Raw genomic sequence first — 55709 nt, 5'->3', positions numbered from 1 at the left:
CAGCGCTTCGAAGGTGCCCTCGTTCGTGCCGCTCATGACAGGGTGGCGATCGCGTCGCGACCACCCTCCAGGAACTCCGGCCAGGCGCCGCCCTCGTCCTTGCTGCGCGGCTCGACGACGCCGTGCAGGTACTTGTTCAGGATGGCCAGGTCCTCCGGCTCGCGCCGGGCCAGCGAGCCGACGAGCGAGGACGCGAGTGTGCGGGCGGTCAGGGCGCGCTCGCCGAAGAAGTTGCTGTGCAGGATGGAGTCCTCCAGGACGCCGATCTGCTCGGCGGTGGACAGGGCGGACTCCAGCTTCTCGTCGTCGCTGCCGGCCGCGGCCGCCGAGGCACGCAGGTCGGCGAAGCTCTGCAGCAGCACGTCGAGCAGCGTCGGCGGCACGTCCAGCTCGATTTGATGGCGGCGCAGGAGTTCCTCGGTGCGGAAGCGGACGATCTCCGCCTCGCTCTTCTTGTTCGTCACCACCGGGATCCGTACGAAGTTGAAGCGGCGCTTGAGCGCGGAGGACAGGTCGTTGACGCCCCGGTCGCGGCTGTTGGCAGTGGCGATGACGGAGAAGCCCGGCTTGGCGAAGACGATGTTGTCACTGTCGCCGTCGAGTTCGGGGACGGAGATGTACTTCTCCGAGAGGATGGAGATCAGGGCGTCCTGGACGTCGCTGGTGGAGCGGGTGAGTTCCTCGAAGCGGCCGATCGCGCCGGTCTCCATGGCGGTCATGATCGGTGAGGGGATCATCGACTCCCGCGACTGGCCCTTGGCGATGACCATGGACACGTTCCAGGAGTACTTGATGTGGTCCTCGGTGGTGCCGGCGGTGCCCTGCACGACGAGCGTGGAGTTGCGGGAGATCGCGGCGGAGAGCAGTTCGGCGAGCCAGCTCTTGCCGGTGCCCGGGTCGCCGATGAGCAGCAGTCCGCGGTCGGAGGCGAGGGTGACGATGGAGCGCTCGACGAAGCTGCGATCGCCGAACCACTTCTGCGAGATCTCGCGGTCCAGGCCGTCGGAGGGCTCCGAGCCCAGGATGAACAGGCGGACCATCTTGGGCGACAGCCGCCAGGAGAAGGGCTTGGAATTGTCGTCGATCGACTCCAGCCAGTCGAGTTCCTCGGCGTACTTGGTCTCGGCGGGGGCGCGCAGCAGGTCGGACATGAGGGGCCTTTCGTGGGTCTTTGGGGCGCGTGGGGCGCTCAGGCGAGGAACGTCTTGAGTTCGTCGACGAGCCTGCGTATGTGTCCGGAGATCACGGGTGTGCCGAGAGCTTTGAAGCGCTCCCGGAACCAGGGGTTGACCTCCTGGCGGCCGGAGCTGGTCACCGAGCCGACGGGGATGAACTTCACCCCGGAGCGGTGCACCGCCTCGATGCCCTCGAACAGCGGCTGCGAGCGGTCGAATTCGTAGAAGTCCGAGATCCACACCATCACGGTGTTCCGCGGCTCGGCGATCTTCGGGCGGGCCATTGCCATGGCAACCGGGCCGTCGTTCCCGCCGCCGAGATTGGTGCGCAGCAGAGCCTCGAACGGGTCGTTCACCCAGGGGGTGAGGTCGATCGCGCGGGTGTCGTAGGCGATGAGATGGACGTCCACCTTGGGCAACCCGGCGAAGATGGACGCCAGGATGGTGCAGTTGACCATCGAGTCGACCATCGAGCCCGACTGGTCCACCACCACGATCAGCCGCTGGGGCGTGGTCCTGCGGGCGGTGTGCCGGTAGAAGAGGCGGTCGACGTACAGCCGCTCCTCCTCCGGACTCCAGTTGGTGAGGTTCTTCCAGATGGTCCGGTCGAGGTCGAGGTTGCGGAACACCCGCTTGGGCGGCACCGAGCGGTCCACGGCGCCGACCGTGGCCTTCTCCACCTGCGTGCGCAGCACGTCGGCCACGTCGTCGACGTAACGGCGGATGAGCGCCTTGGCGTTGGCCAGTGCCACGCCCGACAGGTTGTTCTTGTCCCGCAGCAGCTGCTCGATCAGCGACATGCTGGGCGTCAGCTGCGCGGCGAGCCGAGGATCGGCGAGCACCTCGCGCAGGTGCATCCGCCGCACGAGATCGGCCTCGATGGCGCCCAGTTCGGGGCCGATCGCCGGGATCATCCGGCTGAGGTCCGGGGTCGCCCCGCCGCCACCCGTGCCCGTCGGGCCGACGCCCCGGCCCGCGCCTCCTCCGGGACGCCCACCGCGCAGCTCGCCGGGCTTGCAGCCGAGCGCGCGCTCCAGCCAGCCTGCGTCGGACTGCCAGCGCGACAGCTGTCCGGCGCTGACCGTACCGGACCTGGCGGCGAAGACATTGAGCAGCACCTTGGACACCAGTGCCGCGCGCCGCACCTCGGCCGCGCGATCGCGCGCTTCGCCGTCGGCCCCGGACTGCGGCTCGGGCACCATGAGGCCCTGGAACTCGGCGGCGAGCTCCGGGTGACGCTGCACGATCGAGTCGACGGACGCCTGGGGGTCCAGGAGTGCCGGTGGCAGACCGATGTCCTCGACGACGGCGATACTCGCCGACTCAAGCGTCGTCTGTTCCTCGTGGTCGAAGAGGCGGGACAGCAGTCGCCAGTACAGCACCTGGCGCCGGTTGTCGTGGAGGTCCGCCCGGTGGCTCTGTCCCGTGGTCGCGTCGGTCATTTCCGCAGCAGCCTTCCGGCTCGCTCGCGCAGCACCGCTGCGGCGTCGGTGGCGGCCTTCTCCGCCCTGAGGCCCGCCTTGTCCGTCGTGCCTCCGGCCCAGGCGCCCGCCTGGATCGCGACGGCCTTCTTGCGCACGGTGGTCTCGACGGCGAGCGGCTGCAGGACGAACATCCCGGCGTCCCAGCGGAGCAGTCCGATGCACGCGCTCGACGACGCGACGGCGTCGGCCGTGAGCGGGCCGGCCGCGGGGATGCGGTCCGTGTCGACGGCGAGGGTGCATCCGGCCGCGGTGAGTTCCATGGCGTCGTCGTTCCGGACGGTGTAGCCCTCCAGGAACACCGGTACCGCGACGGCGGCGGGATGCCGGTCCAGCGGCGCGGTCACCGAGGCGTGCGCGGTGGGAAGAGCGACGCGGGCGGTCGCGAAGACCTCGGCGGGCTCACCGGGACGTGCGTGTTCGTCGTGCCAGACCAGGTCGCCCTCGTCGGTGATCGGCATATCGGTGATGTCCATCGAACGGCCTTCGCCGACGGCCGACAGCAGTGCCATATGGGGCCGCATCAGCTGCCACACGCCGGCCCCCACGACAGTGTCCGGCTTCGGTACCGAGACACCTGCGCGCACCAGTCGGGGCGCCGTGCCGTCAGCGGGCTCGAACACGGCGTGGACCTGAGCCCGTGCGGCGGTGGCGTGTTCGTGCAGGTCGACACCGAGGGGCAGGAGGCGGCCGGTGGCCGTGCCGGTCACGGGCACGTCGGCGGCACCGGGCAGCGTCAGGAGGATCGCACGGGACCACAGGTCGGCCCAGCGACGTTCGGGAACCCGCTCCAGGGTCGCTCCCGGGCAGCAGGCGGCGAGTTCGGCGGCGAACCCGTCGAGGAGGGTGGCCAGGCGGCGCAGGGACGGGTCCGGAAGCATCGCGGAGACGACGGGTGCCACTCCGGACACCAGCTCGTGGTCGATGCCCCGCCAGCCGGCGCGCGCCAGATCCGACAGCCAGGAGCGGGCGGCGGCGAGCACGTTCGCCGACGGCCGCTGCGCGAGGGCCGGGGCCGCCCCTTCACCGCGGCTCCGGCCGGTCCACTCCTCGACGCGGTCCATGAGGGCGTCATGGATCGAGCCGAGCAGCGCGGTGCGGGCAGCGGCGAGAGCGATGTAGTGGTCCTCGCCGGCGGCTCCGGCGGCCGCCTTCTCCGCGGCCTCGGCGACGCCGGACGCCAGCGGTGTGCCCGCAAGGGCATCGGCGAACTCGGCCAGATCGGCGGCCTGTTCGGGCCGGGGGCGCAGCAGACCGCCGACGAGGGTCCGCTCGAAGGCGTCCACGGCGGCCATCGCCTCGTCGAGGCCGGCGATGGGCTCGGCGAGCAGCCCGGTGCTCTGCACTTCGGCCGAACCGAGCGGGTGCCGGAGTGCGTCCGCCACGCCCGCCCTGGTCGGCGGGAACCACTGCATCTCGGGCAACGGCGCCGTGGTGGGGGCGAGTTCGAGGTAGGACAGATGGCGCAGGAATCGGCTGAAGACGGGGGCCGCTGCCTGGTTGCCGGCCGACGAGGGATGCGTGCCCGTCATGGCGGCGGCAAGGCTCTCCGCGCTCGCCTCGCCCTCCCCGGTCTCGACCCGCAGATAGCGGGCGACGCCCTCGATGCCGTACTGCAGCACCGCCTCGTTGATCAGAGCCCGGATGTGGTTGCAGAACGAGCCGCGCGCGCCGCCGCAGGGACGGTTGTTGTTGGTGCTGCAGGCGAACGCGTAGGTGCCGGCCGCGACCGACGACACATAGACCCGCTCGATGTCGGATCCGCTGGACACCACGCCCTGCAGACGTCCGTCGGCCAGTTCGACGAACGGGACTTTCGCGAGCTTGCGCGGCATCGCGGGTGGTATCACCCGCGCCGTGCTCGACTTCTCCCAGCCCGACAACGCACCATCTCCTTTGCGGCAAGGGGGGATTCCCCACCGGCTCGGCGGGACACGACTGAACCTAGTGGGGACCACTGACAAGGCAGCCGGAGCACGGCTCGGCGGCGCCGGGAGTGGTCCATCGCGCGCACGGCGGGAGGTACGCGTGGCGACCGCCTCACCGTCCGCGGTGCCGCCTGCCCCCCTTCACACGTCGGAGCACATCACGGCCGCGCGGGTATTTCGGCCGTCATGTGCCGGGCCCGGCGTACGACCGGCGAGCGACTCCGGGCCGTGCCTCGGAGCCGGGATGCTCCGGGATGTGCCTCAGAGCCGCAGGAAGTCGGCGACGGCCTCGGTGAACGCCTCCGGGGCGAAGCGGTGGACCAGGTGGCCGACCGGAATGGTGACCATACGTCCGCCCGGGATGAGCCGGGCGAGTTCGGCGACCGCGTCCTGGGGCATGTGGCTGCTCGGACCGCCGGCCACGACCAGGGTGTCGGCGGTGATCCGACCGAGCCGATCCGACCACGCGGGGTCGGGCCTGTCGAGCTGCCTCCTGACCGCCGGGACCACCTCCCAGTCGAAGGAGAGCTCGCCTTCCGGCCTGGCAGGGGTGCTCGGCTCGCGGTCACGGGGCGCCGGAACGTCCTCGAGGACAAGACCGGCCACTCGCTGCGGACGGTCCGCGGCGAACAAATAAGCGACGACACCGCCCAGCGAATGGCCGATCAGGTCCACCCGGTCGAGTCCCAGGCTGTCAAGGAAGCGCAGTACATCGCTCTGCATGAGTTCGAGCGCGTAGTCTCCGGGACGGTCGCTCAGTCCGTGACCGCGGAGGTCGAGGGCGTACACCCGTCGGCTCCGGGCGAGCACGGGCGCCACCGCGTCCCAGTCGGCGGCGCCCTCGCCCAGTGCATGCAGCAGGACGAGCGGCGGAGCATCCGGCGGGCCCCACACCCGGTAGGCCAGCCGGATCCCGGTCAGGTCGACCCGGCGGTGATCCATCATGTCCGCAGGCTATGCGACGGGTTCACCCGCCGGACCGGGGGTTCGCCGTCGGCCTAACGTCGTCCGGACCTGCTAACGGTTCAGCGCCCTCATCCCCGCCTCGTCGTAGCGCTCCCCGGCCGGCTCGGGCAACTCGGCTTCGATGCGCTCGAGTTCGTCCTTCGTAAGCTCGACGTCCGCCGCGCCCGCGTTCTGTTCCAGGTAGGTGCGGCGCTTGGTGCCCGGGATGGGGACGAGGTCGTCGCCCTGCGCCAGTACCCAGGCGATCGCGAGCTGCGCGGGTGTCACGCCCTTCTCCGCGGCGATCTCCTTCACCTTCTGCGCGAGCCTCAGGTTCGCCTGCAGGTTCTCGCCCGTGAACCGCGGACCGCTGCGGCGGAAGTCCCCTTCGTCCAGCTCGTCGGGAGAGGTGAACCGGCCCGCGAGGAAGCCGCGCCCCAGCGGCGAGTACGGCACGAACCCGATGCCGAGCTCACGGCACGTGGGAAGTACGGCGGCCTCCGGGTCGCGTGACCACATCGAGTACTCGGTCTGCACCGCGGCAATGGGGTGGACGGCGTTCGCTCGACGGATCGTCTCCGCGCTCGCCTCGCTCAGCCCGATATGGCGGACCTTGCCCTCCGCGACGAGTTCGGCCATCGCACCGACGGTCTCCTCGATCGGCACGTTCGGATCGACGCGGTGCTGGTAGTAGAGGTCGATGTGGTCGGTCCCGAGCCTCTTGAGCGAGCCGTGGATCGAGCTGCGTACATGCTCGGCGGAACCGTCCTGCCGCCCCACCGTGCTCATGTCGCCCGGAACGGCGTCGTCCATGCGATAGTTGAACTTCGTGGCGATGACGTACTCGTCACGGTGTCCCTTGATCGCACGTCCGATCAGCAACTCGTTCGTGAGCGGACCGTAGATCTGGGCGGTGTCGATGAAGTCGACACCCAGCTCGAGGGCGCGCCGGATGGTCTTGACGCCCTCTTCCTGATCGGCGGAGCCGTAGAAGGCGGACATCCCCATGCAGCCGAGCCCGATGGCGGAAACCTCCAGGTCCCGAAGCCTGCGCTGCTCCATGTCGTCCCAGCCTTTCTTGCGATGTCGTCCTGCCGCTGGACGGGCCGCGAGCCCGCCCCTGCACCGGAACTCGCCGGGAACCGCCTGATGGCCCAGGGACGAGGGCGGGCCGCTTCCCATGTGCGGCTGCACGACCTCGTGACCGCCTCGCCGGCCCGTCGGGCGGCGGATCCCGTGGATCGGCATCCCGGAGTTCCACGGCGTGAACGCTAGGACTTCGCGTGCACTCCAAGTCAAGCAGTGAGGGGCGCCCTCCGCCTCCCCGCGCTCGACCCGGACGCGGCCCTTCGCCACCCGCGCGGCACGCGGCCCGCTGCCGCCACCCGGACGGATCAGCGGGGCAGGGCGTGATCGCACGCACCGGCCGACGAGGATCGCGCCGGTCGGAGCCCCTCTCGGCTCCGCACGGGGGCCGGCGGCCGCCAGGCGATCTTCGGCCCGTTCGCACACGCTGGTGGCGGGGCCGCCCACACTTGCCATCCGCGCCGCGGGCGCCTCCCCACTCACGCCGTTCCAGAACGCCACACAAGGAAGTACGGCAATGACATTGACGACGCACGCGCTGATCCCGGCGCTGCAGGATGCCCGGGATGCCCACGCAGCGGTCATCGACAGGTTCAGGGCGGACATGGCCGTGACCCCGGTCGGACCGCACCGCCGGGCCATGGAACACCACCTCGCCGACGCCCACGAATACATGACGCGCATCGACGACCACGTACGTGCCATCCGGCCCCGCCACCTGCTGTCCGACACGACCGCGATCGTCCGCACGCTCGTGACGGGCGCCTTCCGTGCGGCCCGCATCCCCATGGAGGCCGGCGCGATGATCGTCGACGGCCTGCTGTACGGCGGTCAACCGGCTGCCGAGCGCCGCCTGTTGAAGAACATCGAGGGCGAGTACGCCGCGACTGCCCAGGCGTTGGCGGCCTGCCGGGTCGGTGAGAGCATCGCCGCTCTCGCCGACGACGAACGGGCCATGGACCTGCTGGGCGCGCTACGCCACCAGGACGAGCAACTGCTGCAGACGCTGGAGAACAGCCTCGAACAGGTCGCCCAGGCCATGGTCGACGCGACTGCCGGGAGCAGCCGGCACCTCCAGGGCCACACGATGGACCATGCGGTCGCGGGCCGACATGCTCAGCTGTGGCCGGACAGCCCGCGCACCGACAGCAGGGCCGAACCTGCAAACTCCCCCCGGTCGGTGGCACCGGCAGCCTGGACGAGGTCGGTGCCACCGGGGCGGGACCGTATGGGGACCACCGGCTGACCCGGGCGCCGGGGCGACGCCCGCCCCCGCCGGCGGGGGCGGGCCCCTGTGTCAGACGACGGTGCCCCGTTCGCAGATCCGGCGGGCGACCTCGCGGAGTTTGATGTTGTGTTCCTGCGAGTAGCGGCGCAGGACGTCGAAGGCCTGGTCCTCCGCGAGGTCATGGCTGCCCATCAGGATGCCCATGGCTTCACCGATGGTGTGGCGGGTGGTGAGGGCGTTCTGCAGTTGGGCGTGGGTGCGGGCGCTGGAGAAGGCGACCGCGGCGTGGGAGGCCAGGAGCCAGCCGGCGGTCTCACTGGCCTCGGTGAAGGCGCCGGGGCGGAAGGAGTAGAGGTTCAGCGCGCCGAGGTCCTCGTACTCCGTGAACAGCAGGAACCCCATCATGCTGCCCAGGCCGAGCTTGCGGGCCTCGGGACCGTAGGAAGGCCAGCCCGGCTGCGCGGTGGTGAAGTCCGCGATCCGGAAGACGCGCTCCCCCTCGGAACTGCGGGCGGCGTCGAAACACGGGCCCTCACCGAGGCGCTCCTGGAGCAGGTCGCTCTCGACCACGACCCGGCCGGTGGGTGCCAGAGACTCCGCGCGGCTGCCCTGGAAGATGAGGATGCCGGCCTCGTCACAGCCCTCCACCAGCTCCGTCGCCGACCCGGTGATCCCGGCCAGCGTGGCATCGACCGATTCCTGCGCCAGCAGATCGCGCGCCATCGAGGCCATCTGCTGACCGAACACGCGCCAGTCCATACCGTCCTCCCTCTACAGGGCTTCTCTCCAGCCTGTCACGCGGGAACCGGACGAATCCACGCCGCGACACGGCCGTCCGGCGGCATATCGGCGGGCAGGCCGGCCCCGGCTCACGCAGTCGGCCGGACGGCGCGCCGCACGGGGAACGCCACGGGCACCACGCCGGACCGGTCGCCCTCGGTGACGGCCAGGCAGGCGGTTCGGCGGCGTGGCCGCGGTGTTGCTCCGTACAAGTGGTGCATCCTGCGGCACGGTCGTAGCGTCATCACAGAACCGAGCAGGTACGGGCGCAGGAGTCCGAAGACAGGCGGCCGGGAGCACACATGCGGAGATACACAGTCACCACGGCGGTCACACTCTGTGCCGTCGCATCGCTCGCGGCGGCCATGGGGCCTGCTTCCGCCTTCCCGGCGGCGGCACCGCCGGCCGCACACGCCGTGCAGCAGCAGCCCGCCCTCCCGGTGCTCGTCGACTGCCTGTGGAAGCCGCAGGTACACCCCGGCGACTTCATGCTGGCCTGCGGAGACGGCAACAGCCGCCTGGCCTCGCTGCGCTGGTCCCATTGGGGTGCGGACTCCGCGCAGGCCACGGGCACGAACCTGGTGAACGACTGCGATCCCTACTGCGCGGCGGGCACGTTCCACTCGTACTCGGTCACCGTGCGCCTCGAGGACCCGAAGCCCTGGGCGAAGAACCCGAAGATGCAGCAGTTCACCCGGATGAGCCTCGTCTACACGGACGGCAGACCGGACGGGTTCCGGCAGACGATGACCTACCCCCTCTGGAGCTGAGGGAGCCGATTCACCCGCCTGGGTCAACCGAGGTCGCAACGCATCCCACCGCGTCCGTATGTTCGACAGAGGCGTGGTGCGGTCGCACTCGGTGAGTCGCCCGGTGGACCACTCCCGTGGGAGGCAGTCGTGCGTCGTGTCGCCGTGGCCGCTGTCGTGGGAGCCCTGGGTTAGGTCCCCCGTCGTTCTCACGCTCCTCGGACCACGCGGACCGAAGCGCGAAGAAGGAGGCGCGAGATGTCCGACACGGGGAAAAATCCCACGGCCGAGCGGCTTCAGCACCTTGTCGACGCCGGTTTTCCCGACGCGCGGCCCGTCGAGGGCGCGGTGGAGGGCGCCGTCTACCTGGTCGGCCAGGGCAGGGTGGCCAGGGTGTGGGAGCACCGCCATGGATCGGAACTGCTGCGCATGCAGCGCTTCTACGCCGACTCCGCCGGGCATCTGCCCTTCGAGGCACCACGGATCCTTGCCGTCCAGGACATCGCAGGCGTGCCGGTCACCGTCGAGCGGGAGCCCACCGGCGAGCCCCTCGCGGTCAAGGTCCGTACCGACGACCCCGAGGTGCTGCCCGAAGCGGTCGAGTGCCTGGTGCGGGTGCTGCGCGGGCTCGCCGACGCCCATGACGTCGACGAGTTGAAGCGGCTGCCCGTGCTGGACGAGGAGCGCCCGCTGTGGGAGGGGCACACCGCCTTCGGCACCGCCCTCGCCGATCTCATCGACCGGCGGGTCGGCCGCTGCTCCGGCCCGCTCTCCGCACGGGTCACCGACTTCCCGGGCAAGCGCGCCCGTCTCATGGAGAGGCTGCGGTCCCTGCCCGCGACGACCCCCGAGGCGGTCGTGCACGGCGATGTCTTCCCCGAGACCGTCCTGGTGGACGACGACCTCAGGCCCGTCGCGCTCGTCGACTACGGCTTCCTGTCCACGGGCGGGGACCCACGGTTCGACGCCGCCGTCGCCGCGGCGATCTTTCCGACGTCCGTGGAACACGCGGCGGAGATCACCCGGCGGCTCACCGAGCGGTTCGCCGACGAATTCGGCTACGAGACCGACGACCTGCTGCTCTACCGCGCGGCCTATGCGATGGCCACGTGCGACGCCTTCGCGCCGGGCGGTGGCGACGACCACTTCGCATGGTGCACGTCCGTGCTCGACGACCCCGCGGTATGTGAGGTCCTGGCACGGTGACGGCTGGGCGCGGGTACCCGGCCCAGGTCTTCCGCACGCTCGTCACACCGTCCGTTCCCCGGCTCGACCGATCCTCGACGGAGTCCCCGTGAAATTCGGCATCGCGACCTTCATCACCGACCAGGGCATCCGCCCTGCCCCGCTCGGCAGGGCCCTGGAGGAACGAGCATTCGACTCGTTGTTCATCGCCGAGCACTCGCACATCCCGGTGGACCGCCGGTCGCCGTATCCCGGTGGCGGTGAGCTGCCGGAACGGTACTACCGCACACTCGACCCCTTCGTCGCCCTGAGCGCCGTCGGCGCCGTCACCGAGCGGCTGCTGCTGGGCACCGGCATCGCCCTGATCCCACAGCGTGACCCGATCACCACCGCGAAGGAGGTGGCCTCGCTCGATCTGGTCTCGGACGGCCGTGCCGCCTTCGGTGTCGGCATCGGATGGAACCGTGAGGAGATGAGCAACCACGGCGCCGATCCCTCGACCCGCGGTCGCCTCACCGACGAGCGGCTGCGCGCCATCGTGGAACTGTGGACCAAGGAGAAAGCGGAGTTCCACGGTGAGTTCGTGGACTTCGATCCGGTCTTCTCCTGGCCGAAGCCCGTGCAGCGCCCGCATCCGCCGATCTACGTCGGTGGCGGTGAGGGCGCCTTCCCACGGGTGGCGCAGTTGGGTGACGCATGGCTGGCCAACAGCGCTTCGCCTGACGAGCTCGGCCCCAGGATCGAACGACTGCGTTCCGTCGCGGGGCGGGACGTGCCGGTGATGGTGTACGGGGTTCCCGCGGACCCGGGACAGATCGAGGGCTACATCGCCCTCGGGGTCGAGCAGCTGCTCTTCTATCTGCCGACGACGCCGGAGCCGGACACGCTGGGGAATCTCGACCGATTCGCCGAGGTGGCCGCCCGCTACCGCTGAGCCGGCCACGGCGCCCGTCGCGGCGTCGATGTTTACCCGCGGCTCGTCGGATCACCCGACGTCATGACACCGGAGTCGAATCCGACTGGAGTGAGCAACGGTGGCTGGAGAACAGAAGGCCAAGGCGAAAATGGAAGAGGCCAAGGGCAAGACCAAGGAGACGGTCGGCCGCGCGGTGGGCAACGAGAGGATGACCGCCGAAGGCCGGGCCGAGAAGGCGAAGGGCAGCGCACGTCAGGCCAAGGAGAAGACCAAGGACGTCTTCAAGCGCTGACGAGCGGCACCCCTGAGCGGGGTCACCTCCTCCCGGGAGGTGACCCCGCTGTGCGTGATTCACGGGACCCGGGCGGTCCACTCCGGGGAGGAGAACTTCGCCGCGGCGAGTTCCTCGGCCCGCTTCAGTTCCTCGGGGGTGACCCCGCCGCTCGAGAGGCCGTAGCGCGCATCGAAGGACCGGATCATGCGTTCGATGACGGTCTCGCGGGACAGACCCGTCTGCCGTCGCAGCGGGTCGACGCGCTTCCTGGCACTGCGGGTGCCCTTGTCGGACAGCTTCTCCCGGCCGATGCGGAGCACCTCAAGCATCTTGTCGGCGTCGATGTCGTACGACATGGTCACGTGGTGGAGAACCGCACCAGGCCCGCCGTCCGGGCCGACCACGCGCTTCTGGGCGGCTCCTGCAATCTTCCCCGCCTCGCTGGTGATGTCGTTCAGAGGCTGGTACCACGCCTTGATGCCCATGTCGTCCAGGGCGCCCAGCACCCAGTCGTCGAGATAGGCGTAGGAATCGGCGAACGACAGCCCGGACACGAGGGAGGCGGGCACCGAGAGGGAGTACGTGATGGTGTTGCCCGGCTCCACGAACATGGCCCCGCCGCCCGAGATGCGCCGTACCACGGTGATCCCGTGGCGCTCGGCGGCTTCCGCGTCGACCTCGTTCCTCAACGACTGGAAACTGCCGATCACGACGGCCGGTCCGCCCCACTCCCAGACGCGGAGAGTCGGTGGCCGGCGCCCCGCGGCGACCTCCTCCGTCAGGACCTCGTCGAGCGCCATGTGCAGGGCGGGCGACTGGGGCCGCTCGTGGACGAGCTGCCAGTCGTAGTCGGTCCAGTCCGTCGCCTGTGCCAGGGCCCGGCGGACCGCCACGGCGACGCCCTCCGCGGTCAGGCCGTACATGACAGTCCCCTCGGGAAGGCCCTGTTCGATCCGTAGGGCGAGCGCGGCCGCCTCCGTGTCGACGGGGACCCCTTCGAGTGCCTGGTTGACGGCGAGCAGCGCCTCGTCGGGTTCGAGGAAGAAGTCGCCGGCGACCCGGACGTTGCGCAGGACGCCCTCGTGGTCGTCGAGATCGACCACGACCAGCTTGCCACCGGGCACTTTGTACTCGCCGTGCATGATGATCCGCCTTGATCATTCGTCTGATGCCGACACGGTAACGCCGTCGCCGTCCCTGCTGTTCCACGTCGACGGCCCCGGCCGGTGGTGACACCGGCCGGGGCCGAACAGCGAGGTGGCCGTGCCATGTGCACGGCGGAAGCCGGTCACGTGTGGCGGCGGTCACCGCCACACGGAGGCGTCAGCCCTGGCGAGCCTTGAAGCGGGGGTTCTTCTTGTTGACCACGAAGGTCACACCCCGGCGGCGCACCACCTGGGCCCCCGGCTTGGACTTCAGCGAGCGCAGAGAGTTGCGCACCTTCATGACTGTCCTCTCTTCCTGGATCTCCTGGCCGGATGCCGGACCGCGGTCAGCCGCGGACCTGTGCCGCCCGGCCGTAGCGCCGCTCGAAGCGCTCGACGCGGCCCGCGGTGTCCACGACCCGCGAGGTGCCCGTGTAGAACGGGTGGCTGGCCGACGAGATCTCGACGTCGATCACCGGGTAGGTGTTGCCGTCCTCCCACTCGACCGTGCGCGTGGAGTGCGCGGTCGAACGGGTCAGAAACGCGAAGCCCGCGGCGCGGTCCCGGAAGACGACCGGGCGGGAGTCGGGGTGGATACCGGTCCTCATGGGATGTCCCTCCTCATGGCCTCCGCCGCAGGGCGGAGGCGTGGTTCAGCGTTCCTCGCGGAAGAGAACGTGCTCTCCCGCCACCGGGTCGTACTTGCGCAGGACGAGCCGGTCGGGGTCGTTCAGACGGTTCTTGCGCGTCACATAGGTGACGCCGGTCCCTGCCGTCGACTTCAGCTTGACGACGGGCCGCTGTGTGCTGCGTGCCATGAGGTCCTCCTTCCGCCGACACTCCGCGGATTTGACCCGCTCATGTCAGTCGCTTCTTGCAACAACGGGTTCCGTCGCCGCATTCCCGGGGTTCCAGCCGATCGTCCGGCGTGCGCACTCATCCGGTGCGTGGTGCCCGACACCCGCCCCCCGGCCGGGAAACCGGCCGGGGGCGGAGTCGCTGAACCCGTGGTCGTGAAGGGCGGTCGCCTCTCGGCGAAAGGCTCCATGAGGCTTCAGCCGAACGATCGTCCTCATGGGCGGAGGGTGAGGCCCGGGGACACTGTTCCCTTCACCACCACGGGCGCTACAACCGGTCGGACCCCGCGGACATTCCCCGCCGCCCCCGGCGGTCTCACGGCGGTGGCGGCAGCTGGAGGTGACGCAGGTCGTCGGGCACCGGGCTGGAGGGCCGGAACATCGGCGCCGCCTCACCGTCCGCGGCCGTCGCGGGGGCGTCCGTCAGCCTCATCCGCTCCCGCAGCCGACCGTAGAAGTTGGTCGGGGTCAGTCTGACCAGGCGCAGGGGTCGCGGGGAGGCGATCACGCCGATCCAGTCGCCGGGCTCGAGGATGGCGCGCGGCTGCCCGTCGACACTGACCGCGGCACGCCCCGAGTGGGGCAGGACACGCAGGGCGACCGGCTCGTCGGCGTTGGCGATCACCGTACGGTTGAAGGCCATGTGCGGTGCGACCGGAGTGAAGATCACCGCGCGCATCCGCGGGGAGAGCACCGGCCCGCCCGCGGCGAAACTGTAGGCCGTCGAGCCGGTCGGGGTCGCCAGGATGACACCGTCGGCCGAGTACGAGGCCAGCAGCCGGCCCGCGAAGTAGACGCCCACACTCACCTGGTGGTCCCGCGCCAGCTTCTCCACGACGATGTCGTTCAGCGCGGTGACGTCCAGCGCGATCCCCCACGGATCGTCCACGTCCGGATCGGTCTCCGGCTGCGGGGCGGGCAGCGCCGGGCCCCTGCCGTAGCAGAGCACCGCCTCCTCGGGGCTGGGCACCTCGAGCAGTCTGGACGCCCGCATCGTCAACGTCATGCGTTCCTCGCACTCGGACTCGCCCGCGTTCACGGCGTCCAGCGCACGCTCCACGTCCGCCACCGGGGTCTCGGTGAGAAAACCGACCTTGCCCAGGTCCACGCCCAGCACCCGGATGTCTTTCTGGGCGGCGATGCGCGCTCCGCGCAGGAACGTGCCGTCCCCGCCGAGCGTCACGATGAGATCGGGGCTGCCCGCGGCCTGCACCTCCTCGCGGGGCGTGTGCCGGCTCCCCTCGCCCTGCCACACGTCGATGTCGACGCAGCCGATTCCGTGCCGTGCGCACCACGCCCGCACGGTCTGCGCTCCGGACACCGCCTCTCGGCGGCCTCCGTGCACAACGAGTCCCACCCGGCTGATCGGCATGTCATCTCCCAGCCCGCCGTCGCGTCTGTAGGCCTGTAAGCCATCGTCACAGTTTCTGCAGGTGACTGCCATGGGATCGGCCGGTACGGCGACCGGTGGAGGAGACGGCGCGCCACGGTGGTCCGGCCGAGGGCTCGGGGCGCCGGACGGGACGGCGGCCGAGGGTGCCCCGTCCACGGCGAACCGGACGGCGGGCGAGGCCCTTACCCGTGTCACGGGCGCGGCCGCCGGCGCGGTCCCGTGCCGTGCTGCGCGCGGTCGAAAAGTGATTGCGGACGGCGCCGCGGCTGGATACAACTTGCTGCTGGATCCCGGCCGCCAGGGCCGAGGACCACGATCCATGAGAGGAGGGGTGGGCCGATGTTCCCCATGATCACCGCGCTTGTCTCCTCCCGGGGCGGGATTCACACCGTCTGACCCCGGAGCGACGGGCGCCTTCACCGAGAGTGCCTCGACCGTGCGACAGAACGACACGACCATCCGCCCGATCACCGGGCGGGAAGAACTCGACCTTTTCAACCAACTGCCCTACATCCTCAACGAGGAACTCGCGGACGACCTCGTCCAGGGCCGCCGACGGCCGGAGTGGATGTGGGTCGCGCTGCAGGGCGACCGGCTGCTCGCGCGGACCGCGTGGTGGAGCCGCCCGGGAGTCGGCACACCGCTGATCCTGGACCTTCTCGACATCGACGACGGCCTTCCGGAGCCGGATCGGGTGGACCTCGGCGTACGGCTCCTGGAGACCGCGACGGCCGCGACCCTCCCCGAGGGATCCCCGCGTCCGGAGTACAGCCGCATGGTCCCTCCCCGGTGGCGGGACAGCGCCGCGACCCGGCGCCCCGTCCAGGACCGTACGGCCGTCCTGGAGCGCACGGGTGCCCGGCTGTTCGTCGAGCGCCTCCGCCTCGAATGGCAGCCCCGGAGCCCGGCTCCCGCCGGCCGTGGGCGCCTCCGGTTCAGGCCGGCCGTGGACACCGATGAGCTGCTGGCCCTGATGACCCGGGTGCTCGAGGGGACGCTGGACGCCCACAGCCGCGACGAACTGACCCGGACGTCGCCGCGCGAGGCGGCGGTGAAGCAGTACGAGGAAGAGCTGGCCCGCTACCGGACCCCTCGGGACTGGTGGCGCATCGCGACCCTGCCCGACGGCGAGCCGGTCGGGTTCGTGATCCCGGCGCACAACGGCTACAACCCGATCATCGCCTATATCGGCGTCCTGCCCGAGCAACGCGGCAACGGCTACGTCGACGACGTACTCGCCGAGGGGACAAGAGTCCTCGCCGGGCAGGACGTGCCCCGCATCCGGGCGTCCACGGACATGGCCAACGTCCCGATGGCGCAGGCCTTCGCGCGCGCCGGGTATGCCACTTTCGGCGGCGAGATCAACATGACCTGGAGCTGAACAGCGACGGGGCCGCCCGTCCGTCCGTCCGACCGACCACGCCGGCCGGACGGACGGGCCCGGCCCTTCGAAGCCGTCGGCTCCGTCGCGCCGGCCCTCCCGTGCCAGGGTCGACCCATAAATCGAACACATGATTGAATCCGGCCATGCGGCACAGACATCCCGGCTACCTCGCCCAGGCCCGGCAGGAGTGGAGCGCGACGTACCGGGGGCTCACCGAACAGCCCGGCGGGACGGGAGCGCGGGGGCGCCTGTATCGACCGTCGACAGCGGCGTTCCGTCACGCCCACCGGCAGAAGCGGAAAGGGACGCCCGCCGCGTGGACGGCGCCGCGCGCACCCGGGCGGGGCGTAGTGGAGCGGGGGCGCGGAACACGGTTCTGAACGGGACGGACGAGCTCCATGACCGAGCTACCACCGGATCCGAGTCGGCTCCGCGCCATCCTGGCGTACCTGGACGAGCGGGTGGCCGAGAACGAGACGGTCGGCATCTACCTGCGGCTTCAGCAGTCCGCCGTACGCGAGGCGCTCGCCCGTGCGCAGGAACAACGGTCCGCGCGACCGCAGCCACGCGCACAGCGCCGCTCGAGCGCGCCCGCGGCGACGGACAGCACAAAGGGGGCGTCGGGCTTCGCGGTCGAGCGGCAGAAGAGGGCGGTGGGCCCCGAGCCCGCCCGCATTCACACCGCCGACTGCACGAGCGGCGGAGCCAAGCACCCGATCGGCGCCCAGGAGGCTCGGGCGGCGCTGACGGATCCGATGGTCCAGGCGTGCCCCTTCTGCCGTCCGGACGCCGCGCTCGGCATGGACCTCGACTGAGACCGGGCGTCCCGTTCCCCGCGCGCAGGAGCCGTCGGCCCGACCTCTCAGTCCGAGAAGGCCGAGTCCACGTCGAACCAAGTGAGGCCGAGGTCCTCGCCGGTCTCCGGGAGTGCCTGCTCGGCCCAGATCACCTTGCCCTGAGGCGTGTAGCGCGTGCCCCAGCGCTCGACCATCTGCGAGACCAGGAACAGGCCACGCCCTCCCTCGTCGGTCGTCGCGGCATAGCGCAGATGCGGGGAGGTGCTGCTGCCGTCGGCCACCTCGCAGATCAGTGTGCGGTCGCGGATCAGCCGTACATGGATCGGCGCGGAGCCATAGCGGATGGCGTTCGTGATGAGTTCGCTCAGGACGAGTTCCATACCGAAGCCGAGTTCGGACAGGCCCCACTCCTCGAGCTTGTCGGACAGGGCCACGCGCATGCCGGACACGGCGGCCGGGTCGCACGGCACGTCCCAGTCGGCGACCCGGTCGGACGGCAGCGCACGGGTACGGGCGATCAGCAGGGCGACGTCGTCCTTGGGCCGCCCCGTTAGCAGTTCGTCCAGCACGGCCTGGCAGCTGTCCTCGGGCGACCGGTCGGGATGGCCGGCCAGCGCATTGCGCAGCATTTCCATGCCCACGTCCAGATCGCGTCTGCGGTCCTCGATGAGGCCGTCGGTGTAGAGGACGAGCTGGCTGCCTTCCGGCAGCTCCAGTTCGGTCTTCTGGAACGGCATGCCACCCAGGCCGAGCGGCGGCCCGGCCGGCAGGTCGGGAAACGTCACACTTCCGCCGGGAAGGACAAGCGCCGGGCTCACATGTCCCGCGCGCGCCATGCTGCAGTAGCGCGTCACCGGGTCGTAGATCGCGTACAGACAGGTCGCGCCCACCACCCCCGCGGCCTCCGCGCTCGTCTCGTCCTGGTCGATGCGGCCCACCAGATCGTCCATGTGGCCCAGCAGTTCGTCGGGCGGCAGATCGAGCGTGGAGAAGTTGTGCACCGCCGTCCGCAACCGTCCCATCGTCGCCGCGGCGTGCAGGCCGTGGCCGACCACGTCGCCGACGGCCAGCGCCACCCGGCTCCCGGGGAGGGGAATCACGTCGAACCAGTCTCCGCTGACACCCGACTGCGCCGGCAGATAGCGGTATCCGATCTCCAGCGCGCTCTGCTCGGGCAGGGCGCGCGGCAACAGGCTGCGCTGGAGCGTGACCGCCAGGGCGTGCTCGCGGGTGTACCTGCGGGCGTTGTCGATGCTGACCGCCGCACGGGCCACCAGCTCCTCGGCCAGCGACAGCTCCTCGTCGTCGAACGGGAGGTGCCGTTTGGAGCGCCAGAAGTTGGCCATGCCCAGCACCACGCCGCGGGCCCGGATCGGGGCGGTGATGAGGGAGTGGATGCCGTAGTCGATGATCGCCTTGGTGCGCTTGGGGTCCTGCGCGTGCCAGCCCGTGGCGGTCGACAGGTCGGCCACCAGTTCCGAGCGCCCCGAACCCCAGCCGCGCGCCTGGGGCGTCGACGACACGAAGTCGATCAGACGTCCCTTCTCGTAGAGCGGGTGGTCGTTCCGGACGCCGCGCACCGTGGTGCGTCGCAGGTCGGTCGCCGTGGTGGCCGGCTCCTCGCCCTGCAGCACCGCGTCGGCGATGTCGACGGTGACGAAGTCGGCGAAGCGGGGTACCGCGACCTTGGCCAGTTCGTCCGCAGTACGCATCACGTCGAGGGTGGTGCCGATGCTCAGTCCCGCGTCGTACAGCAGCTTGAGCCGCTCACGGGCGACCTCCGCCCTGCCGGACACCGCTTGGAGCTCGGTGGAGTCGCGCAGTGTCACCACGATTCCCTTGGGACCTCCGTCACGGTCCGTGGGCCGCTGGTTGACCGCGAGCAGACGCTCGCCGGCGAAGTGCACCTCGTCTGTGGCCTCCCGGCCGGAGATGAGCAGCGCGACGATCTCGGGGTCGAGGTTCGTCAACTCCGCCACGTGGTGTCCCTCGGCGTCCGCGGGCAGCTCCAGCAGCCGCCGGGCCTCGTCGTTCGCGAGCAGCAGCCGGCCGCCTTCACCGATGATGAGCACCCCTTCGCGTACGGAGTGCAGCACGGCGTCGTGGTGGTCGTACATGCGGGTCATCTCGGCCGGAGCCAGGCTGTGGGTCTGACGGCGCAGCCGCCTGCTCACCAGGGCCGTCACCCCGGTGGCCACGACGAGCGCGGCGGCACCTGCGCCCAGGATGATCGGCAGCTGCCGATCCACCTGGCTGGCCACGTTCTTGACCTTCAGCCCGGCCGAGACGAGGGCCACCACCTTGCCGGAGGTGTCCTTGACGGGAACGGTGGCCTGCACTTCGTCACCGAGGGGACCGTGCACGCTCTCGGTGTAGACCTTCCCGGCCAAGGAGGGGCCGATGTTGCCCACGAACCGCTGTCCGATCCGGCTCGGGATGGGATGGGTGTACCGGATGCCCTTGGTGTCCATCACGACGATGAAGTCGACACCCGATGTCTTGCGTCCCGCCTCGGTGAGCGGCTGGAGCACCGCCGACGGATCGGACGTCCGCAATGCAGGAAGGATGCCCGGGGAATGGGCGAAGGTCTGGGCGACGGCGATCGAGCGGCGCTTGGCCTCGGAGCCGGTGTCCCGCTGGGACTGCAGGACGAGCGCGAAGACGGCGCAGAGGACGAGGAGTATCACCAGCGCCACCTGCATTACGAACATCTGCCCGGCGACACTTCGAGGGCTCTTGCCGGCCAGCGGACGCAAGAATATGCGTCTAAACCGGGCGAGACGGTTCGCCATGGGACATTTCTAGCACCCACATTCCACGGTGGCCATGGCCTGAGGACACGAGTGCGTCACCACGCGCCCCTTCCTGCCTCATGAGCACCGTCAGCACCTTCAATCACACCAGGCACCGGGACATCATCAGCCCCGGCGAACGGGGCCGATCCGGGAAGGGCCCCGCCGTCCCGAAGGAGAGGGCCGGCCCGTCAGGGCACCACCGTCACCGGCCACCGCGCCGCCTTGACGAGACGGACCGCGAGCGAACCGATGAACCGGTGCCCCGCCTTCTCGGAGGCGCCCACGACCACCGCGTCGGCCCGCAGATCGTCCGCGGTCCGCACAAGACCGGAATAGGGGTCGCCGCGGAACGTGTGGAACTCCCAGCGCAGATTGCGGTAGACCTCGCCCAGCCTCTCGGCATCCCGGTGGGCCTGGGCACCGATCTCCTCGGCGACCTCGGCCGAGGCCTGCGCCATGACCCCCACGACACCGGGAGCGGACGAGACCGGAATCGGCTGCACGTACACGAGCGCCAGCAGCGCTCCCTGGCGGCGGGCGAGACCCGCCGCATAGGACGCCGCCCGCCAGGAGGAGTCGGAGCCGTCGACCCCGGCCATGATGACCTTCGGCCCGTCCGTACCGAGCTCGAAAACAGGGTGCTCCCGCTCCGCGTGGTCGGCCGCTCCCCCGCCCTCACCGGGAAGACCGTCACCGCTCGGCAGCCCGGGCGCGCCCTGCTCGTCGTCGGTCACACTCCGAGCGTAACCGGCACGGTTCACCGGAAGTGAGTCCGCCGACCGCACGGTGGGACAGCGTTCAGGGAAGTCGACGACGCCCCTGCCGGCGTGGTTGCCACCCCACTCGGCGGGGCTCCCCTCACCCGTTCGGCACTGCCCGCGTGCGCGAACGAGTCGCTGCGTGTGCACGGCTCCGACGGCTTGCCCCAGGCCGGAACGTGCCGCAGCCCGTGATCACGGTAAGGCACGATGATCGTACCGGTGGTGTCGATGCCCGCAGATCGGCCATCGTGTCGACGATCTTTCTGCCGCTGACCTGACCGGGTTCTTCGGCATGAACTTCACCTACATGACGGACGAGTTGGAGAGCAGGATCGTCTTCTGGGCCCTGGCCGTCGGGTTGCAGGCGGTCGTTCCGCTGATCGCCCTCCATGTGCTGCACCGCACCCGTCTGTGGCGAAGACCGCGTGAAAACGGCCCCGACGACCGGTGACCCGGGTGCGGTCGGCGCGCCGCGGTGCGGACCGGCCGGCGCCCGGGCGCTGAGGACGGCGCCCGGGCATCACCGTCAGTGGCCGGCGTTCTGACCGCCGTCGACGTGGAGGATCTCGCCCGTGACGAACGGGGCGTTCTCGAGGTAGAGGACCGCGTCGACGACGTCGGCCACCTCGCCCATCCGCCCGACCGGATGCATCGCGGCGAGCGTCTCGTGGTACTCCTCCGGGTGCATCGGCGTCTTGATGACGCCGAGAGCGACGGCGTTGCTGCGCACGCCCCGGGTGGCGTACTCGATGGCCAGGGACTTGGTCGCGGACTGCAGCCCACCCTTGGTCAGCGAGGCCAGCACGGACGGCAGGGAGGAGTCCGCCTGGTCGACCAGGCTGGTGGTGATCTGGACGACATGGCCTGCGCCCTGTCGGACCATCGCCTCGACCGCGAGCTGGGTGATACGGAAGAAGCCGCTCAGGTTGATCCCGGTGACCGCGTCGTAGTCCTCCCGCGTGTACTCGGTGAACGGCTTGGCGACGAAGATGCCGGCGTTGTTGACCAGCGTGTCGATACGGCCGAACCGCTCGAGCCCGGCCGCGATGACACGCTCGGCGGTGGCAGGGTCGGCGATGTCGCCCTGGACCGTGACGACGCCCGGGTCCTGGGAGGGTGCGATGGTGCGGGAGGTCGCGACGACGGCGTGGCCGAGCTTGCGGTAGGCGTCGACAAGACCGGCACCGATACCCTGCGATGCCCCCGTGATGACCGCGACCTTCTGACCCGTGGTGTTCATGTCTGTCCTTTCGATCGGGACCGGCCACCAGGCGGTGTCGGTCACCGAACCAAAGTAGACGACCGGTCGACAAAGTTCCAACGACGGAAGCGCCGGCCACGCGTCTGTGCGACCCGTCCGGCCTGCGGTGCGAGGACGCGGCTCACACCAGGGAGGCAAGCGGTCGCAGCGGCAGGGGAAGCGGAAGGCGGCCGGCCGCGGGGCCGGCACAGCGGTCCGCCGGCTCCCTCCGGCGTTCAGGGCCCGGAAAGGAGCAGGTCAACCAGGCGGCACGGCGATGCTCGGAGTAACGTGAAAACAGGCTGGTCGAACGCGGTCGCCCAGGTCGGGCGTCCGCGCGAGGCTGCGGGCCGCAAGGAGCGACGAATGATCCATTCAGCCGATATCCGCGAGTGGCGCAACCGCGACGTGGTCGACCCCAAGGGACAGAAGATCGGAGCCCTGGAAGCGGTCTACGTCGACACGACGACCGACGAACCGGCCATGGTCACCGTCCGTACCGGCCTGCCGACACGGCAGCGGCTGGTCTTCGTCCCCGTCGACGAAGCGGTCGTCGGGCCCGGTTACGTGAAGGTGACACACCCCAAAGGGCTGGTGAAGAAGGCGCCGTCCATGGGCGTGGACGACGTTCTGCCGGTCGAGCGGGAAGCGGAGATCTTCCAGCACTACGACAGGGCCTATGCACCCGGCGCCCACCACGGGCGTCGGCTCGCACGCCGCTGAAACGGCCTGTCCGTCGGCCGGCCCGGATGCGGGTCGGCCGCATTTGGACGCCTGGGCGCACGGGCTGCGCCCGACATTCAAGGCCGTGAGGGGGATGGAGCAACCACCTGGCGCCCGCCGGGGAACGCCAGGGTCGCCCATACGGCGTTTCCCATGGTGAGCGCCGAACGATCCGCCCCCCAGGACTCCGCCATCTCCTGCACGAGCAGCAGACCCCGGCCGCACTCGTCGTCACTGCCCGGCCGGCGCCGCGGCAGGTCACGGCCGGTGAGGTCTTCGTCGTGGACCTCCAGGCGCAGTCTTGTGTCCGAGACCAGTTGGGCCCCGCACAGGATGCGGGTGCTGAGCGTGTGGATGACCGCGTTCGTGACCAGTTCGGACACGAGCAGAACGGCGTCGCCGACGATTTCGGCGGGCAGTCGCCGCGAGGCCAGCCACGCCTCCACGGAGTGCCGGGCGACCCGGACGCTGGACCGGTGCGAGGGGAGTTCCAGCCAGTGCGCCCGGTGAGGACCGGCCGTCTCTAAGAGCTGGGGCGAGGAGGGCGTGTGGGGGGACACGGCGGGCGCCTTCCATACGGGGCGGCAGACGGGGAGGGTGAGCGACGGGCCGGTCCCGAGGAGGTTGTCCTGCGGGCTGCAACTCGAATGCGGATGCGCGCCAACCCCCCTGGATGAAGGGGACGTTGACGAAGAGGTCGGGCTCGCACCAACGAGAGGGCTCACACAAGTAATCATGCTCGCAGGCGAGTTCACGCTGCAACCGCATCCCTGATAATTTCAGGATGACGGTATGGGCCTGGCGGCTTCATCAAGTCGCTGTCAGACTCGTACTGGTGACAGTCCCTCAGGAGGTAGGGCGTGAGCGAGGCTCGTTCGGGTTCCGGCACCAGTGCACCCACCGTTCTGCGCATGATCCTCGGCCGGCGGCTGCAGGACCGGCGGCAGGGCGCAGGGGTGTCGCTGGAGGATGCCGCCAAGGCCTTGCGTGTGAAGTCGCTGACCATCCGCCGTCTGGAGAAGGCGGAGGTCGGTCTCAAGCCGCTGTATGTGGAAAAGCTGCTGGAGACCTACGGGGCCGATCAGCAGGAGATCGACGAGTTCGTCGCCCTCGCCGAACAGGCCAACGAGCCCGGCTGGTGGCACGCGTACCGCGATGTACTGCCCAACTGGTTCACCGCTTACGTGAGCCTGGAGTCCGGCGCGAAGACCCTGCGCACCTATGAGCCCCACTACGTCACGGGGCTGCTCCAGACCCACGGGTACGCACGCGCCGTTCTGCGCGGGGGTTTTCCGAACGAGAACGAAGAGGACCTCCAGCGGCGCGTGGATCTGCGCCTGACCCGCCAGAGGCTGCTCGAGGGCTCGGACGCGCCGACCCTCTGGGTGGTGATGGAGGAGGCCGTGCTCCATCGGGTGGTGGGCGGGGCCGAGGTGATGCGCGAGCAGATCGACCGGCTCCTCGAAGTCTCGGAGCTCGACCACATCAGCCTCGACGTCGTCCCGTTCACCGCGGGTGCCCACGTGGGCGCGTGCGCGCCGTTCACCTATTTCCGGTTCGAGGAGCCGGAACTCCCCGACATCGTCTACAGCGAGATCCTCTCCGCCTCCGTGTACCTGGACCAGCGCTCGGACGTCGTGGCGCATCTGGAGGCGCACAACCGGATGTCCCTGCTGACCTCGTCCGCGGACAGCAAGGCGCTCTTGAACCGCATGCGCAAGGAGTACTCATGAGCACCTTCGACAGCCTTGTCTACAACGGTATGCCCGCGTCGGACCTCGGTGAGCAGGGCTGGGAGTGCCCGTGGAGCGGCCCCAACGGGGGCCAGTGCGTGGAAGCGAAGCAACTGGCCGACGGTCGTGTCGCGGTGCGGCAGTCCACCGATCCGGCCGGCCCCGCGCTGATCTACACACCGCAGGAGATCGCCGCGTTCGTCGCGGGGGTCAAGAAGGGCCTGGCCGACCACCTGGCGGCCGGTTGAACCACCCGATGAGCGGCGAGGATCCCGGCCGGCCCCGGCCTCGACCCGCCCGCACGACCGACACACCACCGAAAGGGAGATGATGACCAACTCGCACGCCGCGCGGGGCATCGACACCAGCAGGCCGCACTCGGCCCGCATGTACGACTACTACCTCGGCGGCAAGGACCACTTCGAGGTCGACAAGCAGGCCGCCGAGACCGTCGCGACCGCCTACCCGGGCATCTTCGTCTGCGCCCGGGAGAACCGGGCCTTCATGCACCGCGCCACGCGTGTCCTGGCCCGGGAGCACGGCATCCGACAGTGGCTGGACATCGGCACGGGCATCCCCACCGAGCCGAACCTGCACCAGGTCGCGCAGTCGGTGGTTCCCGACGCCCGGGTGGTCTACGCGGACAACGACCCGCTCGTCCTCAAGTACGCCGAGCGCCTGATGCGGAGCACCCCGCAGGGCCGCACGACCTACATCGAGGCGGACGCCAACGATCCCGAGACCCTGCTGACCGCACCCGAGTTGGCCGAGGTGCTCGACCTGAACCGTCCGGTGGCCCTGTCGCTGAACGCGCTGATGCACTTCATCACCGACGCACGGGACCCGTACGGGATCGTGGGCCGTCTGCTGGACGTCCTGCCCTCCGGAAGTGCCCTGGCGCTGAGCCACTGCACGCCCGACTTCGATCCGCAGACCTGGGAGAAGGTCACCGCCATCTACACGGGGGCGGGGACACCGGTGCAGTTCCGGGCCCAGAAGGACGTCGCCCGCTTCTTCGACGGACTCGAACTGCTCGACCCGGGCATCGTCGTCGGGCACCGCTGGCGCCCGGAAGCCGGACAGGGGCACACCGCCACGGACGAGCCGCTCACGGACGCCCAGGTCAGCCTGTGGGTCGGAGTCGGCATCAAGCCGTAGCGAGCAGCGTCAGGACGAGATGAACCGGTCGGAAGGGACGTGGCACATGTCGGCGATGAACTCGGTGCGCCCCGGCTCCTGTTCCGGGGCGGCATCGCAGGGCTCCAGGGAGCGATGCGACGTGCGGAAGACCCGAACGGCCGCCGAACTCAAGACCTATCGCGCGTACGTGGCCCATGTGTCGTGCTGCGGGCAGTGCGGGCCGAGGCGCTGCCCCGTCGGCGCCGCACTGTGCCGGGCCTATCTCAAGGAGGTCAACTCGCTCAGGTGAAGCCGGCCCGGCAGCCGGGCCACGGTCCGGTCCTCAGCACGGCTCGCGGCAGTCGTCGACCGGTGGCTCGTGCAAGGGCACTCGGCCGACGCCGGGCGCGGACGGGCCGGTGCGCCCAGACGCAACCGGCACGGGCAGCGGCATCCCGATCGGATGTCTCGGGAGCGGGACCGCACCGGACAGCAGTACTGTCCCCAACTGCCGTACCTTGCTGGCGCGTCCGTGAAACAGGCCCAGGACGATCGCGGCCGCCACGGCAATCAGGTGCTCCCGGCCGGCCAGGTTGGGCTCGGCGATCGACTCCCACACCATCGAACCGCCGGTCAGCGTGAACACGACGGGGGCCCGCCGGACGACGGCGAGGTACGTGAACAGGCCCACGACCGCGGCGGACGGTCCCGTGTCGAGCACCTGGCCCATACGGGGCGGCAGGCCGAACCCGCACCACCCCGGCCCGAGCGCGATCATCACGCGCACCGTCAGCGTTCCGGCGAGCGTGGTCGCGTAGGAGACCAGCAGCGTGCGAGCCCGGCCCAGGACCAGTTCGGCCAGGGCGAAGGCGAGGAACAGCTGGGTGATGCCCGCCCACACCGGTAGGTCGAGGGCCGGCACGTACAGCGACACCGGTGTACGCAGCAGCGCCAGCCACAACGGCAGGTCGGCCGAGACGCCGCCCAGGATCCGCACCGCCGTCACACCCGTGGGCCGTTGGGCGATCGCATGGAAGAAGATCACGCCGAAGCCGGCGACGAAGGCGAGCGACAGACCGGACAATCCACGCCGCAGCAACCGGCGCACCGGATCGACGACGATGCCGTGCCACTCGCCGCGCAGGGTGCGCACGACAAAGCGTGCAAACCGGACCCGTACGGCGACCGGCCGACCGGGCCCGGCATCGTTCGCGGCGGACGGTGATCCGTCGTCAACTGCGCCCGCGGACCCACGCCCGTAACCGGCAGGACCGTGGTGCCACTCCACTCCTTGACGCAATAAATCCCCCCGGCGTCCGTGAAACGCACAATCGTACGGTTCGAAATCCGGACCGGGCAAGACAAAGCAGTGCCGGGCGCACCGCAGGACCGTCGACCGGGCGGGCGCAGCGGTGAGCGGCAGCGACGCGGGGGATCCGCCGCCCTCGCATCGGCCGCGCTCCTTGCTTCCGACCGGGCGCGGTGGGGGATGCTGCACACGATCGCCAGCCGACCAACGCGGAAAGCCGGAGAGCCCATGAGCGTCATCGTCTGGATCACCGAAGGCACCTGGCCCGCCTGTGTGGACTCCGCGGTCACCCGCGCCACGCCGGACGAGGAGATCGTGCTGCTGTACGTCTGCGACGACACGGTCCCCGAGACGGCCCACGGCGCGTTCGCCGGGCTGCTCGGCCGCGGCCATCCCGAACGCGACCCGGGACATCGCATCGAGGTGCTGTCCGAGGCCGCCGCACATGAACTCCTCGACGCCGCCGAACGGCACCTGGGCCGTCCCGCCCGCCAGGTCCTCGTCCGGGGGCGCACGGAACGGAAGGTGGTGGAGGCGGCCACCGGAGCCGACCTGCTGGTCTGCGCACGTGACGGCGATCGCTCCCGGCTCGGACCGCACAGCCTGGGCCCCATGACCCGGTTCGTGGTCGACCACGCCCCCTGCCCCGTTCTGCTGGTGTGGCCGGGGGAGGCCCCACCGACCGAACTGCCGCCGCCTCCCCCGCCGCACGGCCCGGGCCGCCACCACTGACCCCCGGGTGTGGCACGCAGCAGAACATCCGGGGTCCCGCCCGCCATGGTCGGCGGGTGGGGCCCCGGATGCCTCTCCCAGCTGTCGGGTCACGTCGGTGGCCTGCGAGTGTCCGGCCAGGCCTTGCTGTGCGCGCGGGCGCGCCGGTCACGGGTTCCCGTTCTCCCACGTCACTCGGACGACCTGATCACCTGCCGCCCTCGTCGTAGTCGTAGTCGCTGTAGTAGTGATCCTCGCGCTCGACGAGGACGCGCTCACGGACCACCCGGAAGCTGCCCACCACACCGTCCTCGACCTCCACACCGTCCCTGACATGCCGGGGGAAGAGCCCGTTGCTCGAGCTGAACGGGCCGACCGTGGCGATCGGAGCGCCGTCGCCGCAGGTGGCGCCGCTGAACACCTCGACGGTCTCCTTGCTGTCGTTGCGGACGTTCAGGGTCTTGGACCCGAGGCCGCTTACCACCGTGATGCAGCCGTAGGGGACTGCGGCGTAATCACGTTCGTTGACGTGGACCGCCTCGGGGTCGCCGCCGTAGAAGTCCCAGCTGTCGAGTCTCCTGCCGTGGTCGGCGTCGTCGTTGTCACGGCCGTTGCCCTCGCCGTGACCGTTGTTGGCGTAACCGTTGTTTCCCTTGTCGTCGCTCTCCGGAGCCGCGACCGAGGCGGCAGCTGCCTGCTGGGCCGCCGGAGCCGCCTCCGGCTCGGAAGCGACGGAGGCGTACGTGATAACCGTGGCCATCAGGGCCGCGCCGGCCGCGACAGCGGCTGTCACGGCGGTGGAATGCGTTGCCATGTCACTTCTCCTGTCTCAGACACCTCGACTGTGAGCCCATGCGCAAACGAAGGTACCGAGCATGCATATTTCAGTCATGTCGGATATGCGGATGTATGAGAAAGAATACGTTTGGAGTAATCAATGGTGTGACGCTCCATCACCAGTGAGCCCACGTCCGCTCCTGAGTCACCGTCACGCGCGTGGGCCATACGCTGCGACACCGCCGCAAGGCGTGCTCGGTGAGGCGGGCTCACGTCTTCCGGGCGGGCGGGCACGGGGGGGAGCTGCCACCGGACCTCACGCATTCGGGACCGCGAAACAGGTTCTCGAAAGACCGCGTTGAGGTCTTCCTCAAGAGCGCACCGTGCGCTTCGCCGTAGTCACCTCGGCTCCCGCGGAGGGCGAAATCATCACCAGAGCGGAACAATTCGGCTGCACTCGTACGTAGTATCTGTACACCGAGACATTGCACGGCAGTTACGTTGCCGCCACCTGAACACGAGGCCGGAAGCGCGGGCGTGTTCCGCTCGACGCCCGGCAGTCCTCCATCCCGGCCGGTGAACCGAGGAAAGGGTCGACACCATGTCGGAGAGCACCACCACCCGCACGGAACTGACATCGCAGTACACCGCCCAGGTGACCGGTGACCTCGAGCACAACGTCAATGAACAGGACCGCGTCAACGGCGAGATCCAAGCACTGCAGGAGTTGCTGGCCGCACTCCGGCACGACCACTCGATGCTGGTGAACATGCAGCAGGCGCTGGGCGTCTCCCCCGCACCGGAGGGGCCCACGGCCACCGGGAACGGCGCCGCGGTGCCCGCGCCGCGTGAGCAGGAGTCCGCCGAGCCGAGCGCCGGGAAGCGTACGCGCGCCAAGAAGGCCGACGCCGCCTCCGGCCGGGCGCCGGCCAGGAGGCGGGGCGGGAAGGAGCCCGCCGGCAAGGCCCCGGCCACGAAGGCGGCGCAGCCCACACTCGTCGAACTCGTGCGCGGCCATCTGTCCGCACTGGACGAACCGCGTTCCGCGGCCGCAGTGGCCACCGCACTCGGCCAGGCACACCCCGAGCGCGACATCAAGGCGACCGTCGTACGCACCACGCTCGAGGGACTCGTGGCGAAGAACCAGGCCCAGCGCGGAAAGCAGGGCACATCCGTCTTCTACACCACCGCCGACAGGCCCGAACCGGCTGCGACACCCGAAGCCGAGGTTCAGCCGGAACGCAGCGCGTAGGAGAGCGGGACAGAGCCCTGCCGGACGGGACGGTTCAGATCCGGTGAGCGCTGTCCGGTGTCAGTTCCTGCTCGGCCCAGATGCACTTGCCGTCCTCCAGATACCGGGTGCCCCAGCGCCGGGAGAGCGCGGACACCAGATGCAGTCCCCGTCCGCCCTCGTCCATCTGCGTGGCCCGCCGGATGCGCGGGGTCGTGAGGCTGCCGTCGTACACCTCGCAGATGAGCGATCCGCTGCGCAGCAGACGCAGGCGCAGCGGGCCCTTCGCGTGCCGTATCGCGTTTCCGACCAGCTCACTCACGACGATCTCCGTGGTGGGCTCCAGGTCGTTCAGCCTCCAGCGGGCCAGTTGCCGTCGGACGAGCTCGCGTGACTCGGCCGCCGCCGTGGGGCTCTCGGTCAGCGCCCACGACGCGACGTCGTCGGGCGCGGTCACCCGGGTGTGGGCGAGAAACAGCGCCGCGTCGTCGACGGCCCGCGGCCGGTCGTGCGTCAGTTCCGTCGTGATGAGGTCGCACAGCCGGCCCAGACACGCCCCGCCGTCGCCGTCACATGCCCGGGAGAAGTACGAGGTCTCCTCCAGGGCGTCTGCCACCGCGCTCACCAGCAGTGCGACACCTTCGTCCGCGTCGCGGTCGAAGGACCGCAGCAGTCCGTCCGTGTAGAAGACGAGAACGCACTGCTCCGGCAGACGCAGCTCCTGGATGTCGAAGGGCGGCTCGGCCGCTCCGAGAGGTGGATTGGCGACCAGTGCCGGCCGGTGGAGCGTGCCGTCGGGATGGACGACGACAGGCGGAGGATGGCCCGCCAGGCAGAAGGTGCAGATACGGCTCACAGGGTCGTAGACCGCGTACAGACAGGTGATGTAGGAGTCGTCGCCCAGCTCCTTCACCAGGTCGTTGAGATGGCCGAACATCTCGTCCGGCGGCATCTCCAGGTCGGCGAGAGTGTGCACCGCCGTACGCAGCCGGCCCATGGTGGCTGCCTCGGCTATGCCATGTCCCATCACGTCGCCGACCACCATGGCGACCCGGTCGGCAGAGAGGGGTATCAGGTCGTACCAGTCACCGCCCACTGCCGCACCCTCGCTCGCGGGGAGGTAGGACGCGGCCGCGGTCACCGCCGGCAGCCGGGGCAGTGACCTGGGCAGCAGTCCGCGCTGCAGAGACTGAGCGCGGCTGTGTTCGGCGTCGTACAGGCGGGCCCGTTCCAGGGCCTGTGCCATCAGCCCGCTCAGCGCGGTCAGGAGGGTGCGTTCCTCGTCGGTGAACGTGCGCGGCAGGGCGAAGGATATGACGCAGCACCCGAACTCCTGCCCGGACGCGCTCAGGGGAAGGAAGGCCCAGGAGTTCTTGTCGGGGTGGGCCATCCTGCGCAGTTCCGGGTAACGGCGTACGAAGTCCGCGGTGCTTTCGACGAAGACCGGACGACGTCGGCGCAGGACGTCGGTCATCAGAACGTTCGCGTCGGTCGGGAGGCCTTCGAGACGATCTTCCAGGAACTCCTCGGCGTATCCGACGGATCCGACGACGTGCAGGCGCCCGTTCTCGTTCGCCTCGATGACGAGCCCGTCGGCTCCGAAGGGCGGCAGCACGTGATCCGCGACCACCCCGACGACGTCCCGTGTCGAGAACGCCTCGGCCAGGGCCGTCGTCAGCTCCGCCATCCGCGCCGTCTGCCGGGCGGCACTCCCCCGGGATCCCGTGGCGTCGGCGGCCTCCAGGGGGTCGGCCGGGACCGCGCGACCACCCGCGACCGGCTCGCGGCCGGTCGCCCCCCGGCAAGGCGCCGGATCGACCGTGCGCTGTCCCAGCCACTGGCCGGACCAGCCGGCCACCGCCGTCAGGAACGAGCATCCCGAGGCGTCCGGCTTGCGGTCGTCGGACAGGAACAGTGTGAGGACTCCGAGCGGTCGCTCCGAACCGGGGACGGGGACGGCCACCGCGCCATGGTTCTCGATCCGGGGGCTGCCATCCTCGCTCCAGCAGAGGACACCCTCGCGCATGGCCCGTACGGGCACCAGGTCCCGGTCGATCGCGAGATACGCCCACTCGTCCGTGACCTTGTTCGGCAGTCCGCTGGACGCGACGAGGTACAGACCGTCCGGCGTCTCGCACGGGAGGTGGACAACGCCTCCCAGCGCCCCCACCTCGGCCGTCGCCTGCTGGAGTGCCGGCGTCATCGCCTCGTGCACCGACAGGTCGTCGCCCTGGGCCTCGAGCAGAGCCAGCCTGGCCACCGTGGAACGCCGGGTGAATACGGGACCTGCGTCGTCTGTCATCGTCGTGCCTGCCCGCGGCCGAACTCCGGAGCCGGTGCCGGCGCGAACGGCTGCTTGGACATCGTTCATCGCCTTGCTCCAGCTTACGTCGCCGTGTCGCCGCCGCTCCGTGCCGTGCCCTCGGCACCGGTGTCGAAGGGGGCCGTTCCCGCCGGGGCCGTCTCCTCGGACCGCGGTCTCGAAGGCAGGCGCCCTGCCCCCGCCGACGAGCGCGGCCGTATCGCCCACGGCCCGCAGCGCGGACATGACCCGGTGTTCATGAACCGGTGGCCGAGGCAGGACAGAAGCGTCAGGTGGGCGCCGTGCCCGCCCGCCGGAACGGCGGTCGGCACCGGGAGCCGCAGCGTCGTGGGGGCGAGACCGGTCCCCCGGCTCGCCCCACACCCTCCCGTGACGTACGTGTCTACAGGGCCGCTCCGTCGGTGAGCAGTTCCTGGATGCCGATGCGGTGGTAGAACTCGGCACGGATGCGGTCGGCCACGACGGAGACGACCTCGCTGCCGTCCTTGCTCGGGTCCACATGGACGCGGAACGGCCGTCGGCCGGCGGGCAGGTCCACCACGTCCACGATCGCGTCGGCGACCTCGTCCGCCGTACGCCCTGCCGGGAAGATGTCGGCGAGTGCCTGCGCCATGCTGTCCCGCAGGGTGCCGTAGCGCTCGTCGTACTCCGCGGCACGCTCGGTGTCTGCCGGGGTGCCGGAGTGGACGAAGTGGTTGGTACCGCTGGTGTACGCGCCGGGCACGACGATCACCGTGTCGACACCGAACTTGATCAGCTCGGCCGCATAGCTCTCGGCAAGGGCGTCCATGCCGGCCTTCGCCGCGAAGTACGGGGCCAGGAACGGCGGGTGGCCACCACGGGTGGAGGAGGACCCCACCCACACCAGCAGGCCCGAGCCCTGCTTGCGCAGTACCGGCAGGGCCGCCCGGTTGACGCGCTGGGTCGAGAGCACGTTGACGTCGTAGACCTGCGCCAACTGCTCCGGGGTGAACGCCTCGGTGGGACCGAGGACCATGTGGCCGGCGTTGTGGACCACGACGTCGAGGCGGCCCTGCTCGGCCACGATCCGCTCCACGGCCGCATCCACGGAACCCTGGTCCTGTACGTCCATCTCTATGCCGCGCACATCGATGCCTTCGGCTCGGGAGAGCTCGGCGAGTTCCTCGACACGCGGGGCGTTGCGGTCGGCCGTGGCGCGCATGCCGGCGTAGACGACGTGGCCGGCGCGGGCGAGCGCGCGGGCGGCGAGGTTGCCGAAGCCGCTGGAAGCCCCGGTGATGACGATGACCTGCTTCTCGCTCATGAGTATTCCTCTTCGTGTTCGTCGCGTGAGTGGTGTCGGTGGGGCGGGACGGTGACGCGGGCCGCGCGTCAGGCGAGACCGCCATTGGTGAAGAGGACCTGGCCGTTGACCCAGCGGGCGGGTCCGGCGAGGAAGGCGACGCTCTCGGCGATGTCCTCGGGGCGGCCGAGACGCTCCAGCGGCACGGCCTTGGCGAGGTGGTCGATGGTCGCCTCGTCCTTGCCGTCGAGGAAGAGCGGGGTGGCGGTCGGGCCGGGCGCGACGGCGTTGACCGTGATGTCCCTGCCGCGCAGCTCACGGGCAAGGATGAGGGTGATCGCCTCGACGGCCGCCTTGCTCGCCACGTAGGCGCCGTAGTTCGGGAACTGCGCGCGGGTCACCGAGGTGGAGAAGTTGATGATCGCCCCGCCCGGGCGCAGCCGCCGGGCCGCGAGCTGATCGACGACGAAGGTGCCGCGGATGTTGGTGCGGTGCATACGGTCGAGCAGGTCCAGGTCCAGCTCCACGAGCGGGCCCAGCCGCATCATGCCCGCGGTGTTCACCAGGACGTCGATACCGCCGAACGCCGCCTCGACGGCGTCGAATGCCGCGGCCATGTCCTGCTCGTCGGCGACGTCCCCGCCGACGGCGATGGCCCGGCCACCCCCTGCGGTGATCGCCTCGACGAGGTCGTCGGCCTTGTCCTTGTTGCCGGCGTAATGCACGGCGACGGCGAAACCGTCCCTCGCCAGGCGCTCCACGACGGCGTGACCGATACCACCGGAGCCGCCGGTGACCAGCGCTACACGGGGGGACGTGGTGTCGCTCATGAGTTGTCTTCTCCTCAGCACGGTGGGTCACAGGGGCCGGCGTAATCACCGCTCCCCGGAATCTGTAATCGACGATAACAGCCGATCGAATCAACGACAACATCACTGACGAATCGTTGATACGCACCTCTACGGCAACGGCGACGGCTCCTCCCCCTGCACCCACGGGCCCGCGATCCCGTAGCGTGATCACATGACCGACCAGTCAGAACTCCGTCTGCGAATGCTGCACGCAGCCGAGACGCAGCTCTCCGCATCGCCCGAACACGACATCTCGACACGGGCCGTGTGCGAGGCCGTCGGAGTGGGCCAACCGGTGCTCTACCGGCTGTTCGGCGACAAGGCCGGTCTGCTCAGCGCCCTCGTGGACCACGGCTTCGACCGCTACGTCCAGCGCAAACAGGCGCTCGCGACCACCGACGACCCCCTCGACGATCTCCGCGTCGGCTGGGACGACCACATCGCCTTCGCCCTCGAGAACCCGGCGATCTACCGGCTGATGTTCTCGCCCATGCTGGCGCGCCAACCCGCCGCTCCCCGGACCGTCTTCAAGCTGCTCACCGCGACGCTCGAACGGTGCGCGGAGGCGGGTACCTTGCGGGTGCCGCCGGAGATCGCCGCGCAGCAGATCATGTCCGCCAACATCGGCGTCGCGCTCGCCCTGCTGGTGCGCCCCGACATCTACACCGATCCGGACCTCTCGGCCAGGGTGCGCGACGCCACCTTCGCCGGCTGCGTCAGCCGGCCGTCCAAGGAGACGGAGGGCGGTTCGACGGCCCTGACCGCGACCCAGCTCGCCGCCCGTCTGCGTCGGAATCCGGCCCCTTCGCTGGGCGCCGAGGAGCAGCAACTGCTCCTCAAGTGGCTCGACGGCCTGGGCGAGTAGGGCGGCCGGTCGCACCGGACCGGCGACGGCACCGGGCCGGCACCGCTTCTTCCGCACGGCACCCCGCCGTCACCCCTCCCGCACGCCGCTCCTTCCGCACGCACAGCGGTCGGGGCGGCGTTCCGCTCTGCCGTTCGGCCGCCCCCGGTGGCGCCACCCCCTCGACGGCGGCTTGCTGGTGCCAGGGCCCCGGAGAGGAGTGAGCCGCGTATGAAGACAACGGCGCGGAGGCGGCAGGCACTGGAGACCCCGCGGGCCGCCGGGCTGGCCGGGGTCGTCTTCGCGTTGCTGCTCGCTGCGGCCATCGTGCTGATCCGGCTGGGCATCCCGCAGGGCGCCGACGCGGCCACCGGCGGAGGGTTACCCGACCCCACGCGGCGCAGCGCGGTACGGGCGGCACTCGCGCTCGTACCGTTCGCCGGCATCTTCTTCCTCTGGTTCATCGGCGTGATACGAGCGCATATCGGCGACGCGGAGGACAAGTTCCTCGCCAGCGTCTTCCTCGGCAGCGGGCTGGTCTTCGTTGCCACGATGTTCGCGGCGGCCGCGGCGGCCGACGCCGTGCTGGCCACCACGAACCGGCCCGGGGGCCTTCCCGCCCCGCCGACCTGGGACTTCGGCCGCCACTTCGCGTACACCTTGATGGTCGGGTTCGCGATGCGGATGGCGGCGGTCTTCACCTGCTCCATGTCCGTGATCGGGCACCGTCTCGCGGTGCTGCCGCGGTGGCTCACCGTGCTGGGCCTCCTCACGGCACTGACGCTCCTCTTCGTCGCGACGAACGTCCCCTGGGCGGAGTTGGTGTTCCCGGCCTGGTCGCTGATCATCAGCGTCCACCTCCTCGTGGCGGGCGGCCGCTCCCGGCCGGGCCCCGAGGGCACGTCCTGACCCGCGTCCGCCGGGTCACTCCTTCGGCACATCCCGGCGAGCGGGGCCCCCTCGGGCCTTCGATGCTGGCGGGAGAGGAGATGACCGCCGCCCGAAGGCGCCCACCGCGTGGCGGTGCGCGCCGACGGGCCCGGCCGCCGACGGGGCGGACATCGGTCCCGGGGACACACGCAGCGCGCGTTCCTCTCGCAGGACGGCCGCCGCTCGTTCGGCCGGTCACTCGCCCACGAACCACGTGCCGAGGACGGGCATCGGCCACAGGCGCGCGCCGCCGCGGGCTGCCCGGGACCCACACGCCCCAAGGACGCCTCATGACACACGCCTCGCTCCTGCACCAGATCACCGACTACGCCAATCGCGCCGACCCCAGGGATCCGGAGCGCTTCCCGGACGCCGACCGGTTCGACCCCTACCGGAAGGACATCCAGCACCTCGGCTTCGGCAGCGGCATCCATGGCTGTTTCGGCGCCCCGCTGGCCCGGCTGGAGGCGCAGATCGCGCTGGCCGAGCTCGCCCGCCGGCTCGAAGGCCCGCGTCTCGTCGAGGATCCACCGCCCTACCGGCAGAACGCGGTGCTGCGCGGGCCGCGCCGTCTGACCGTCGCGGTCGACGGTGTCAGGCCGTAGCGGCCCGCACTGCCACAGCCGTGCGGCCGCCTGCTCGTTCGCCGCGCTGGTCGACCGCCGAACACATGGCGGTCGACCAGCGCGTTACGCCCTGATCGCCGATGGCGAGCAGATCCACGCCGCCATGTTCCCCGGCGCCCTCGGAGCCGGGGGGTTCGTCGACCAGATGGAGGTCGCCATCCGGCAGCACGCACTGGAATCTGCTTCCTTCGTGGTCAACGCCACCGCCTGGCTCGACCCCGACCAGCAGGCACAGCTCGCCCGGGACACCGGCGGCCCGGCCGGCGCGTTCTCCGGCGGCTTCTTCACCGCCGTCGTCGACCCCGAGGGTCGCATCGTCGGCGAGCCACTCACGGCCGGTGAGGGCGAGGTCATCGCCGACCTGGACCTCGCGCTGATCGACCGGCGCAAGCGCATGGCCGACACGCGCGGCCACTACAGCCGCCCGGAGCTGCTCAGCCTGCGGATCGACCGCACCCCCGCATCCGTGCTCCACGCCCACGACACTCAGGCGCCGAGCCCGCGGGCGACGGAAGAGGACCTCTTCGCTCGGTGACACCGACGACCGACACGACCGGGACCGGCCCGATGGGGCCGGTCGGCCCGGTCGGGGGACGTGCGGCCCCTGCTGCGGCCGCCGCTCTCCCGGCCACTGTGGAGACCACACTCAGTCCGGGAGGCAGAGCGATGGCGCACACGGTGGTCGCAGGGATCGACGGCTCGCAGGAGAGCCGAGCCGCAGCCGAGTGGGCGGCCCGCGAGGCGCGGCTGCGCGGCGTACCGCTGAAGCTGGTGCATGTCTGGGAGCCCGTACCGGAGCCCATGGCGCAGGCCCCGCTCCTCGGCACGGAGACGAGTCAGCACTGGAGCGAGAGGATTCCGCGCGAGACGGCCGAGGAGCTCAGGGCACGTCATCCGGGCGTGGAGATCGCCGAGGAACAGCTCACCGGCCACCCCGCCGACGTGCTGGCGGACGCGGCGAAGGGTGCCGTGGTGCTGGTCCTCGGGTCCCGTGGCATGAGCGGCATCGGAGGGTTCCTGGTCGGGTCGGTGGGCCTGGCCGTGATCGCGCACACCGAGGTACCGGTGGTACTGGTCCGGGCGCTCGAAGAGCGCGCCGCGGACCGCTCGGGCCCGGTCGTCCTCGGGCTCGACATCGCCTCCCCCGATGCCTCCGTGATCGCCTTCGCCTTCGAGGAGGCCGCTCGTCGCGGCACCTCCGTGCACGCGGTGAACGCCTGGAGCCTTCCGTCCTCGTACGCCTACGGCCTGGCCGCGGGCGTGGACCTGTACGCCGAGGTCGCACGGGAACGGACGGCCACGCTCACCGAGATGCTGGGCGAGTGGGAGCGGAAGTTCCCGGACGTGGAGGTGAAGGGCGAGTCCCGGTTCGGGCCTGCCGCCGAGCACATCGTCGAGGCTTCACATCAGGCATCGCTGGTGGTGGTCGGCCGACGTGTCCGCCGCAGCCCGCTCGGCGCCCACATCGGCTCGGTCACCCACGCAGTCCTGCACCACGCGGCGGCCCCCGTCGCCGTCGTCGCGCACGACTGAGACTCGCCCCGCGCGCGCCGGTGACCCGCCGTCAGAGACTCGCCGCATGGTCGGGGACGTACGTCTGCAGATCGCGCGGCGGGCGCTCGTAGCCGGTCGACGCCGGCCGCGCCGGCAGCTCCAGCACCGGCGGCGTCACATCGTGATACGGCACGGATACCAGCAGGTGAGCGATCATGTTCAGCCGGGCCCGGCGCTTGTCGTCGCTCTCCACGATGTACCACGGGGCTTCGGAGACATCGGTGTGCACCAGCATCTCGTCCTTGGCCCTGGAGTACGCCTCCCAGTGGGTGATCGACTCCAGGTCCATCGGCGAGAGCTTCCAGCGCCGCAGCGGATCCTCCAGCCGGCGCCGAAAGCGCTCCTGCTGCATGGCGTCGCTCACCGAGAACCAGTACTTGCGCAGCAGGATCCCGTCCTCCACCAGCATCCGCTCGAAGATGGGGCACTGGCGCAGGAAGAGCTGGTACTCCTCCTTCGTGCAGAAGCCCATCACATGCTCGACGCCGGCCCGGTTGTACCAACTGCGGTCGAACAGCACGATCTCGCCGGCCGCCGGGAGATGCTCCGCGTACCGCTGGAAGTACCACTGCGTGCGCTCGCGCTCGGTCGGCTTGGGCAGTGCCGCGATGCGCGCGACCCGAGGGTTGAGGTGCTCGGTCACCCGCTTGATGGTCCCGCCCTTGCCCGCCGCGTCCCGTCCTTCGAAGATGACGACGAGCCGGGCGCCCTCCGCCCGCACCCACTCCTGAAGCTTCACCAACTCGGTCTGCAGGCGGAGCAGTTCGAGCTCGTACGTCTTGCGTGGCAGCGTTTCCGTCTTTTTGTCGGCCATGCCGCCTCCAGGTCGATGACGTGCGGGTCTCCGTGTCCGGCCCGTGCCCTGGATCGAACACTATCCCCACCCGCCGTACAGGCCCACGGACCCGCAGGTCACGACCTGCGCAGGTGTCATCTCCCGTCCGTCCGCGCTGCCGCCGGAGGGCGGACCGCCGTTCCGCACCGCTCCGTGCCCCTCACCCTCCCCCGTGCCGGTACGCTGCGACATGGAGATCGAGCCGATCACGCTGTCCACCCCGCGCCCCGTGCGACGGCCGGTACTCGTGCAGGGCTGGCGGCAACTGACCTTCCTGCACTGGCCGGTGGAGCCGGACCGGGTGGCCACGCTGCTGCCGGCGGGGACACGTCCCGACGCCCTCGACGGGGCGACCTACGTCGGCCTGGTCCCGTTCCTCATGCGCGCCGCCGGTCTCGGCCCGGGACCGGGACTCCCGTATCTCGGAACGTTCTGCGAGACCAACGTCCGCCTTTACTCGGTGGACGCACAGGGCCGGCGCGGTGTGGTGTTCCGGTCCCTGGACGCGGCACGGCTGATACCGGCACTGGTGGGCCGGCTCGGTGTCAGGCTGCCCTACACCTGGTCGGCGATGCGGCTGCGGCGTGAGGGCGACGTCATCACCTACAGCTGCCGCCGACGGCATCCGGCAGCCGCCGGGCCCGTCAGCCGTGCCGTCGTGCGGACCGGTCGCCCGATCGTCCGACCCACCCGGCTGGAAAGGTTTCTGACGGCACGATGGGGACTGCACGTGACATGGCACGGCCGTACGGTGCATCTGCCCAACGAGCACGAACCGTGGCCGCTGTTCCGGGCCGAGTTGCTGGACCTGGACGACGGTCTTGTCACCGCCGCCGGTCTGCCTCCCATGACGCAGGGGCCGGTCAGTGTGCTCTACTCCCCCGGAGTCGCCGTTCGGTTCGGCACCCCTACCGTCGTACCGCCGCAGCCGCTCCGGACCCTTTGACACCGTTGCGGCCACCGCGCCGGCGCGCGGCGGCAACATCCCGGGCCACGCCGAGGTTCCCCGGTCTCCTTCCGGCCGGGGAACCTACGCGGAGTCACCGGGGCGGGCCGGACTCACCGGGCTTGATACGTCCGCGCCAGGCACCGGACTCGCCTTCACGGCGCTCGATGTAGTCCTTGAACCGCCGCATGTCGCCCTTGACGCGCCGGTCGATGACCCCGAACATGTCCGCGGCCTTCTCCAGGGCTCCGCCCGGTTCGACATCCATCACGAGTTCCACCCGCGTGTGCGCGTCGTCCAGGCGCTGGAAGCGGACTGTGCCCTTCTGCCTCGAGTCGCCGGTGGTGGTGCGCCACGTGATCCGCTCGTCGGGGAGCTGGTCGACGATCTCGGTGTCGAACTCCCGCCGTATTCCGACGATCTTGGTGGTCCACCGGTTATGGCGGTCGTCGATCTGCCTGACCTCCTCGACGCCTCCCATGAAGTTCGGGAACTCCTCGAACTGGGTCCACTGGTTGTAGGCGGTGTGGATGGGGACCTCGACGTCCACCGCCTCCTTGACGATGCTCATCTGCGCCTCCTCCTTGCTGATCGGCGGCGGCAGGGCGGTCGGCCCGCCGCACGGTTCCAGGCACAGTGCGGCGGGTACCCAGGGATCATCCCTTTACAGATGTTCCGGTGTGCCAAGGCCGGGCGCCCCCGTCGCACGGTCACCCGGAGGGCCCGCGCGGTGACCGTGAGCGACGCGTGCGATGTCGCCCCTCGCCACCCGTGGGCATCCGGTGGCCGCCCCACGGGTGGCGAGGCAGGGTGGAGTACATGGGTCTCCGATCGAGACTCGCCTGTCTGCGGCAGCCGTGGCAGTCGAGTCACGCGTTGCTGCTTCTCCCCATCGCGTTGATCGTGGTCATCACCTTGGTGGACATCCACTCGCCCGAGGACGTCCATCTCGGCCCCACCCTCGTCATCGCGCCGGCGCTCACCCCGTCGTTCGCGGGTACCCGGTCGACCGCCTTCGTCGCTGCGCTGGCGGTCGCCGCGCAGACCATCATCGCCGCGTTCCACGGCGGGCTGTCCACCACGAACCACATCGTCCAGATCGCCACGCTCGCGCTGCTCTCGATAGTGATCGTGGTCTACTGCTCCGTCCGGGACCGGCGTCGACGGCAACTGGCCCAGGTCCGTTCGGTGGCCGAGGCCGCACAGCATGTCCTGCTGTGGCCGCTGCCGGAGCAGATCGGCCCCCTGAGGGTCGCGTGCCTGTACCTGGCCGCCGAGGACGAGGCGCAGATCGGGGGCGACCTGTACGCCGCGACCCGTACCGACAACGGCGTGCGCGTCATGATCGGCGACGTGCGCGGCAAGGGCCTGTCGGCCATCGGCGAGGCCGCCCTGCTTCTCGGCGCCTTCCGCGAGGCCGCGCACCGGCAGGACTCCCTGCCGGACCTGGCGGCCTCCCTGGAGGAGAGCGTGAGCAGGTACCTGGCCGACTTCGAGCCGATCGAGGAGCTCGGCGAGCGCTTCGCGACCGCGTTGCTGGTGGAGATCCCCGACGGGGATCCGGTCACCCGGATGACCAGCTGCGGTCACCCTCCACCCCTGTTGCTGAGCCCCGGCAACGAGGTCTCCGTGCCCAGCCTGCATCCGTCGCCGCCGATGGGGGTGCACGCGACGAGCCCGGCGGACTACACCCTGGACGTGTTCTCGTTCGAGCCGGGCGACACCCTCCTGCTCTACACGGACGGCGTCATCGAGGCACGCGACGAGAACGGCGGCTTCTATCCCCTCGCGGACCGCCTCACGCGGTGGACCCATGCCAGTCCGGAGACGCTCCTGCACCACATACGGCGCGACCTCCACGAGCACACGGGCGGTCCTCTCGACGACGACGTGGCCCTCATCGCCCTCCATCGCACGCCCACCGCGCACCGGCACCGTCATCACGGACTGGGCATCCACACCAACGGTTTCCGACACCGTTCCGGAACGGAGCAGCGGAGCGCGTGATCGGAGGAGGCCGTCCCGCGCCGTACCGTCACGACGGCCGGCGGAGCCGGGTCAGCCGCCGAGAATCTCGGTGAAACGCTCGGCGCCGATGTTGCCTCCGGAGAGGATGACCCCGACCCTGCGCGGCAGGCGATCGATCCGGTGGGCCAGCAGCGCGGCCAGCGCACTCGCGCCGCTGGGTTCGACGACGAGTTTCATCCGCTCGAAGGCGAAACGCATCGCGTCGCGGATCTGTCCGTCGCTGACCAGGGCGATGCCGTCCACCAGCCGTCGGTTGACGGCGAAGGTCAGTTCTCCTGGTGTGTCGGCGGCCTGGCCGTCGGCGATGGTGCGCGGCACGGGGATGGAGATCCGCCGGCCCGCCTCCAGTGAGCGCTTGGTGTCGTCGCCGTTTTCCGGTTCGACGCCGATGACCCGTGTCGCGGACCGCAGCCCCTTGGCGGCCGTGGCGCTGCCGGCGATCAGACCTCCGCCGCCGACGGGCACGACCAGGGCGTCGAGGTCCCCGGTCTCCTCGATCAGTTCGAGGGCCGCGGTCCCCTGTCCGGCGATGACGTGCGGATGCTCGTAGGGCGGTATCAGCGCCAGGCCGCGGTCGGCGGCGAGCGCTTCACCGATCGCCACCCGGTCCCCGGTGTACCGGTCGTAGGTGACGATCTCCGCTCCGTATCCGGCGGTCGCCTCCCTCTTGGAGCGCGGCGTGTCCTCGGGCATGAGGATCACGGCCGTGGTGCCGAGTTCACGGGCGGCGAGCGCGACCGCCTGGGCGTGGTTGCCGGAGGAGTAGGCGGCGATGCCCTTGGCCACCTGGTCCGCCGGCAGTCGTGAGGCGGCGTTGTACGCCCCGCGGAACTTGAACGCCCCGATCCGCTGGAAGTTCTCGCACTTGACGAAGACTTCCGCGCCGACCAGTTCGTCCAGGGTGCGCGAGCGCAGCACCGGGGTGCGGTGCGCCACGCCCTTGATGTGCGCGGCGGCCTCGCGGACGTCCGCAAGGGTGACGAGGGAGGGGGCGGTCATGAATGGATTCCGTCCTGATCTGTGCGGGTCGGGGCGCTGCCGTCCGGGACGGAGCCTTCCGATGCGTTCCGGGCCCGGGCCAGGTAGTTGTAGGCGGATGCCCGGGAGATCCCGAGCCGTTCGGCGACATGCTGGGCGGCGCCACGCACGGCGAAGACCCCTTGCTCGTCGAGGCTGCGGAACAGGCCGAGACGTTCGTCCCGGCTGAGTTCCGACCACTGCTTGTTCTGCCTCAACTGGTGGGAGTCGACGATGGCGTCCACCACGGAGTCGATGTCGTTGCCGAACGTGGTGGTGGGCACGGCGGTGGCTCCGGTGACCCCGGCCAGCTCACCGATGAGGGCATGGGCCTGGTTCACGGCGGTGATGTCGACGTTCACGCACAGCGCACCGAAGACCGTGCCGGAAGGGTCGCGCAGGAGCATGGTCGACGACTTGAGCAGTTTCCCGGACGGGGTGCGGGTGACGTAGTTCAGCTCGTCGGTCGCCTCGTCGCCGCGGGCGAGGAGGCCCATGCCGATCTCGCTCATCGACCCGCCGACCGCACGCCCTGTGACCGAGCCGGCGATGGCGACGACGGAGTTCTCCGGGCGGCGGAAGTCGTGGACGACCACTTCGCAGAAGGAGCCGAGCGTCGCGACGATGCCGTCGACGACGGGCGTCAGGGCCGCGATGACGGCGTCCTGCTCCTCAGCCGACACAGGTCACCTCCGCGGCCGTCGGCTCACGGCGGCGGAACACCCCCGCCCATCGCACGAACGTCACGCACCCTCCCCGGATCCTGCGGAACGTTGCTGTACTCAGAATCTAGACCACTGGACAGAAAATCCAAAACGAGGCGGGCGCCAGCCGGACGGCGGTCATCTCGTTCTTCTGTCGTTCACCCAAGAAACACCGGACGTACAGCCACAGTGCACCCACATCAGACGAACAGGCCGCATCGTCGGATATCGGACCGCCGCATCGCACCAACAGAAAGTCGACCGATATGGGCCAGATACTTGTCACCGTGGCGACGAAGATCGGCGTCGCGCTCGCCGAAGCGATCCTCATGCGTCTCGCCTGGGAGTTGTGGGCCGCCTTCTCGCGCCGCCTGCACACCGCCACCGCACCGGCCGCCGCCTGACACGCCCCCCTCAGCCCCGGCATCGGCGGCGCCCGGCGGTACCGTCTCACCGCCGGGCGCCTTCGGTGCCGCTCAGGCCTTCCGTCCGTCCTGCCCGCGCCTTCTGTCCTAGCCGCGCCTTCCGCCGTTGTGTTCGCTCGGCATGTCGGCGCCGCCTCTGCGTGCCCGTCCCCCGCGCAGCAGATACGTGGCTCCGCCGACGGCGAGGGCCACCGGCCATTCGAGGGCGCCCGCCACGGCCATCGCGCCCAGACCCCCGTAGAACACGAGGTCCTTGCTCGCGGGCATGCCGGGCATCCGTGATGTCGCCGCTTTCGCCGTACTCGTCATGTCACCCCTGGTGATGTACGGAATCGTCAACGCGGGGTGCACCGTTCGCGTATGAAGGTGCAGGCCCGCCCCTTCATGCGTGTGCCGCTTCTGTTGCTCTTCCAGCCCTTGCTTGGCCATCCCCCGGCCTCCTCTCTCGGCGTGGGCGTGTTCCAGCGCGCCTGTTGCGGCGTGCCCATTGCTCCTTGCCAACCGGGTATCCGCGCGCATCTGATTTGAATCGCCGATTTGTGGCTACTCATCCAGTTTGTTGCTGTATATACGGCTGGACCGAAACGTCCTCCTACGGGAGCGGGTGATGCGCTGTGGCACTGCCAGGAGGCGGGCTGCTGCGGGCGGTGGTGTCGTCCTCCGCTGCGCTGGCGAACGGCACACGACAGCGCGTGCGGCGGTTCGAAGGTCGCACCCACATCGCCGTGCGCGGCCTGAGCGAGGGCGAACTGCCAGGACCCAAGGCGGAGAAGCTGGCGGAGGACGTACAGCGCCGGCTCTCGGACGTGCCCGGGGTGGCCTGGGCCGTGGTGAACACCGTGCTCGGACACGCCGTCGTCGCCACGGAGGATCCGTGCGACACGGAGGAGATCGTGTCGGTCCTCATCGAGGCCGTCGAGGCCGCGGAAGACGCCCATGGCGTCGAACACCCACTGCCCGATCATCCCCTCTCCGGTGACACGCTCCGCCGGGCGGCATGGGCGGTGGCCGTCCACATGGCGGCCGCGCCGCTCGCCGCGGCGAGCGAGCTGACCCGGCGCGCGCCCGTCCCCACCTGGGTCGCCTCCCTCTTCCCGATCATCGACTCGCAGCCCCGGCTGAGGTCTCTCGTCGAGCGCGCGGTGGGCACCCACAACGCCAAGATGCTCATGGCCGGACTGACGGCGCTCGGCCAGGCAGGATCCGGTGGGCTCCTCGGGACGGCGGTGGACGCCGTACGGCACACGCTCCGGGTGATGGAGGCCGACGCGGAGCGCTCCGCCTGGGCCGCCGCAGAACCGCACCTGACCGGCACCGCCGCGGCCGCTTCCCACGACGTGGCGCCCCCGCCCCCGCCCCGCCGTACACCGCTGAAGCGCGGACCCGTCGAGCGGTACGCCGACCACGCACCCCTCGTGGCAGCGGCCTCATTCGCCGGCGCGCTCCTCGTCACCGGGCAGCCAGGGAAGGCGGTCGGCGGTGCTCTGGCGGCGGTACCCAAGGCGCCGCTGCTGGCCCGCGAAGGCTTCGCCTGCGCTTTCGGCCGGGGCCTCGCCCGCAGGGGGGTCCTCGTTCCCGGCTCCGACGCCCTGCGCTCACTGGACCGGGTCGGCACCGTGCTCCTCGACACGGACGCCCTCGCCACCGGGTCCCATCTGCTGGCCGATCTGATCGCCCTCGACGAGGACGCCCCCGCTGGAGACCTCGCCGCGATGGCGCACCGGCTCTTCGACGGCTCCGCACCCGAGAAGGCAGTCCGCGACGGCGACTGGGAGCTGGGACCCGTCGAACGCCTTTCGCTGCACGGACGTACCGGATCCGAGGCCCGGCAACGCCTCGAGCACAACGGCGCGCGACTCGTGCTGGGACTGGCGCGCGAGCACCGGCTGCTCGCCGTGATCAGCGTTGTGCCGGAGCTGCACGACGCCGCCGCCGCGTTCGTGCCCACAGCCCATGCGGCCGGACTGACCATCGTGGTCGCGGGCGCGCACACCGGCGACCCGGCGGTACGCGAGGCGGACGCCGTACGCGACGCGGGCGAGCGGCTGACCCACTCCGTTCGGGACCTCCAGCGGGACGGCGACGGGGTGCTGCTGGTCTCGCGCAACCGGCACGCCCTTCGAGCGGCGGACGTCGGCGTCGGCCTGACCGGCCCGAAGGGCGCCCCGCCCTGGGGCGCGGACGTCTATGTGAAAGGCGGCGACCTGGCGGCGGCCCTTCTCCTCGTGCGCGCCTGCCGTGGCGCCCGGGAGAGCGCGCGCCGCGGAGTCCGGCTCGCCCAGGCGGCAGCGGCCGTGGGCGCGACGGCGGTGCTGGCCGGACGGTCGACGCGGCCCGAGGAGCGCGGCGTCACGGCGTTCAGCGCGGCGGCCGCGCTCGGTACCGTCGTCGGGGTCTGGTCGGCGGCGCGGCTGCTGCGTCGTCCACGGCCGTCGACCGCCGCCACCCGTCATCCCTGGCATGCGATGGCCCCGTCCACGGTGCTCGACAGGACCGGCAGCAGAGTCGAAGGGCTGACCGGTGAGGAGGTGCGAAGGCGTGGCACGGATACCGGTGAGCAGGCGCGCACGTCCTCGCTCGCCCGTGCCTATCTGACCGAGATGGCCAATCCGCTCACACCCGTGCTCGGCGCCGGGGCGGCCATGTCCGTGTCCGTGGGTGCCGTGCTCGACGCCGTCGTCATCGTGGCGGTCACCGCGCTGTCCGGGTTCTTCGGCGGTTTCCAGCGGCACAGGACCGACCGCGCGGTGGCCCGGCTGCGCCGCGAGTCGGCCGTCATGGCCAAGGTGGTGCGCGACGGGGCGGAGACCACCGTGCCCGCCCAGGCACTGGTCGTGGGCGATGTGGTGGCCCTGAGCGCCGGCGACGTGGTGCCTTCCGACGCCCGCCTGCTGGAGGCACATCACCTGGAGGTCGACGAGTCGGCACTCACCGGCGAGTCGTTCCCGGTGGCCAAGGACGTCGCACCCGTCCTGGCATCGGACCTCGCGGAGCGCAGGTCCATGGTCTACGACGGCACCACGATCGCCGCCGGTCGTTGCCGCGCCGTCGTCGTCGCGACCGGTACCGCGACCGAGGCGAGCCGGGCCGCGGCGGTCGGCCGGGGAGCCGCCCCCGCCGTCGGGGTGGAGCGCAGGCTGGCCCGGATCACCCGCAGCACGCTGCCCGTGGCGCTCGGTTCGGCGGCGGCGGTGATGGCGGCCGGCACGTTGCGCGGGCGGGCCGTGCGGGACACCGTCGGCGCGGGCGTGGGCCTGGCGGTGGCCAGTGTCCCCGAAGGGCTGCCGTTCCTGGTCTCCGCGGCCCAACTCGCCTCCGCCCGGCGGCTTTCCGTGCGCGGCGCACTGGTCAGGGACCCCCGCACCATCGAGGCGGCCGGGCGCACCGACGTCCTGTGCTTCGACAAGACCGGAACCCTCACCCACGGGCACATCTCCCTCGTGGCCGTCGCGGCTGACGGGGAGAACCGGCCCCTCGAGTCGCTCGGTGACGAGCAGCGCGCGGTCCTCGCCGCCGCCCTGCGGGCGACCCCTCGCCCGCACGGCGACGCAGGACTGGAGCACGCCACGGACGGCGCCGTCACCACGGGCGCCGAGGAGGCGGGCGTACACAGGACCACGCGGGCGCCCGAGTGGGAGCGCCTGTCCAGTCTGCCGTTCGAGCCGAGCCGCGGTTTCCACGCGACCCTGGGCCGGACCGAGGGCCACACGGTCCTGTCCGTGAAGGGAGCCCCGGAGGAGGTCGTCGAGCGCTGCGCCACCCTGGACGGCCGGCCACTGGACGAGGAGGGACGCGCGGACGTTCTCGCCACCGGCGAGAAGCTGGCGGCGGAGGGCCATCGCATCCTCGCGGTCGCCGAACTCCGGGATGCCACCGGCGGAAAACTCACCGACGACGCCGTACGCGATCTGGACTTCCTCGGTTTCCTCGCGTTCGCCGACCGTGTGCGCGGAGCCGCCGCCGACGCGGTACGCCAACTGGCGGACGCCGGCGTGCAGATCGTGATGATCACCGGGGACCACCCGAGCACCGCCGGCACCACGGCCGCCGAACTCGGTGTACTGGACGGCAGACGCGTGGTGACGGGTGCCGAACTCGACGACCTGGACGACTCGGCGCTCGACGCGCTGCTGCCCGACGTGGGTGTGGTCGCGCGCGGCACCCCCGTGCACAAGGTCCGGGTGGTCCAGGCCTTCCAACGCCTCGGCCGGACCGTCGCGATGACCGGCGACGGCGCGAACGACGCCCCCGCGATCCGGCTCGCGGACATCGGCATCGCGTTCGGCACCCGGGCCACTCCGGCGGCGCGGGCGGCCGCCGACCTCGTCGTCACCGACGACCGGCTGGAGACGGTACTCGCCACCCTCGTGGAGGGCCGTGCCATGTGGGCCTCGGTGCGGCAGGCTCTGGCGATCCTCGTCGGGGGCAACCTCGGTGAGATCGCCTTCACCCTCCTCGGCGCCGCCACAACCGGGTCCTCACCCCTGACGGCTCGTCAACTCCTTTTGGTGAACCTCTTCACCGACCTCGCTCCGGCCATCGCGGTCGCTCTGCGCCCACCCAACCCCGAGGCCGCCGAGCGCCTGCTGCACGAGGGCCCCGAGGTCTCCCTGGGCACCGCTCTCACGGAGGAGACGGTCTGCCGTGCCGTGGCCACCGCCCTCGGTGCCACGGCCGGCTGGCTCGCCGCCCGTTTCACCGGTCGTGCAGCCCGCGCCCGTACCGTCGCACTGGTCGCCCTCGTGGCCACGCAGCTCGGCCAGACCCTGCTGGCCGGCGGCCGGAGTTGGGAGATCGTCGGCTCCTCCCTGGGCTCCTTGGCCGCGCTGGCGGCAGTGGTGCAGACCCCGGTCCTCAGCCAGTTCTTCGGCTGCACCCCGCTGGGCCCCGTGGCCTGGGCGATCGCTCTGTCCGCGGCGGTCGGAGCGACGGTGGCCTCGCCGTTCCTCCCGGCGCTCGTCGGCCGGGCCCGGGCCGTCGTCGCCCACCGGGGACCGGTCGCGGCCACGTCCTGAACGGCGGCCCCTTTCCCTGCGAGGCACCAAGATAAAAGTCACAATTACGTATCGGACATTTGGCTCGTCAATCTTCACGCCGGCCACACAAGTTGGCTAGGTTGTCGGCGGGCCGTACGACTCCCACCGGCGAACCTCGCCGGGTTGCACGGCCTCCGCCGAGTCCGGTGCACCACCGGCACCGCCGGAGCCGGGGCCCATCGGCCGCAGTGCGGACCGGCCCGACCACCCACCGGGCAGGGGCCGTGGGACACACCCTCCGGATTCGTCCGCCCGAACCCTCCCCGGGGTCCGAGCGGCCCGGGGACCCCCATCGCTCTCTCGGGCAGGCGGAGCACGGAAGGAGCACGTCCTCATGGCGTCGGAGCGAACCTCGCGTTCCGGAGGCTTCGACCTCCCCGGCTTCCGCGACTCCGCCCCCACCAGCGGCTCCCGTCCCGGGGGCCACGACGCGCCGAGCCGCGCCGAGGTCCAGCAACGGATCCACAGCCTCTACGACCGCGCCGAGACGGACAGCGGGACCTTCAACGCCACCCGGGCCGTCGCGGCGGGCAACGGCAAGCGCGGCAACCCGGCGGTCGAGGGCGAGCGCAGACGCACCGATCCCACGCTCGACGCCATCGCCAGGCAGTGGTTCGACGCCGCGCGCGCGAACCTGGGACCGATCGTTCCGGCGGCACTGCCCGCCGACCGGAGCCCGATCGCCGAAAAACGGCCCATGCTCCGGGCGCAGCGCGCCGGAGACGACCTCGGCTCCCGCGAGCCGGGCGGCCGCCCTCTTCCGGAGCTGACCGCCGGACCCGCCGGCCGGGCGGCCGCCCGGCCCCTCGAACTGACCGCCGGTCCTGTGGCCGCGCTGCCGGCCGCTCCGGAGCTTCGGCCGCAGGTCCCGGCGCCCAACGCACTCCCGGCGTCCGCCGCGAAGCCCTCGTCGTCCGCCCCGAGGAGCTCCAAGGAGCAGTCCCACCGGAAACTGGCCGATGCGCGTGAGTTGCTGCTCCAGCACACGGCGCGGCAGAGCGTGCGTCCGGCACCCGCCGAGCCGGTACGGCCCGTCGCCGAGGTCCCGGCCGTGTGGCAGCAGCAGCCCGCCCTCGAGCCGGGCCCCGCCTTCGCCTCCCCGGCCCCGGCCGTCATGGAACCGCCTCTCGTCACCGACGCGCTCACGGTCGGCGGCGCCTTCGTCGCCCGGAACACGTTCGCCGCGACCGACGCCTTGACGGCCGGCGTCCCGACGGGAGCGTTCACCGACAGCCCCGCGTTCCCCACGACCGACGCGTTGAGCGCCGCCGAAACCTACCCGGGCGCCGCCCCCGCCGCCGACGCCTTCCGCACGGCCGGCACGTTCGCCACGGCCGACACGTTCGCCTCCACCGGCACCTTCGCCTCCCCCGAGACGTTTCCCGAGGCATTTCCCGAAGCGTTTCCCGAGGCGTTTCCCGGTGCCGACGTGTCCGTGGCCCCGGACGCCTTCGCCGGGACGACCGGTGGTGAAATCCCTCTCGGTATCGGCGCGGTGCCCGGCTCCGGGTACGAGATGAAGGCCGCACAGGCACTCGCCTTCGCGCGTGCGCAGATCGGCAAGCCGTGCGTCTGGGGCGCGGCGGGTCCGGACTCGTACGACGCCCCCGGCCTCACCCGCTCCGCCTGGAAGGCCGCCGGGGTCGCTCTCCCCCGCACCGCGCAGGAGCAGGGGGCCATGGGGACGACCGTCCCCCTCACGGACATCCGGCCCGGTGACCTGATCTTCTTCTACGACACCAGCAGCCACGTGGGCGTCTACACCGGCGACGCCATGATGATCCACGCGCCCGGCCCCGGGTCCTACATCCGTGAGGAGTCGATCTTCTTCGCGGGGAACGCGGCGATCCACGGCGCGGCACGGCCCGCCTGACCTCGGCCACGAGGAGCCGGACCGAAGGAACACCGCGCGCCCCGGGCCCCCTTGACCGGCCCTGACCGGCCCGGAGGCCGGTCAGGGGGCTTTCCACCCGCGCCTGCTCCCACCGGTCGAGGGCCGTCGTCGGCGTGCGTCGCGCGGCTTCGCGTAGGAGCGTGGGGGTGTGCGAAGCGTGCGGGACACGGTGCAGGGACGGGACGGGAGCCGACGGGGCTGGCTGCGTGGTGCGCCGCCCCCGTGGTGGGTGCGGATCATGCCCGTGGGACTGCTGCTGGTCGTCTGCATCGCCACCCTGATCAGCCCCCAGCCGCTCGACATCGGCTTCCTGCTCGGCGCCATCCCGCCGCTGGCCGTGCTGTCCTACGGGCCGGCGGCGACCGCCGTCCTCGGCGTCGTGGTCGTCGCCCTGCAGCACGCCCGGGTCTTCCATCTGGACCACCCCGGCAACACCGACCTGCTGACCATCGGCTTCGTCGCACTGCTGAGCGTGTTCGTGTCGTATGTGCGCAGCCACCGCGACGCCCAGCTCGATCTGGAGCGCACCGTCGCGGAAGCGACGCAGAACGCCGTCGTCCCCCCGCTGCCCGAGAAGGTCGGCCGGGTCCGCTGCACCGGTCTGTACCGGGCAGCCCAGCGCGGGACGCTCGTCGGCGGCGACTTCTTCGACGTGCGCGAGAGCCCCCAAGGGGTAAGGGTGGTCATGGGCGACGTACAGGGCCACGGCCTGTCCGCGGTGGCGACGGTCGCCTCCCTGCTCGGCGCCTTCCGGGAGGCGGTGCTCGACCAGCCGGACCTGCCCTCGGTCGCCGCCCGGCTCGACCGCAGGCTCCTCGTCGACTCCGCCGAGGCCCGGCGTCCCGAACTGTTCGCCACCGCGGCGCTGCTCGAGTTCTCCCCCGACGCCCGCACGGTGCGGATCATCGTCTGCGGCAGTCCGCCGCCCGTGCTGCTCCAGGACGGGAAGGCCACGGAGGTCCACATCACCCCCGGCACGCCCCTCGGGCTCGGCCTGTGCCCGGAGGATGCCTACGACGAGGTGACCCTGCCGCTGCTGCATGGCGACAGACTGTTCCTGGCCTCGGACGGCATCTGGGAGGGCAGGAACCCCGACGGCACCTACTACCCTTTGATCGACCGGCTTCCGGGTCTTGTCGACGACGACCCCGGCACGACGACGGAGCGGGTGTGGGTGGATCTCGTCCACTACTGCGGCACCATCGGCGACGACGTCACGATGCTGCTCCTGACCCCGGAGCCGGCCATGGAGCCGACGGGCATAAAGTAGCCTTATGAGGTCATAGAGCGGACCCGCGTACCAGGTAAGGCATGCCTTAGTTTAAAGTTTCCGATCGAGCCGTCTGTCCTCGCTCGAAGGGAACTGATCATGCCCCGCCCCCTGCGGGTAGCCGTCGTCGGTGCCGGTCCGGCCGGAATCTACGCCGCTGACGCGCTGCTGAAGTCCGAGGTGGCCACCGACCCCGGCGTGTCCATCGACATCTTCGAGCGCATGCCGGCCCCGTTCGGCCTCATCCGTTACGGAGTCGCTCCGGACCATCCGCGGATCAAGGGCATCGTCACGGCCCTCCACCAGGTGCTGGACAAACCGCAGATCCGTCTGTTCGGCAACGTCGACTACCCGACCGACGTCAGCCTGGACGATCTGCGCGCCTTCTACGACGCCGTGATCTTCTCCACGGGCGCGACGGCCGACCGGGCCCTCGACATACCCGGCATCGACCTCGACGGCTCCTACGGCGCGGCGGACTTCGTCTCCTGGTACGACGGCCACCCCGACGTGCCGCGGACCTGGCCGCTGACGGCCGAGAAGGTCGCCGTCCTCGGGGTCGGCAACGTCGCCCTCGACGTGGCGCGCGTCCTGGCCAAGACGGCCGACGAGCTGCTGCCCACCGAGATCCCGGCGAACGTGTACGACGGCCTCAAGGCCAACAAGGCTCTGGAGATCCATGTCTTCGGCCGCCGTGGCCCGGCCCAGGCCAAGTTCAGCCCGATGGAGCTGCGGGAACTGGACCACTCCCCCGCCATCGAGGTCGTCGTCGACCCCGAGGACATCGACTACGACGAGGGTTCGATCGCAACCCGGCGCGGAAACAAGCAGGCCGACATGGTGGCCAAGACACTCGAGAACTGGGCCATCCGGGACATCGGCGACCGGCCGCACAAGCTCTTCCTGCACTTCTTCGAGTCGCCCACCGAGATCCTCGGCGAGGACGGCACCGTCATCGGCCTGCGCACCGAGCGCACCGCCCTCGACGGGACCGGGAACGTCAAGGGCACGGGCGAGTTCCGGGACTGGGACGTCAGCGCGGTCTACCGCGCCGTGGGCTACCTGTCCGACCCCGTCGCCAAGCTGCCCTGGGACATCGACTCGGGCACGGTCCCCGACGAGGGCGGTCGGGTCATCGAGGAGAGCGGCAGCCACCTGCAGTCCACCTATGTGACCGGGTGGATCCGCCGCGGTCCCGTGGGTCTGATCGGTCACACCAAGGGTGACGCCAACGAGACGGTGGCCAACCTGCTCGACGACCACGCGAACGGGCGCCTGCACACGCCCGCCTCCCCGGACCCCGAGTCGGTGGACGCGTTCCTCACCGAGCGCAACGTCCGTTTCACCACCTGGGACGGCTGGTACCGGCTCGACGCCGCGGAGAAGGCGCTCGGCGAACCGCAGGGCCGTGAGCGAGTGAAGATCGTCGAGCGCGAGGACATGCTCCGGGCGAGCGGCGCCTGAACGCCGACGCCGCCCGGCCGCGACGGATGATGCCGCGGCCGGGCGGCGGGCCCGCCGGCCAGGAGCCACTGGCCGGCGGTTCTCCCCCGGGCGGGTCAGGGATAGCTGACCAGGTTCGCCACGTTGGTCGAGGAGTTCGACGGTCCGCCACGATCGTTGATCACGTGCCGGATCGTCCCGGTACCACCGAGGGAGACCGTCACCATGTTGTGGAACTGCACCCCCGAGGTGTTCGGCACCTCGTAGGCGTGCTCGGCGGTGACACTCGGATTGACGTTGAAGTAGCAGTAGCTGCCGAGGCCGTAGGCCTGGTGGCTGGTCACCGAGCCGGCAACCTTGTAGGCCGCGTAGCCCTGTGTGGAGCCGTTCATCCAGGCCGACTGGTTGGGCGGGTCGTACGGCATCTCGTTCTGGTAGAAGTACGTCCGCCCACCGTTGCCGTTCCAGATCGTCTGGTATTTCTGGAAGTGCTCCACGAACAGGCCGTACATCGTCACGTCGTCGCCGTTGACCACCAGTCCGGTGTCCGCCGTGTTCGACGTCCAGCCGACGCCGTTGCCGTGGTCGGCGCGCCAGATCCACATGTGGTCGCCGATGACGTTGCGGCTGTTGACCACGAGGCTGGTGGTCGCCTTGCCGACACCCGCGCCGCCGACGCGGAAGTACACGTCGTGCAGCGAGGTCGGGTCGGTGGCGTGGGAGGCCGAGGAGCCGGACGGCCCGACCTCCATCACCGTCGGCGAGTTGGTGGTGCCCGCGTCGAACAGCAGGCCCGCGACGGAGACTCCGTCCACGTCGGCGACGGTCATCGCGGTGATGCCGTTGTCCGGAACGAGTGTGGCCAGGCCGAGACCGAGGACGACGGTGTCGGGACGGGTCACCTTCAGGGTCTGGTTCAGATGGTAGACACCGGGGGTGACCAGCAGGTTCTTGCCGGCGGCCAGGGCCGCGTTCATCTGGGCCGCCGTCGCGCCCGGTTTGACGACGAAGAACTGGTCGAGCGGGAGCGAGGTGCCCGCCGGGGAACCCGAAGCCCAGCTCGTCGCGGTGGAGTTGGTGCGCACCGACGGCACGAAAACCTGGTAGGCGCCGGCGCCGTCGACGTACAGGAACGGCTTCTCACGGGTGACCGGGCTGCGATCGACCGTCGTGTACGGGGGGTTCGGGAAGCTCGTGGCCGGAACGCCCTGGCTGCCGACGAAGACCATGTTCCAGTTGGAGCCCGTCCAGCTGCCGAGCTGGGAGTTGCGGGTCAGCCACTGCTGCTGGCTCCCGGAGCGCACCTGGCCGTCGATCTTGCTGTCCGCGAGATAGCCGCCGCTCGACCAGCCGCCGTCGTCCAGCGCGAGGTTGCCGCGCAGATGGATGCGCCGGTACGGCGCGGCCTGGGACACCGCCCAGCGGTCCGTGCCGCCCGTCGGGTTGACCGAGAGGTTCTCGGCGCCGCGCCAGAAGTTCTGCGTCGCGTTGCCCTGGAACCAGTCCGCCTCGGCGTGCACGGCGCCGTTGATCGTCACCGCGTCGGGTGACAGGCCGAGTCCCAGGACCTGGGTGTAGAAGCCGACGTTCACGTCGTTGCTGTAGGTGCCGGGCTTGAACATCACGGCGTAGCGCTGGGAGCCGAACTGGTTCGTCTCCTGCTGCTGGAAGATGGAGTTGAGCCTGCTCTGGATCGTCGACGACGGCATGGACGGGTCGAAGACGACCACGTTCGGGCCGAGGTCCACGTCACCGGGCGAACTGGACACGGCTGACACCTGGAAGCGCTGGGCGGCGGTGCCGTTGCAGGTGTACTGGGTCAGCTGCACGCTGTCCGCGGTCGAGGCGCCGGGGACGTCGAGGCACTTGCCGCTGTGCCGGTTCACGAAGTGGTAGGCGCCGCCGCCCTCGTCGACCGGCTGCCACTGCTGGTTGTCGCCACCGCCGTATGCCCACAGCTGGAGCGGGGCCCCGTCGGCGGTGGACACATCGGTCAC

General features: G+C 70.7%; 53 protein-coding genes and 1 pseudogene (2 of these 54 only partly in view). 27 read left to right on the top strand and 27 right to left on the bottom strand.

What is annotated here, in order from left to right:
* The 6 genes from ADL25_RS14590 to ADL25_RS14565 form a co-directional block, all read right to left on the bottom strand.
* Positions 1-36 carry the start of a DUF5682 family protein gene (locus ADL25_RS14590; RefSeq protein WP_059128125.1) on the bottom strand. The gene continues 2772 nt to the left of window position 1, outside the view, so the window shows 36 of its 2808 coding nt (coding positions 1-36); it begins with the start codon at positions 34-36; the stop codon falls past the left edge of the window.
* Positions 33-1151 carry an ATP-binding protein gene (locus ADL25_RS14585; protein WP_059128124.1) on the bottom strand — a complete coding sequence of 373 codons (1119 nt, stop codon included), beginning with the start codon at positions 1149-1151 and terminating at the stop codon, positions 33-35. The genes ADL25_RS14590 and ADL25_RS14585 overlap by 4 nt, the downstream gene beginning before the upstream one ends.
* A 38-nt stretch (positions 1152-1189) precedes the next feature.
* Positions 1190-2617 (bottom strand): VWA domain-containing protein, encoded by a 1428-nt coding sequence (locus tag ADL25_RS14580; protein ID WP_059128123.1) that lies wholly within the window; start codon positions 2615-2617, stop codon positions 1190-1192.
* Positions 2614-3951 carry a hypothetical protein gene (locus tag ADL25_RS14575; protein ID WP_234380917.1) on the bottom strand — a complete coding sequence of 446 codons (1338 nt, stop codon included), beginning with the start codon at positions 3949-3951 and terminating at the stop codon, positions 2614-2616. Before ADL25_RS14575 ends, ADL25_RS14580 begins: the two co-directional genes overlap by 4 nt.
* Before the next feature lie 894 nt (positions 3952-4845).
* Positions 4846-5529, bottom strand: a complete 684-nt coding sequence (locus ADL25_RS14570; RefSeq protein WP_059128122.1) for an alpha/beta fold hydrolase — start codon at positions 5527-5529, stop codon at positions 4846-4848.
* Positions 5530-5601: 72 nt separating this feature from the next.
* Positions 5602-6591 (bottom strand): aldo/keto reductase, encoded by a 990-nt coding sequence (locus tag ADL25_RS14565; RefSeq protein WP_059128121.1) that lies wholly within the window; start codon positions 6589-6591, stop codon positions 5602-5604.
* Between the two features lie 541 nt (positions 6592-7132).
* Here ADL25_RS14565 and ADL25_RS14560 point away from each other — a divergent pair.
* Positions 7133-7861, top strand: coding sequence for a hypothetical protein (locus tag ADL25_RS14560; RefSeq protein ID WP_059128120.1), 729 nt, complete (start codon positions 7133-7135; stop codon positions 7859-7861).
* A gap of 51 nt (positions 7862-7912) precedes the next feature.
* Here the strand turns inward: ADL25_RS14560 and ADL25_RS14555 are convergent, their stop codons facing one another.
* Entirely contained in the window at positions 7913-8602 is a 690-nt protein-coding gene (locus tag ADL25_RS14555) for a GAF and ANTAR domain-containing protein (RefSeq protein ID WP_059128119.1), read from the bottom strand.
* A gap of 323 nt (positions 8603-8925) precedes the next feature.
* Between ADL25_RS14555 and ADL25_RS14550 the strand changes: the two genes are divergently transcribed.
* From ADL25_RS14550 to ADL25_RS46085, 4 genes are all read left to right on the top strand, one after another.
* Entirely contained in the window at positions 8926-9393 is a 468-nt protein-coding gene (locus tag ADL25_RS14550; protein ID WP_059128118.1) for a hypothetical protein, read from the top strand.
* Positions 9394-9630: 237 nt separating this feature from the next.
* Positions 9631-10578 (top strand): phosphotransferase family protein, encoded by a 948-nt coding sequence (locus ADL25_RS14545; protein WP_059128117.1) that lies wholly within the window; start codon positions 9631-9633, stop codon positions 10576-10578.
* 88 nt (positions 10579-10666) lie between these two features.
* Positions 10667-11491: an LLM class F420-dependent oxidoreductase gene (locus ADL25_RS14540; protein WP_059128116.1), complete on the top strand. Its 825-nt coding sequence runs from the start codon at positions 10667-10669 to the stop codon at positions 11489-11491.
* A gap of 100 nt (positions 11492-11591) precedes the next feature.
* Positions 11592-11765, top strand: a complete 174-nt coding sequence (locus ADL25_RS46085; protein ID WP_079050340.1) for a CsbD family protein — start codon at positions 11592-11594, stop codon at positions 11763-11765.
* Between the two features lie 59 nt (positions 11766-11824).
* On the opposite strand, the gene ADL25_RS14535 is transcribed toward ADL25_RS46085, so the two are convergent.
* The 5 genes from ADL25_RS14535 to ADL25_RS14515 form a co-directional block, all read right to left on the bottom strand.
* Positions 11825-12889: a lipoate--protein ligase family protein gene (locus ADL25_RS14535; RefSeq protein ID WP_059128115.1), complete on the bottom strand. Its 1065-nt coding sequence runs from the start codon at positions 12887-12889 to the stop codon at positions 11825-11827.
* Between the two features lie 181 nt (positions 12890-13070).
* Entirely contained in the window at positions 13071-13193 is a 123-nt protein-coding gene (ykgO, locus tag ADL25_RS14530) for a type B 50S ribosomal protein L36 (RefSeq protein ID WP_059128114.1), read from the bottom strand.
* A gap of 46 nt (positions 13194-13239) precedes the next feature.
* Positions 13240-13500: a type B 50S ribosomal protein L31 gene (locus ADL25_RS14525; RefSeq protein ID WP_059128113.1), complete on the bottom strand. Its 261-nt coding sequence runs from the start codon at positions 13498-13500 to the stop codon at positions 13240-13242.
* Positions 13501-13545: 45 nt separating this feature from the next.
* Positions 13546-13710: a 50S ribosomal protein L33 gene (gene rpmG, locus ADL25_RS14520; RefSeq protein ID WP_059128112.1), complete on the bottom strand. Its 165-nt coding sequence runs from the start codon at positions 13708-13710 to the stop codon at positions 13546-13548.
* 355 nt (positions 13711-14065) lie between these two features.
* Positions 14066-15121 (bottom strand): NAD(+)/NADH kinase, encoded by a 1056-nt coding sequence (locus ADL25_RS14515; RefSeq protein ID WP_059128111.1) that lies wholly within the window; start codon positions 15119-15121, stop codon positions 14066-14068.
* Positions 15122-15578: 457 nt separating this feature from the next.
* Here ADL25_RS14515 and ADL25_RS14510 point away from each other — a divergent pair, with 457 nt between their 5' ends.
* Both ADL25_RS14510 and ADL25_RS14505 read left to right on the top strand, forming a co-directional pair.
* Complete coding sequence (locus tag ADL25_RS14510) at positions 15579-16523, top strand: GNAT family N-acetyltransferase (RefSeq protein ID WP_059128110.1); 945 nt, start codon at positions 15579-15581, stop codon at positions 16521-16523.
* Positions 16524-16924: 401 nt separating this feature from the next.
* Positions 16925-17341: a DUF6233 domain-containing protein gene (locus ADL25_RS14505; RefSeq protein WP_059128109.1), complete on the top strand. Its 417-nt coding sequence runs from the start codon at positions 16925-16927 to the stop codon at positions 17339-17341.
* 47 nt (positions 17342-17388) lie between these two features.
* Here ADL25_RS14505 and ADL25_RS14500 read toward each other — a convergent pair whose 3' ends face one another.
* Positions 17389-20034 (bottom strand): SpoIIE family protein phosphatase/ATP-binding protein, encoded by a 2646-nt coding sequence (locus ADL25_RS14500; RefSeq protein ID WP_234380908.1) that lies wholly within the window; start codon positions 20032-20034, stop codon positions 17389-17391.
* A 272-nt stretch (positions 20035-20306) separates the two neighbouring features.
* Complete coding sequence (locus ADL25_RS14495; RefSeq protein ID WP_079050356.1) at positions 20307-20717, bottom strand: universal stress protein; 411 nt, start codon at positions 20715-20717, stop codon at positions 20307-20309.
* Positions 20718-21171: 454 nt separating this feature from the next.
* Between ADL25_RS14495 and ADL25_RS46075 the strand changes: the two genes are divergently transcribed.
* Positions 21172-21330, top strand: coding sequence for a hypothetical protein (locus ADL25_RS46075; RefSeq protein WP_181923234.1), 159 nt, complete (start codon positions 21172-21174; stop codon positions 21328-21330).
* 75 nt (positions 21331-21405) lie between these two features.
* Here ADL25_RS46075 and ADL25_RS14490 read toward each other — a convergent pair whose 3' ends face one another.
* The gene (locus tag ADL25_RS14490; RefSeq protein WP_059128108.1) at positions 21406-22119 is read right to left on the bottom strand and encodes an SDR family NAD(P)-dependent oxidoreductase; all 714 of its coding nucleotides are present in this window, start codon (positions 22117-22119) and stop codon (positions 21406-21408) included.
* A gap of 366 nt (positions 22120-22485) precedes the next feature.
* Here ADL25_RS14490 and ADL25_RS14485 point away from each other — a divergent pair, with 366 nt between their 5' ends.
* Positions 22486-22842 (top strand): PRC-barrel domain-containing protein, encoded by a 357-nt coding sequence (locus ADL25_RS14485; RefSeq protein WP_059128107.1) that lies wholly within the window; start codon positions 22486-22488, stop codon positions 22840-22842.
* A gap of 77 nt (positions 22843-22919) precedes the next feature.
* On the opposite strand, the gene ADL25_RS14480 is transcribed toward ADL25_RS14485, so the two are convergent.
* On the bottom strand, positions 22920-23402 hold the full coding sequence (locus ADL25_RS14480) for an ATP-binding protein (RefSeq protein WP_059128106.1): 483 nt from the start codon (positions 23400-23402) through the stop codon (positions 22920-22922).
* A 300-nt stretch (positions 23403-23702) separates the two neighbouring features.
* Here ADL25_RS14480 and ADL25_RS14475 point away from each other — a divergent pair, with 300 nt between their 5' ends.
* The 4 genes from ADL25_RS14475 (at position 23703) to ADL25_RS48960 (ending at position 26004) form a co-directional block, all read left to right on the top strand.
* Positions 23703-24575 (top strand): helix-turn-helix domain-containing protein, encoded by an 873-nt coding sequence (locus tag ADL25_RS14475; protein WP_059128105.1) that lies wholly within the window; start codon positions 23703-23705, stop codon positions 24573-24575.
* The gene (locus tag ADL25_RS14470) at positions 24572-24823 is read left to right on the top strand and encodes a DUF397 domain-containing protein (RefSeq protein ID WP_059128104.1); all 252 of its coding nucleotides are present in this window, start codon (positions 24572-24574) and stop codon (positions 24821-24823) included. Before ADL25_RS14475 ends, ADL25_RS14470 begins: the two co-directional genes overlap by 4 nt.
* An 82-nt stretch (positions 24824-24905) precedes the next feature.
* On the top strand, positions 24906-25733 hold the full coding sequence (locus tag ADL25_RS14465) for an SAM-dependent methyltransferase (RefSeq protein ID WP_059128206.1): 828 nt from the start codon (positions 24906-24908) through the stop codon (positions 25731-25733).
* A gap of 121 nt (positions 25734-25854) precedes the next feature.
* Positions 25855-26004, top strand: a complete 150-nt coding sequence (locus tag ADL25_RS48960) for a hypothetical protein (RefSeq protein WP_159044925.1) — start codon at positions 25855-25857, stop codon at positions 26002-26004.
* 33 nt (positions 26005-26037) lie between these two features.
* Here the strand turns inward: ADL25_RS48960 and ADL25_RS14455 are convergent, their stop codons facing one another.
* A complete protein-coding gene (locus ADL25_RS14455) occupies positions 26038-26847 on the bottom strand; it encodes a hypothetical protein (protein ID WP_234380907.1) in 810 nt (269 codons plus the stop codon).
* Between the two features lie 384 nt (positions 26848-27231).
* Here ADL25_RS14455 and ADL25_RS14450 point away from each other — a divergent pair, with 384 nt between their 5' ends.
* Positions 27232-27735 (top strand): universal stress protein, encoded by a 504-nt coding sequence (locus ADL25_RS14450; RefSeq protein ID WP_059128102.1) that lies wholly within the window; start codon positions 27232-27234, stop codon positions 27733-27735.
* 187 nt (positions 27736-27922) lie between these two features.
* Here the strand turns inward: ADL25_RS14450 and ADL25_RS14445 are convergent, their stop codons facing one another.
* Positions 27923-28528: a hypothetical protein gene (locus ADL25_RS14445; RefSeq protein ID WP_063805634.1), complete on the bottom strand. Its 606-nt coding sequence runs from the start codon at positions 28526-28528 to the stop codon at positions 27923-27925.
* Between the two features lie 564 nt (positions 28529-29092).
* Here ADL25_RS14445 and ADL25_RS14440 point away from each other — a divergent pair.
* Positions 29093-29743, top strand: coding sequence for a hypothetical protein (locus ADL25_RS14440; RefSeq protein ID WP_059128101.1), 651 nt, complete (start codon positions 29093-29095; stop codon positions 29741-29743).
* Between the two features lie 34 nt (positions 29744-29777).
* Here ADL25_RS14440 and ADL25_RS14435 read toward each other — a convergent pair whose 3' ends face one another.
* The 3 genes from ADL25_RS14435 to ADL25_RS14425 form a co-directional block, all read right to left on the bottom strand.
* The gene (locus tag ADL25_RS14435; RefSeq protein ID WP_079050336.1) at positions 29778-32024 is read right to left on the bottom strand and encodes a SpoIIE family protein phosphatase; all 2247 of its coding nucleotides are present in this window, start codon (positions 32022-32024) and stop codon (positions 29778-29780) included.
* A gap of 403 nt (positions 32025-32427) precedes the next feature.
* On the bottom strand, positions 32428-33330 hold the full coding sequence (locus ADL25_RS14430) for an SDR family oxidoreductase (protein WP_059128100.1): 903 nt from the start codon (positions 33328-33330) through the stop codon (positions 32428-32430).
* A gap of 68 nt (positions 33331-33398) precedes the next feature.
* A complete protein-coding gene (locus tag ADL25_RS14425; RefSeq protein WP_059128099.1) occupies positions 33399-34139 on the bottom strand; it encodes an SDR family oxidoreductase in 741 nt (246 codons plus the stop codon).
* Positions 34140-34332: 193 nt separating this feature from the next.
* Here ADL25_RS14425 and ADL25_RS14420 point away from each other — a divergent pair, with 193 nt between their 5' ends.
* The 5 genes and pseudogenes from ADL25_RS14420 (at position 34333) to ADL25_RS14400 (ending at position 38093) form a co-directional block, all read left to right on the top strand.
* A complete protein-coding gene (locus tag ADL25_RS14420; RefSeq protein ID WP_059128098.1) occupies positions 34333-35025 on the top strand; it encodes a TetR/AcrR family transcriptional regulator in 693 nt (230 codons plus the stop codon).
* Between the two features lie 210 nt (positions 35026-35235).
* The gene (locus ADL25_RS14415; RefSeq protein ID WP_059128097.1) at positions 35236-35913 is read left to right on the top strand and encodes a hypothetical protein; all 678 of its coding nucleotides are present in this window, start codon (positions 35236-35238) and stop codon (positions 35911-35913) included.
* 359 nt (positions 35914-36272) lie between these two features.
* Positions 36273-36539 (top strand): annotated as a pseudogene (locus tag ADL25_RS14410) (cytochrome P450); the annotation flags it as partial.
* A complete protein-coding gene (locus ADL25_RS14405; protein WP_234380906.1) occupies positions 36526-37095 on the top strand; it encodes a nitrilase-related carbon-nitrogen hydrolase in 570 nt (189 codons plus the stop codon). The pseudogene ADL25_RS14410 and the gene ADL25_RS14405, both read left to right, overlap by 14 nt.
* A gap of 131 nt (positions 37096-37226) precedes the next feature.
* Positions 37227-38093: a universal stress protein gene (locus tag ADL25_RS14400; RefSeq protein ID WP_059128095.1), complete on the top strand. Its 867-nt coding sequence runs from the start codon at positions 37227-37229 to the stop codon at positions 38091-38093.
* Between the two features lie 31 nt (positions 38094-38124).
* On the opposite strand, the gene ppk2 is transcribed toward ADL25_RS14400, so the two are convergent.
* Positions 38125-38928 carry a polyphosphate kinase 2 gene (ppk2, locus tag ADL25_RS14395; protein WP_059128094.1) on the bottom strand — a complete coding sequence of 268 codons (804 nt, stop codon included), beginning with the start codon at positions 38926-38928 and terminating at the stop codon, positions 38125-38127.
* A 211-nt stretch (positions 38929-39139) separates the two neighbouring features.
* Between ppk2 and ADL25_RS14390 the strand changes: the two genes are divergently transcribed.
* Positions 39140-39895 (top strand): YqjF family protein, encoded by a 756-nt coding sequence (locus tag ADL25_RS14390; protein WP_059128204.1) that lies wholly within the window; start codon positions 39140-39142, stop codon positions 39893-39895.
* A gap of 94 nt (positions 39896-39989) precedes the next feature.
* Here ADL25_RS14390 and ADL25_RS14385 read toward each other — a convergent pair whose 3' ends face one another.
* Positions 39990-40466 carry an SRPBCC family protein gene (locus ADL25_RS14385; protein ID WP_059128093.1) on the bottom strand — a complete coding sequence of 159 codons (477 nt, stop codon included), beginning with the start codon at positions 40464-40466 and terminating at the stop codon, positions 39990-39992.
* Positions 40467-40714: 248 nt separating this feature from the next.
* Between ADL25_RS14385 and ADL25_RS14380 the strand changes: the two genes are divergently transcribed.
* The gene (locus ADL25_RS14380) at positions 40715-41902 is read left to right on the top strand and encodes a PP2C family protein-serine/threonine phosphatase (protein ID WP_059128092.1); all 1188 of its coding nucleotides are present in this window, start codon (positions 40715-40717) and stop codon (positions 41900-41902) included.
* A 51-nt stretch (positions 41903-41953) separates the two neighbouring features.
* On the opposite strand, the gene ADL25_RS14375 is transcribed toward ADL25_RS14380, so the two are convergent.
* The 3 genes from ADL25_RS14375 to ADL25_RS14365 form a co-directional block, all read right to left on the bottom strand.
* On the bottom strand, positions 41954-42922 hold the full coding sequence (locus ADL25_RS14375; RefSeq protein WP_059128091.1) for a pyridoxal-phosphate dependent enzyme: 969 nt from the start codon (positions 42920-42922) through the stop codon (positions 41954-41956).
* Positions 42919-43623, bottom strand: coding sequence for a helix-turn-helix transcriptional regulator (locus tag ADL25_RS14370; RefSeq protein ID WP_059128090.1), 705 nt, complete (start codon positions 43621-43623; stop codon positions 42919-42921). The genes ADL25_RS14375 and ADL25_RS14370 overlap by 4 nt, the downstream gene beginning before the upstream one ends.
* Positions 43624-44156: 533 nt before the next feature.
* Positions 44157-44336, bottom strand: a complete 180-nt coding sequence (locus tag ADL25_RS14365; protein WP_147318058.1) for a hypothetical protein — start codon at positions 44334-44336, stop codon at positions 44157-44159.
* Positions 44337-44429: 93 nt separating this feature from the next.
* Between ADL25_RS14365 and ADL25_RS48955 the strand changes: the two genes are divergently transcribed.
* The 5 genes from ADL25_RS48955 (at position 44430) to ADL25_RS14345 (ending at position 53733) form a co-directional block, all read left to right on the top strand.
* Positions 44430-44597 carry a hypothetical protein gene (locus ADL25_RS48955; protein ID WP_159044924.1) on the top strand — a complete coding sequence of 56 codons (168 nt, stop codon included), beginning with the start codon at positions 44430-44432 and terminating at the stop codon, positions 44595-44597.
* An 86-nt stretch (positions 44598-44683) separates the two neighbouring features.
* On the top strand, positions 44684-49084 hold the full coding sequence (locus tag ADL25_RS14360) for a cation-translocating P-type ATPase (protein ID WP_079050335.1): 4401 nt from the start codon (positions 44684-44686) through the stop codon (positions 49082-49084).
* A 355-nt stretch (positions 49085-49439) separates the two neighbouring features.
* A complete protein-coding gene (locus ADL25_RS50480) occupies positions 49440-50978 on the top strand; it encodes an NlpC/P60 family protein (RefSeq protein ID WP_059128087.1) in 1539 nt (512 codons plus the stop codon).
* 169 nt (positions 50979-51147) lie between these two features.
* Positions 51148-52269, top strand: a complete 1122-nt coding sequence (locus ADL25_RS14350) for a PP2C family protein-serine/threonine phosphatase (RefSeq protein ID WP_234380905.1) — start codon at positions 51148-51150, stop codon at positions 52267-52269.
* A gap of 99 nt (positions 52270-52368) precedes the next feature.
* A complete protein-coding gene (locus ADL25_RS14345) occupies positions 52369-53733 on the top strand; it encodes an FAD-dependent oxidoreductase (RefSeq protein ID WP_059128085.1) in 1365 nt (454 codons plus the stop codon).
* Positions 53734-53828: 95 nt separating this feature from the next.
* Here ADL25_RS14345 and ADL25_RS14340 read toward each other — a convergent pair whose 3' ends face one another.
* A protein-coding gene (locus ADL25_RS14340) for an RICIN domain-containing protein (RefSeq protein WP_107116606.1) crosses the window boundary here: on the bottom strand, positions 53829-55709 show its 3' portion. 279 nt of this gene lie beyond the right edge of the window; the window shows 1881 of its 2160 coding nt (coding positions 280-2160); its start codon lies off the right edge, out of view; the stop codon is at positions 53829-53831.

Source organism: Streptomyces sp. NRRL F-5122 (assembly GCF_001507435.1).
Classification (GTDB): Bacteria; Actinomycetota; Actinomycetes; order Streptomycetales; family Streptomycetaceae; genus Streptomyces; species Streptomyces lannensis.
The sequence above is the reverse complement of the archived record's forward strand: the minus strand, read 5'-3'. Positions and strand labels throughout refer to the sequence as shown.

Bases quoted from the DNA above. Each gene is read 5' to 3' on its own strand.
- ADL25_RS14380 (WP_059128092.1), top strand. From the start codon at position 40,715: ATGGGTCTCCGATCGAGACTCGCCTGTCTGCGGCAGCCGTGGCAGTCG.
- ADL25_RS48955 (WP_159044924.1), top strand. From the start codon at position 44,430: ATGAAGGTGCAGGCCCGCCCCTTCATGCGTGTGCCGCTTCTGTTGCTC.
- ADL25_RS14570 (WP_059128122.1), bottom strand. From the start codon at position 5,529: ATGATGGATCACCGCCGGGTCGACCTGACCGGGATCCGGCTGGCCTAC.
- ADL25_RS14415 (WP_059128097.1), top strand. From the start codon at position 35,236: ATGAAGACAACGGCGCGGAGGCGGCAGGCACTGGAGACCCCGCGGGCC.
- ADL25_RS14580 (WP_059128123.1), bottom strand. From the start codon at position 2,617: ATGACCGACGCGACCACGGGACAGAGCCACCGGGCGGACCTCCACGAC.
- ADL25_RS50480 (WP_059128087.1), top strand. From the start codon at position 49,440: ATGGCGTCGGAGCGAACCTCGCGTTCCGGAGGCTTCGACCTCCCCGGC.
- ADL25_RS14465 (WP_059128206.1), top strand. From the start codon at position 24,906: ATGACCAACTCGCACGCCGCGCGGGGCATCGACACCAGCAGGCCGCAC.
- ADL25_RS14585 (WP_059128124.1), bottom strand. From the start codon at position 1,151: ATGTCCGACCTGCTGCGCGCCCCCGCCGAGACCAAGTACGCCGAGGAA.
- ADL25_RS14515 (WP_059128111.1), bottom strand. From the start codon at position 15,121: ATGCCGATCAGCCGGGTGGGACTCGTTGTGCACGGAGGCCGCCGAGAG.
- ADL25_RS14450 (WP_059128102.1), top strand. From the start codon at position 27,232: ATGAGCGTCATCGTCTGGATCACCGAAGGCACCTGGCCCGCCTGTGTG.
- ADL25_RS14420 (WP_059128098.1), top strand. From the start codon at position 34,333: ATGACCGACCAGTCAGAACTCCGTCTGCGAATGCTGCACGCAGCCGAG.
- ADL25_RS14345 (WP_059128085.1), top strand. From the start codon at position 52,369: ATGCCCCGCCCCCTGCGGGTAGCCGTCGTCGGTGCCGGTCCGGCCGGA.
- ADL25_RS46075 (WP_181923234.1), top strand. From the start codon at position 21,172: ATGAACTTCACCTACATGACGGACGAGTTGGAGAGCAGGATCGTCTTC.
- ADL25_RS14490 (WP_059128108.1), bottom strand. From the start codon at position 22,119: ATGAACACCACGGGTCAGAAGGTCGCGGTCATCACGGGGGCATCGCAG.
- ADL25_RS14575 (WP_234380917.1), bottom strand. From the start codon at position 3,951: ATGGCCGCCGTGGACGCCTTCGAGCGGACCCTCGTCGGCGGTCTGCTG.
- ADL25_RS14445 (WP_063805634.1), bottom strand. From the start codon at position 28,528: ATGGCAACGCATTCCACCGCCGTGACAGCCGCTGTCGCGGCCGGCGCG.
- rpmG (WP_059128112.1), bottom strand. From the start codon at position 13,710: ATGGCACGCAGCACACAGCGGCCCGTCGTCAAGCTGAAGTCGACGGCA.
- ppk2 (WP_059128094.1), bottom strand. From the start codon at position 38,928: ATGGCCGACAAAAAGACGGAAACGCTGCCACGCAAGACGTACGAGCTC.
- ADL25_RS14535 (WP_059128115.1), bottom strand. From the start codon at position 12,889: ATGCACGGCGAGTACAAAGTGCCCGGTGGCAAGCTGGTCGTGGTCGAT.
- ADL25_RS14495 (WP_079050356.1), bottom strand. From the start codon at position 20,717: ATGGCCGGGGTCGACGGCTCCGACTCCTCCTGGCGGGCGGCGTCCTAT.
- ADL25_RS14435 (WP_079050336.1), bottom strand. From the start codon at position 32,024: ATGACAGACGACGCAGGTCCCGTATTCACCCGGCGTTCCACGGTGGCC.
- ADL25_RS14485 (WP_059128107.1), top strand. From the start codon at position 22,486: ATGATCCATTCAGCCGATATCCGCGAGTGGCGCAACCGCGACGTGGTC.
- ADL25_RS14500 (WP_234380908.1), bottom strand. From the start codon at position 20,034: ATGTTCGTAATGCAGGTGGCGCTGGTGATACTCCTCGTCCTCTGCGCC.
- ADL25_RS14560 (WP_059128120.1), top strand. From the start codon at position 7,133: ATGACATTGACGACGCACGCGCTGATCCCGGCGCTGCAGGATGCCCGG.
- ADL25_RS14365 (WP_147318058.1), bottom strand. From the start codon at position 44,336: ATGCCCGCGAGCAAGGACCTCGTGTTCTACGGGGGTCTGGGCGCGATG.
- ADL25_RS14425 (WP_059128099.1), bottom strand. From the start codon at position 34,139: ATGAGCGACACCACGTCCCCCCGTGTAGCGCTGGTCACCGGCGGCTCC.
- ADL25_RS14440 (WP_059128101.1), top strand. From the start codon at position 29,093: ATGTCGGAGAGCACCACCACCCGCACGGAACTGACATCGCAGTACACC.
- ADL25_RS14555 (WP_059128119.1), bottom strand. From the start codon at position 8,602: ATGGACTGGCGCGTGTTCGGTCAGCAGATGGCCTCGATGGCGCGCGAT.
- ADL25_RS14375 (WP_059128091.1), bottom strand. From the start codon at position 42,922: ATGACCGCCCCCTCCCTCGTCACCCTTGCGGACGTCCGCGAGGCCGCC.
- ADL25_RS14385 (WP_059128093.1), bottom strand. From the start codon at position 40,466: ATGAGCATCGTCAAGGAGGCGGTGGACGTCGAGGTCCCCATCCACACC.
- ADL25_RS14470 (WP_059128104.1), top strand. From the start codon at position 24,572: ATGAGCACCTTCGACAGCCTTGTCTACAACGGTATGCCCGCGTCGGAC.
- ADL25_RS14505 (WP_059128109.1), top strand. From the start codon at position 16,925: ATGACCGAGCTACCACCGGATCCGAGTCGGCTCCGCGCCATCCTGGCG.
- ADL25_RS14400 (WP_059128095.1), top strand. From the start codon at position 37,227: ATGGCGCACACGGTGGTCGCAGGGATCGACGGCTCGCAGGAGAGCCGA.
- ADL25_RS14525 (WP_059128113.1), bottom strand. From the start codon at position 13,500: ATGAGGACCGGTATCCACCCCGACTCCCGCCCGGTCGTCTTCCGGGAC.
- ADL25_RS14565 (WP_059128121.1), bottom strand. From the start codon at position 6,591: ATGGAGCAGCGCAGGCTTCGGGACCTGGAGGTTTCCGCCATCGGGCTC.
- ADL25_RS14550 (WP_059128118.1), top strand. From the start codon at position 8,926: ATGCGGAGATACACAGTCACCACGGCGGTCACACTCTGTGCCGTCGCA.
- ADL25_RS14390 (WP_059128204.1), top strand. From the start codon at position 39,140: ATGGAGATCGAGCCGATCACGCTGTCCACCCCGCGCCCCGTGCGACGG.
- ykgO (WP_059128114.1), bottom strand. From the start codon at position 13,193: ATGAAGGTGCGCAACTCTCTGCGCTCGCTGAAGTCCAAGCCGGGGGCC.
- ADL25_RS14545 (WP_059128117.1), top strand. From the start codon at position 9,631: ATGTCCGACACGGGGAAAAATCCCACGGCCGAGCGGCTTCAGCACCTT.
- ADL25_RS14430 (WP_059128100.1), bottom strand. From the start codon at position 33,330: ATGAGCGAGAAGCAGGTCATCGTCATCACCGGGGCTTCCAGCGGCTTC.